Genomic DNA, 56,130 nt, shown 5'->3' on the forward strand with positions numbered 1-56,130 from the left:
GTCCACGCCGTGGTTGTCGGGAGACGCGAGCGACCACCAGGCGGGTGCGTAGGAATCGTCGACGAGCCGGCCGCCGGCGGCGAGCGCGGCATCCACTCGCGCCCGCGCCTGGTCGGCCGGCACGAAGATGTCGAAGTGCGTCCGGCCACGCGACGGAGTGTCACCACTGATCGGGTTGAAGGCGAGCTGCGGTCCGCAGCGCAGCGGGTCGACAGCATCGGTGTCGCCGAAGTCCTCGTAGCCGAGTGCGGCGGTGAAGAACGGTCGCACGTCGGCTTCGGAGTGCTGGGCGACGTAGATGCCGACCGACTGCGCGAGCGAGGGGTCGGGCGTCAGACGCAGTTCGGCGACTGCCTCGGAGACGGCGGCGGCGAACTCCGCGGCCGCCGCAGGGATGCCTTCGGGGTCGCGATACGGGATGCGCACGACGACCGCCTCGGGACGCACGTCGATATCGGGAAGGATGCCGCACCTCCCGGCAGCGGCGACGACGGGAGCCACGAGGCTCGCGGCGTGGGCGACCGACGTCGCCGTGAAGACGGCCTGCGGGCCCGTGCCCGTGACCCGCCAGTCCGCCACCCCGGGCGCTCGGTGGAACTCAGCGGCGGAGACCAGGTCGGGTCCGCGTGTCGACTCAGCCATGTGCGCCTTCTTCCCTGTCGTCGGATGAGGCCGTGACGCCGCCGAAGGACAGCTCGTTCCCGTCCGGGTCGCCGTACACGACCTTGCGCATCCCATCGTCGTACTTCTCGACTCGGGACGGCTCGATCCCGCGATCCGAGATCGCCGAAGTCATGCCGTCGATGTCATCGACCATCAGCATGGTCAGCGACCCACCCGCGCGCTCGGGAAGCAGCTCGATGTAGACGTAGCAGTGCGGCGCGACTTCCCAGACGGCTTCCCGCTCATTGGGGAAGAAGCTCGGTTCTGAGCCGAGAACAATGCCGTACCAGCGGAGCGAGCGCGCGAAGTCACTCACCGGGAATCCTGCGAAGAGGTCCGCCATGCCGCAGATGCTACTCCGGGTATCAAGGCCTCGGCAGGCGATCTCGCGCACCCCAGGCGGTCGGAACGTCGACTTCGGGGGCGGAATCGGGTCGGCTAGCATTCGGGGATGACGAAAGCGGCTCCCATCGACGTCTCGATCGGCAGTGACGGGATTCGCCTCGGCCAGTTCATGAAGTTCGCCGGGCTCCTCGACTCCGGCGGCGACGTCAAAGAGGCCATCATCGACGGCTACGTCACGGTGAACGGCGAAGTCGATCGCCGCCGAGGACGCCAGCTGCAGATCGGCGACGTCGTCGGCTTCGAGGGACGCAGGGTGCGCGTCAGCCCCTGACGGACTGGACCGGATCATGCCCGGTCGGGGATGACAAGCCCCTCCCCCACGGCCCCGCGGTGTTCGATCCTCGGTTCATGAGCGATCGAGACGACATGAAGCAGCCCCTCGACCACCGGCCGCCGGCCGACGAACGCGACGACGCGATGGACGTCCCGGAGCCGAGCTATCCCGGCACCGGAGGCGCGGCGGCACCGTCCGGAGTGTCCCCCGACACCGCCGCGGAACCCGAGGAGCCAAGACGTCACGGCCTCGACAAGCCGCCGCGAAGCGGAGCCTGAGCACAGCCTCCACCTCAGCGGCGGCTGGTGATGAGGTACCTTTCGTCGGCGGTCGGGCCGCCCCAATACGCCGGGTCATCGAGCATCCGGAGCTGCGCATCTTCCCGCCGGTCCTTGACGAGCCGGAAGCACTCATCGGCCTTGAGCCCGACACCGGTCTGCCATCGACCCTCGACGAGGATCAGCGCGCCGTTCGGAGCCAGCAGCTCGATCCAGCGGTCCAGGGCTGCGGCGGGGTCGGGCATCGCCCAGAGAACGTGGCGTGCGAGAACGACATCGAACGACCCCGCGGCGAGCGGCGGATCGGCGGCATCCGCAACCGTGAAGACCGGCTTCAGCGAAGCTTCCCGGGTCTTCTGCCGCGCTCGGCGGATCATCTCTGACGAGAAGTCGACACCGCTCACCAGGTGACCACCCTCCTCGGCGAGAAGAAGCGAAAGCGTCCCGGTTCCGCACCCGAGGTCGGCGACTCGACGCCCACGGCCGTCGATCAAGGGAAGCAGCAGATCGGCCCACGCCTTGCGGACGTGCGGATCCTTGAGTCCGTGGTCGGCGGCTTCATCGAAGTCGGCGGCCTCGGCATCCCACATGCTCCGTCCGTCGTCCGTCATGCACCTGATCTTTCCACCGGGCGCGGACGTCGCCCGGAAGCAGTCCGGCTCACCATACGAGCTGGTCGCGACGGCGAGCGAGGTACGCCTGCTCGGCGGGGTTGCCGGCGAGGTGGATGGCCCTGTCGTACGCCGCGCGGGACTCGTCGCTCCGCCCGATCCGCCTCAGAAGGTCGGCTCGCGCGGCGTGGAAGGCGTGGTATCCGTCGAGATCCTCGCCGAGTCGGTCGATCTCGGCGAGCGCCACATCGGGCCCGTCCACCTCGGCGACCGCGATCGCGCGGTTGAGGCGCACGATCGGGGAGGGATCGATCCGCACCAGGCGGTCGTAGAGGGCGACGATCTGGGACCAGTCGGTGTCGCGAGGGGACGGGGCGTAGGTGTGGACCGCGTTGATCGCGGCCAGGAGCTGATACCGGCCCGGCGGCTCCGCGCCGGCCGCGACCGCGGCGATCCGGTCGCGGACCAGAGCATGACCCTCCGCGATGAGAGCGCGGTTCCAGGCGCTGCGATCCTGTTCGTCAAGTGTCACCAGCTCACCGGCACGGGACACGCGCGCGGCTCGCCGGGCGTCGGCCAGGAGCATCAGGGCGAGGAGGCCGGTCACCTCGCCGTCGTCGGGAAGCAGCGCGTGCAGGAGGCGGCCCAGACGGATGGCCTCGTCGGTCAGGTCCGCGCGCAGCGGGTCGTCCCCCGCGGTGGCCAGATACCCCTCGTTGAAGACGAGGTAGATCACCGTGAGCACACCGTCGACACGCTCCCGGACGTCGGTGTCCGAGGGCATCCTGAACGCAAGCTGCTCTGCCTTGATCCGCGCCTTCGCGCGCGTGATCCGCCGCGCCATCGTGGTCTCCGGCAGCAGGAAGGCGTGGGCGATCTCGGCGACGGTGAGCCCACCGAGCAGGCGCAACGTCAGCGCGACCCGGGCTTCCACGGCGAGTGCGGGATGACAGCAGATCAAGATCAGGCGGAGCCGGTCGTCTTCCACCGGCCCGGTCGGCTCGTGGGGGGTGTCGTCGGACAGCATGTGGGCCGCCTGGTGCTTGCCGTCGCGCAGGGACTCCCGACGCAGCCGGTCGATCGCCTTGCGGGTAGCGGTCGTCGTGAGCCACGCGCCGGGGCTGGGCGGTACGCCGTCGCGCGGCCACCGTTCCACCGCGGCGACATAGGCATCGGATGCCGCATCCTCGGCGAGGTCGAGATCACCGAAGCGCGGGAGAGGCCCGCCACCACCCGCGCCCACTCCTCGCGGTGGGCGCGGGCGACGGCATCCTCGACGGGGGAATCGGTCAGGACGCGTGCCGTTCGACGATCTCCGCCATGTCGGACGGGAACCGGTGGACCTCCTGCGGCCAGTCGAGTGCGACCGCGAGCCGCCCTGCCCAGTAGCGTGCGGCGTCGTCGTCCTGCACCTCCACGACGGTGAACCCGCCCAGGTGCTCCTTGGACTCGACGAAGGGCCCGTCGGTGAAGACCGGCTGCCCGTTCTCGCTGACGACGCTGCAGACCGCGGTGGACGCGTCGATTCCGCCGTCGGCGTACAGGAAGATGCCCGCCTCTTTCATCTCCTCGAGCAGAGCGCGCGAGGCCTCGCTCTTGGCGCGCAGCTCGTCGGCGGTGTGGAGGGGCACCCACTCATCGTTGAATGCGATCAGATACTTCGGCACGTCCGTCTCCTCTTGTCGGGACCAGGGCCGCATGGCGGCCCATCATTGCGGCGACCCGGATATGGGTCTACCTGATCCACGAACAACGATGCTCGGATACGACACGAAGCGCGAGACTTTTTCACGAGCCTCCGTCTCATCCCGATGATCGAGGCGTCGGGGTTACTACCAGATGATGCCGCCGCCGACCGAGATGCCGGCCCACGTGAGCGCGATGAAGATCGCGGCGAAGACGACCGGCGCGATGCCCTTGCCGTTGCGCGCGAGTCCCTTGAGGAGGGCGATCACGGCGAGGACGGTTGCGACGATGGAGAGTCCACCACCCAGGATCAGCCCGATGAAGAACGGGATGGGCATGAGCACCAGGCCGGCCAGGGCGACCCAGAACGCGGCCCAGGCAGTGGGATTGGAGCGACGTTCGACGGAAGAAGTCATGTGTCGATCCTTCCAGACGGATCGTCCCCGCGAGCCCGCACCCGGCGTAGTGGTGCCTACCGGCGCAGCTCCTCCCGCTGGCCGGTCGCCGCGGCACCGGCATGGACGGCGGAGACACGGGGCCAGGTCCAAGCGGAGCGCAGGATGAAGGCCAGCAGCAGCACCTCGATACCGATGGAGAGGCCGTAGAAGAACGCCCACTCCCACGTCGCCCCTGCCGCGTTGAACAGGGTGTAGGGGATGTAGAGCGATGCGACGATGAGGTTCACGACGCGGCTCACTCGGGCTGGCAGCGTGATCGAGAGCATCACCATCACGGCCGGGATCGCCACCGACGCGAGCATGACGGTCAACAGCGTCGAACTGACGTCGAACCTCCAGACGAGTCCGTTCAGGATGCCGTCGACGACGCCTGGCTTGTAGAAGTTGAGGATGTCGACGTAGACGTACAGGAACATGAAGCTGGTCCATGCGGCGGCAAGCTTGGCCCGGACCGGAACCGGCGGGTTATCGAGCTGGTTGGCCGCATTCGTGCTGAGGGTCATCGGTTCTTCCTTCCGAAGTTGCGTTGGTCCACCGCGGCGGTGAACCGTACGTCGTACACCGTACGTCGTACACCGTACTATGCAACGTACGCTGTACGATTGTCAAGCCGTTCAAGCGAGCGAGGAGACCTGTGCCTGACAACGAACAGCGCCGAATCGCGTCAGAAACCGGTCTGAGCAAGCAACGCGTGGTGATCGAGGCGGTACGGCTCGCCGACCGCGAAGGCGTCGACGGTCTGAGCATGCGCCGGCTCGCCAGCGCGCTGGGCGCAGGGGCGATGTCGCTCTACCACTACGTGGCGAACAAGGATGAGTTGCTCGACGCGATGATCGACGTCGTGTTCACGGAGATCGAGCTTCCGCCTGCCGAGACCGACTGGCAGTCCGCCATGCGACACGAGGCCGTTTCCACTCAACGGGTTCTCGCACGCCACCCGTGGGCGATCAGCCTGATGGAATCCCGGACGACGCCGGGACCCGCGAACCTCCGCCACCGCGAAGCGGTCACCGCCTGCCTGCGAAGGGCCGGCTTCTCGGTGCTCACGGCGACCCACGCCAACTGGCTGCTCAACAGCTATGTCTACGGCTACGCCCTGCAGGCGGCCAGCCTGCCGTTCGGCAGCGCTGACGAGCTCGCGGAGATGACCGAAGACGTCTACCTACCTCAGCTTCCTCCGGACGAGTTCCCCTACCTCAACGAGTCCGCCGCGGGGCTCATCGCCGCCGGCTACGACCCGACCGAGGAGTTCCTCTTCGGGCTCGACCTCATCCTCGACGCCCTCGAGCCGCTGCGAACCCCCGCGTAGCGACGCCCTTCGTTCACGGCGCGTCCGCGAGGATCTTCTCGATCACGATGCGGGACGTGCGGGCCTCGCGTTCCGGGTCGTGCGAACCCGCGGCACCGGCCAGGAGCAGCATCGCCTTCCAGAGTGCCCACGCTCGCCCGCGCGCCCACACGGCGTCATCCCACGGCAGCGCACGCCGAAACACGCGGCGGGCTGAGTCGTCGAACATCGTCCATGCGATGGCCAGGTCGCATGCCGGATCACCGACGCCCGACGTGCCGAAGTCGATGACGGCGTGGAGCCGACCTTCCCGAAGAAGCAGATTGCCGGGAGCGATGTCGCCGTGAAACCGGACAGCGGGCGCGCTGCTGCGCGTGTCGGATGCCGCATCCCATACGGCGCGCGCCGCGACCGTGTCGATCACTCCGTCCAGCTTCACCAATGAGCGCTGCACTTCTTCGTCGTAGACCCGCGGGTGCGCGCCCCGCCAGAAACTGTGCGGACCCGCTGCCGGGCCGTCGCTCGCATCGACAGCGGCCAGGGCCATGAGGAACCGGGCCACGTCGCCGGCGAAGGTGTCGAGGTCGGTGATCGCCTCCACCGTCGCCGGCACGCCGTCGATCCATCGATAGATCGACCATGGCCGGTTGAACTCCGGCACCGGCAGCCCCCGCTCCACCGGTTCCGGCACCGCGAACGGCACCAGCGGAGAGATCACCGGGAGCCAGCGCTGCTCCTTCGCAACGGCCGCCGCGTAGCCATCCGCACTCGGCAGGCGAACCAGCAGGTCATCGCCGAGCCGGAATGTGCGGTTGTCCCATCCGCCGGGCACCACCCGACGGATGGTCAAGTCGCACCATCGAGGGAATTGGGTCGTCACCAGGCGCTGCACGAGCGCTTCGTCGATCACCATTCACTCTGTCCCATCGGTCTGCGGACGGGAGACCTACGCGGGTCGCAGGTGTTGATCCAGGAAGGCTTCGATCCGGGCTTGGAAGTGCAGGGTCACTGCCGGATCGCCCCACCAGATCAGATGGCCGAACTGATCGACGGTGAGCAGTTCTGAGTGCGGTATTCGATCATGGGTGTTCACGGAGTTGGCGTACCCGATATCGCCGTCGTAGCGACTGCCGACGATGAGCGTCGGCGCCTGAATCCCGTCGAACGGAAGGTCGCCCAGCTCCTCCTGGACCTTCAGATCGTTCATCACGCCGGGAAAGCGTGGAAGTGCCGGCACCATGGCGTCACTCATTGCGAGCACTTGGCGTTTCTGGTCAGGGTCAGCGAGCACCTGAGCGATCAAGCGCTCTCCCTCGGCTTCGCTGTACGTCGTCTCGGTCTTCACGAAGTCGCGCATGCTGAGCGCGGTCATCGCGTGCATCGTGCGATTGATCAGGAAGTACGCGATGTTCTGGTACTTCGGGGTCATCACGAGTCTCCCGAGCGCCGTGCCTGTCTGATCAGCCGACAGGCCGGTCCGCTGCGAGATGGCCGACAGCAGCACGACCGCCGCGGTCCGCTGCGGATGCCTCGCCGCGAACTGGATCGCCGCGGGCCCGCCCGCGGAGAGCCCGGTGACGGCGACGCGTTCGATACCGAGCGTGTCCAGCAGCGCCGCGGCCAGGTCGGCTTGCCGCTCAGGGCTGCCGTGATCGCCGAGAGGCGTGCCGAGATATCCGGGGCGATCGGGCGTCAGCACTCGGTACCCGGCTGAAACGAGGTGTTCGAGGAAGAACCAGCCGTTATGGCCGACGTTTCCGCCGTGGAAGTGCAGCACGACCGGCCCGTCACCCCGGACTCCGTACTCGACCGGGCCGGCCGCAGTGTGGACGATCGCGCTGTCCGCCGAAGCTCGCTCGGTCACTTCTTGCAACCAGCGCCGGTACCAGCTCCTCAGTGCCAGCGAGACGAGCGCGAGCGCTGCGGCGAGACCGGCCACAATCCGCAAGATCCGCAACATCAGAGGTCCTCCCCGGCGTCGGTCAGGGGCGGCGTCAGCGCGACGGCGCAGTCCATCCCTGAACCGTACGACGGACGGAGGTGCAAGTCGAGGAGCGAGGCAACGCGCTGCGCGCGAGCTCGGGAATGCGGGGACGTCCGGGCGGCTGGGCTCACATGTAGGTGGCGACGAGCTTGTCGAGGGACTCCTCGAGGCCCTTCTTCGAGAGCGCGAGCTGCTCGAGGTCGACGTAGCCGAGTTCCGTCACGGTGAGTCGAGTCGCGTCTTCCCCGATCGACTCGAACGTCATGACATGCCGCACGTCGCGCGGGATGCCCGCGGCCCCGATCGTGGCGGGGTCGATCGTGGTGCCGTGCGCGTCGGCGATGTTGTGGATGAACTCGAGACGGTGCGGTGCGTCCACGAGCGTGTACGCCCACGTGCTGTACATCGCTGGGAACCCCCAGTCGGGGGCGCTCATGCACACGAGGGATGTGCCGCCGACGCGCACGTCGAGCTCGGCGACCGTGCACGTGAAGCCGTTCGGGCCCCACCAGCGCATCACACGGTCGGGTTCGGTCCACGACTCCCAGGCCACCTCGATGGGGGCGGGGATGTCGCGGCTCACGACGAGATCGTGGGTCCCGTGCTGGGTCGTGTCGTCCATCGTGGCTCCTCCGCTGCAAGCCGCGGCCGCTGCAACCCGCGGCCGCGGCATCCGTGTCACTTCGATGATCGAAGCGTACTTTACTACGATGATCAAAGTCAATGCCGTAGACTCGTCGCATGAAGCGAGCTGAAGGGCGGTCGACCTGCCCCACCAACTTCACCGTTGAGGCGTTCGGTGACAGCTGGTCGCTGCTGATCATGCGCGACCTCCTCACGCTGGGCAAGCACACTTTCGGGGAGTTCCTTCGGTCCGAGGAGCGCATCGGGCCGAGCGTGCTCGCCGACCGCCTCGCCCGACTCGAGCGCAGCGGAATCATCGTGCGCACCCCGAGCGAGACGGATGCCCGCAAAGTGACCTACTCGGCGACGGAGCGCGGGATCGCGGCGATCCCGCTCCTGTACGAGGCGGCGCGATGGGGCATGGGCGGCGTTCCCATAGAGGAGGACGATCCGTGGGACGCGGTCATGGCGATGGACCGCGGCGAGGTGCTCGACGCGTGGCAGCGGGCCGTGCGCGAGGGTGGGTCGCTCTTCGGGGGCGCGGAGAGTGCATTCGCGCGGCTGAGCGCGAGGGCACACGCGGTCGTGTGAGGCGATCGGACTCGACCCGCAAACCCCGACGCCTCGAGATGCGATCCGGCTATGGGTGGTTGAGCGACTCCAGGAGATGCTCGTTGCGCTTGACGATCAACCGTCTCAGGTACGGCACCAGAACCAAGCGCTCGACCATCCGCCCGAGCACCGGTGATCCCACGGTCGTTCAGGCACGACGCTCCGGAAGCGATCGGGCCGAAGCCTCCTTCCAGGCGCCGGGTTGTTGCTGCGCGATACGCTCAGCCGCGTGATGATGATCCGGCCAGCCGTGCCAGATGATCTGGTTGCAATCAATGCCGTGCACCAGGCATGCGATCGGCGGGAGTGGGATCAGCCAATTGGGGACGACGGTGATGACCGTCTCGTCGCGGTGGCGGTCGTTGACGACGTGATCGTCGCAGCAGCCAAGACGCATCTTCAAGCCGAACCCAAGGGTGGTGCGCCCGCAGGCCACTACCTCGGGGGCGTCAGTGTGCACCCGGGATACCGTCGCCGCGGGATCGGGTTCGCCCTGACCCGTGCGCGGATCGAATGGGTGTGGGCGCGATCAGACACGGTGTACTACTTCACGGACGACGACAACGCGGCGTCCATGCGGTTGCACGCGGGGTTCGGCTTTCACGAGGTCGCCAGATTGCCGACCATCCTCGGCGCGCGTGCGAACGGCGAGAGTCTCGTGCTGTTCCGGGCCATTCGGCCGGCACAGTTTCTGGCCTGACCGCAAAGACGCCCGCGGGCCGATCCTTGAAAGCGCGTCGCTCTGCTCAGCGGTTCGCGAGCTGAAGTCTCTCTTCGCTGCGAGCATCGAAGAGGTCGAAGAACACCTTGGCGTCGTCCACCGTGCCATTCGCGATTGTCAGGGCACCAGATTGTTCTCCGGAATCGAGCATTCGGTGGGCGTCGACGAGCACGATGCCGGTGATGAGCTGCTTCGGAGCCGTGATGGTGAGGGTGACGTTTTCGGGAGTCCCCTCGGTGACTTCGAGCACGCCGTTGCGGACGATCAGCCCGACGTTCTCGCCAGTGTCCGCGACTTCGACAGCGATTGCGGTCGAGATTCCCGCGGCCTTGACCGGGTCGATTCGGAATCGGAGGCTCTCCAGCAGCGCCGAACCTGGCATCGCGGCGATCTGGTCGGGGGCGTTGATCTGGATCGCGAGGGAGTAGTCGATTGTGCCATCGAGCTCGCGGGCGGCCGTCAAGTAGAAGTTGCGCCAGTTCGAGTTGGGGGTTCCGTAGCCGAGGGTACGGAGCGCAGCGGCTTTGAGCGCCCGCGCGTGGGTGTCAGTCGGATCGATCCGGACGAGGTGGCTGACCAGTTCCGCCGCCCACTGGTGATCGCCGGCATCCGCCGCCTTCTTTGCCTCAACGAAAACGGCGTCGCGTCCCCCGATCAGGTCGACATAGCGGCGCGAAGACTCGCGGATGTTCAGCGGCGCAAGCGTCGTCGGGTCCGCGTTGAACCAGCCCAATTCGCCGACATAGATCTGGCGGACAGAGTGCGGCACGCCGCCGTAGAAGTTGCCGAGCCATTCGCTCTGGGCGAGGTCTCCCGGAAGCTCGACCTTCTCGACCAGGTCGTCCGGCAGCAGCCCCTTGTTGATCCAGCGGATCGTCTGGTCGTATACGTATGAGATCGCGTCGCGGTAGTCGGCGAGCACCTTCGCGACCTCGGCACGCCCGGCGACGGGGCGACCGTGGGAGGGGATCATGAAGTCCGCGGGCAGGGGGCGAAGGTTCTTGTCGATCGACTTGAACCACGCCTGCGGGTCCCGGTACCGGCTGCCGCGGATCGAGTGCAGGTTGGGGAAGGACTCGCCCTGGATGACCTCGGCGGACTGCAGCACACCCAGGTCGGGGAACCAGGTGACGATCTCGTCGATCGCCTCCGACGGAGCCCAGAAGATCTCCATCCGCACCCCTGCGACGGTGAGTTCCAGCTTGTCGTCGACGAGTGTGTTCGGAGTCACCAGTGACATGGTCTCCATGACGAAGTCGGGGCCGAGGCCGCCGTTGACGCGTCCCTCCGGTCCGACCTCAAGGAGGCTGCCCAGTGAGTAGTCGGCGCGGACGGCGATGATCGGCCCGTCGCCGGAGATCGAGTTGGCGATGATGTTGCTCATGAAGTCCCGGTGGGCGATGACCTTCACTTCACCGCTGTCCGCCTGTTCCTGCGTGATGAACGCCTTCACCCCCGCGTTGTGGTCGGTGTGCCAATGCGAGTAGATGATCGCCTTGATCGGTTTGTCCGAGATGGTCCGCAGCACCTCGTGCTGACGGCGGCCCTTCTCGACATCTTCGGGTGGGTCGATCAGGATCAGCCCGTCGTCGCCCTCGACCACGGTCATCGCCGACAGCGCGTAGCCGAAGATCTGGAACACGCCCTTGCCGAGGATCTCAAAGATCCCGGCATCCATCGTCCGGGAATGTTCCGTCATCTCGGGCGGGACCGTGTCCGCGAATTCGGTGTACGCAGTGTTCTCGCCGGAAGGGGTGAATCGGATGCCTTCATCAGCACCCAACCAGTACTTCGACATCAATTCACCAATCTTCGGAAAAGCAAAATCGGGCATCGAGTGACACCCGCAGGCCGCAAGACCACTGATTCCCGAGCCTACCCAGCCAACCGGCGATCCGGCCGGTTGACCTCCTGTGCACGGCTGCTCGGCGGGCGCATTTCAACCAGGCAAGAGCGGCCCATCGTTGAGCGGCCGCTGAACCGGACCTTGCATGCCTGATCGTGGATCGTGTTCCGCGCGGGCCGGAGTCGCTCAGCCGCGTGGTCGGTGTGCTCCGCCGGAGGCCGCCGAGCGTACTGTGTGAGATACACCGATGGGGGTGAGCTGGATGCGGGCTCGAAAGCTTGCGGGACGGCCCGAGGCGGTCGCGGAACAAATGAACAGCCGCCGCGTCGTGGCAGCCGTGGCTCTCGGCGCCCTGTGTGGGCTCGCCTGGGCGGCATCCTTTCGCGCGGTGATGAGCGAGTTCGCCGGCCGTGGGTCGACCGTCAGCTGGCTCGACACGTTCGCTGCCATTCTGCTTCCGGGTGTGATCGTCGGCGGCCTACTGGGGTGGGCGCACACGATTCGCCTGACCGGGGGGCGCCGCGGCTGGCGTTGGCTCGGTGCCGCGCCGGCACTGTTCGCCATCGCACCGATGCTCCTCCCGGATGGCCTCATGGTGTTTGTCACGCAGGGTTTAGGTGGTGGAGGTGTGGCGGTCGCGCTGCTCGCCATCGGCGGAGGATTCGCCATCTCGGGTCGAGGCCGACTCTGGGCGCGCATCGCGTGCGGTGTGATCAGCTCCCTACTGATTGTCGGCGTGACGCTCACGACGTTCGACATCGCGGGAGCACGCCTCGCGGTGACCGAGGCGCGCGGCGTCTGGGTCGCATTGCTCACGTTCTCGCTACTTACCCTGCTCGCGCTTGCGGGATCGATCCCGTTCCGGCCCGTGATCGAGGCTCACCCCGCCGACGATGACAGGGTTGCGGCACCCGAACCACGAGATGAAACTCGATGAGCGATCGCCCGAGTCAGCGGCGCAGCAGTGCGGACGAGACCACACCAACAGAGCAGAAGACGCGGTATCAAGGGGAGCGCCCGTTTGCCCATCCTTTGGCGGTTTTCGGCTCCGAAGCAGCCCGCCGCCTCGCGAAGCACGACGATGTGCTCCGCGCATGACGATCTCTCAGCTCCGATGGCGCGGGCTCACGACTGCCGCGATCGGGTTAGCGGCACTCGCCCTCGCGTCCTGCACAGCGTCGCCCACACCCCAGGCTTCGTCGCCGGCTTCGGTCGCGACACCCGCTGGAACGACCCCGGGTGCTACAACCGAGGTGACCGGTGCGGAAGTGGCCGCCCACGTCGCGGCGATGCTGGAGGCCGACAGTCTCGAGGATGCGTGTCTGAACGACGACATCGGTTGGGCGTGCAATGTTGTGGAGATAGTTCCGCTCACTCCGACCGATATCGAAGTGGTGGTCACCGCGCCAGCTGATGGCATCCACCCTGCCGGTATCGCCATGGGTTTCAAGAACTTCACCGCCGGAGGCGAGAACTCGCCCCTTCCCGATCTGAAGACGGTGATCGTTCTGGACGAATCAGGTGCAGAGATCTACCGCGCTACGGAATGACATCAGCGTGCGCGACGAACCATGCGCGAGCGAGCGCCGACGCGGTAGTCCGCGAACGACGACAACTGTCGGTCCGCCGCGGATGTCAAACCACTGGAGCGCGGATGCGCGTAGACCGTCCAGGAATTTCGTAAGACGATTACGTCATGAGTACCGGGGATACCATCAACGGCGTGCCGATCTCGGAGGAGCAGATCGCAGCGTGGGCTGCCGAAGCTGAGGCCGGCTACGACGTCGAGGCCCTCAAGCGTCGCGGTCGAGGCCGCCCCGGCCGTGGCGCCGAACCGGCGCAGGTTATCGCGCTGCGGCTGACGCCGGAAGAACTCGCCGCGCTCGATGCTCGCGCCGCGCAGGAGCACAAATCGCGGTCAGAGCTGATCCGCGAAGCCATCGCGGCATACGCCGCGTAAAGATTCACGACTCCGCGCTCAAGCACGGCATCCTGCCCGAGGACATCATCCAAGCCGCATCCTGGCCGCTATGGATCAGGTTTGGCCCATCCACTGATGGCCCTGAATGTCTCTGACGTAGTCGCCGTCGTATTGGTGAACAGTTGTTGACGTGGCCCCACTCGTCCTGCTCGATCGCTTCGACATTTTCGTCGGGGAAGAACTCGGCCGCTGCGAGCTCCAGTGCCTGGGCTTCTGCTTTTGGCCTCGAGGTGGGTGAGCTCGGTGTTAGCCGGACGGGGTAGAGAGCATCCGACCAGGAGCACCGTCAGGGGGAGCCCGATGGCGACCGCGGCAAGGGGATGCTTCATGCAGCCAATCATGGCGTGGGCGCATTCCCCAGCTTGAATACCTGTCGTCTGAAAGGATCCCAGACCGCTGAGCATCGCTTCATGTGGGGCTCGCACACTGCTGGTTCGATCGCAGGTTGCTCCCGGGTGACTACCCGGGCGGGCTAGCACTGCCACCACGGCCCTTCGTCCGGCTGACGAGGTACGACAATCGACCCGTTCCGCAGGTCACTCGTCCGTGTCTGGGTCCTTCGCGCAGTTGGAGAACGTGAGCACGTCGATGATCGGCTCACCAGTGTCGTGGTCAGTCACTGACGTGACCGAGACAACGAGGCCGGACTCGACGTGGCGCAGGTCCACGTACGGGATGTCGGTGATCGGGTCCGTGTCTGTCTGGTCGACGTAGTCATCGCCAAGAGCGGCGGGGAGGCCATCGATGAAAGCTTCGCCGTCGAATCCCTCCGGCATCCGGAAACCCCAGTGCCCGGTGTAGGTCACCCCCGCCGTGTCACTGCTACCCGGTTTGAACATATCGCCGCAGGTGAGGAGCGAGCCTTTGCCCCAGTCTCGTGTTGTCGCCGCGGACAGGAGCTCGGCGACCGGTTCCATGACTGCGTGCGCCTCTGCTTTGACCGTCGACAGGTCAGGGAGCGGCGGCGCAGTGAGTGCCCTGATACCGGCGATGCCGCCTAGCAAGACGGCTGTTCCGGCAAGGATGAGTCCGACCTGTATGACAGGCTTCAGGGGTTTGCGCATGGTAATCCGTCGAGCGTATCTGCATGAGCGGGCCACATCCGCGTCGGGGACGGCGCCCTCGGTATTTCACGTTCCTGGGTTGCCGAGACGTGCGCCAGCTGACTAGCTCGGATGCTCGCGGCAGGATCCAGATCAGTGCTTATGCTCCGCGAGGACCTCCGCCCTCATTCAGTAGTCGAGTATCACTTGGCGGTGGGCTCCGCTGTGGGCGCTGCTCGCATCGGTTGCCAGCTGGGTGCTCCCGCAGCTGCTGTTCACTCTCACCGCACGCCTCGGCGGGACATTCATCGACGTGGGTTGTGCTTCGCGCGCTGGGTTTCCTCGCGGGCACCCTCGGGCTCGGCATTGTGGCCCTCGTGCTTGCTTCTCGTGTGCGAAGCCGCGACGTGGAAGTGCTCCGCTCAGCCTGACCTGCACTCGTTCACGGCGACGAACTCCTCGCCCGGTTCAGGATTGTCGTGCGTGCCCACTGATTCTCCCCGGGCTCATCGTTCAACGGGTAGGAAGATTCGGCTGGCGGGAGCCACGCGAGTCAGGGCTCGGTGGACACCATGGGGCTGTCGGGGGATGCGAACGTGTCTGCGTCACCCGCGGCATACTCAATGCTCATTACAACTCCCGCGCGCTGCGAACCGACAATTTCCGCAACACGGTCGCTCAACTCAAGGCGTCGGGGGTCATCGACAGCGAGCGACAGTCCCGTTTCTGCCCATTCGCTACACCACGGCACCTTGTACTCCTGCGGGTGGAGCACGAACGAGTCGCTTTCCCATGAGAGCTCGAGTACTTCGTTGATCGCGGTGGCGAAGTCGTCGAGGATCGGTTCGCATTCTGCGCCCTCGGCGTAGTCGCCCCACTGGATGCACCCAGACAGAACGGCCGCGCCGCCGATGACAAGGGCGGACGCCAAGAGACGTGTTGCACGCACACCGGCAAATGTAGCCCGTCGCGCCGTCCGTCGCGTCCTAAGCACGCCATCAAGGGTGCGGTCATCGCCGGAGACCGCGATCACTCACCGATCCTCCTGAGTACAGACCTCATCGCGATCCGAGGGGAGTGGCGGTCGCTGGTAGCGTTCGGCGGGGCGGCGCTACCGTCTAAGCGTGAGCGCGCTCCGGTGCCGAGTAGCGTGCGGACGAGCTGAGACATGAGCACGCATTCGCGCGTGTGACGGAATGGCGGGGTGGACACTGCATGAGCGGTTCTGGCGTTACTGAGATGGCCGGCCCTGTTTTTGGCTTCACGATCGCATCGCTGATGTTCTGGCTCGGAGTGGGATTTCTGCCGTTCACCACGCAGGTGGCGATGTGGTTCCGCGCGCGACTGCAGGCAGACCCGGTGGTGGGCTCAATGGGCGGCAAGGCCGCGGCCGAGAACATGACTCCTGGCCAAGTGGTGCTCTTCTCAATCGGGGCGATTGTCATCGGCTCGATCATCTTGTGGAACGTGGGTCGTTCGATCAGTGAGGATCTCGCCAGCTCGGGCATCCAAGCGGCACCCCTACTTCTTCTGATGATCTTCGCTGGGTCCGCAGGCGTCGTCGGTGGCGTCGTGCTTGCGCGCCTTGGCGCGACCACTCAGGCACGCGGACGGAGCTGGATGGTGCCCGTAGGGATCATCCTGGCGATCGTCGGCTTGGCAGCATCGATCTCTGCGATCGGCATGGTGCTCGGGGCTGCTGGATAGCAAGCCGCCCGGGATTGTCTGTACTCGATGCTGAGAGCCGAATCGGCAGGCTCGGCCCGCAGGGCGATCCTCTCGCGGGCAGTGAACTATCTATGTTCGTGAACCGCTTGCCGTGGCAACTTTGCGTGGCGTTGGCTGTTGCGCGGGCCCCAGCGGCGTTGTGGGGTCAGCGGTTGATTGCGCTGACATCCCGTTTCTTGGCCGGGCTAGTCGCCATCTTCGAGGTCGTACCGGTGAAAGTACCAGGCGCGTTCGTCGTCCAAGCGGTGCTCGCCGACGCGGACGCCGCGTTCCCATTCGTAGCTGCGTCCGGCATGCACGTCCGATCGTCGACGCTGAAGGCCAGGCAGTGCCCACTCCAGGTCGATCATGCTCGGTGTCATCCGTTTGCGGTGGGACTCAAGCGTCCACAGGTCCATCTCCTCTACCCACGTCATCCCGAGCAGGGGTGAGTAGTCCAGTTGATCGGGGACGAGGGAGAGGTCGAGTCGGGCCAGGTGGCGGAGATTGAGAAGGAACTCATAGGAGTCGGCATGCTGCCGTTTCTCAGCACCGCCACCGAGTTTCAGCTGCCGCAGATTTGTCAACGCGCCTACGGCGGAGTAGTCGTGAACCCGCCAAGCGCCACCAACCTGGAGCGACTCGAGCTGGGTAAGAGGGCGGAGCGGCTCAAGCGTTGTAACGGAGGTCGCCGACTCCAGTTCGAGTTCGAGAAGTTCACTCATACCTGCCAACACGGTGAGGTCGTCGTACACGCCCCAGCTGACCGCGAGACGTCGCAACTGGGTTTGGGTTGCCAGAGAGTTGAAGAGTCGCTTGGGCATTCGCATCGGGAAGGCGAGGTCCCAGATGTCCGTGGGACCGGCTGCGAAGAACTCGGACCAGTCGTCGAGGAGCCGGGCTTGCTGACGATCCGTGAAGCCGTGCATTTGCGACGCGCCGATCGCAACTGTGGTCTGGCCCGCGTACTCTTCCGGCCGTTCGAGTACGACAACACCACGGCGCTGAACGCTCATTCAGCCAGGCGCCTGCTCAGGCGGCATCGCAGCAGTTCGCCGGACGATGCGATGGGGTGCACAGCAACGGATCCTACTGAAATGCACCAGCCGAGTTGCAGCTTCTGCCCAAACTTGGTCCTGGCGAAGCGCAGTGCGAAACGGGATCCACCATCGTGCGCAGAAGCCGTTGAGCCCGAGGGCCGATCCGTCTGCCAGATCGCTGCGCAGGTCGAGCTTCGACGCTATTGAGGTATGAAGGTTATGGCCTCACACGGCTGAAGCTCGATCGATTTGCCAGTAGCGCAGACCGACTTCGTCGAATCTAGTCTCGAGCGCCTCGAGACCGGAGGAAACTTTCCACGTGCGCTCGGCTCCTGTTATCGGCAAGAGCCAAAGGAAGTCGACATGGCGGTCGCCGACGTGGCAGGTCTGAAGATCGCCGCCGAAGGGGTATGGCAACGAGATCAAGAAGTGGTCGCAGCTCGAGCCCGGCAACCACGGCTCACCAATTGGCACTGTGTGACCGAGCCCGAGTTTGCCTGCGCGGTTGTAGTAGACCGCCATAGCGAGGAGCTCAATTGCCCGGTCCTCGGGTTGTGCCGTGCAGAGGATGAACTCAATACCGAAGTTCTCGTTTGAAGTCTGCGCCCAACCGCCGATCGACACATAGATCCAGAGATCGGCGGCCGAGGAAGGGGAAGGAGCGCCTGATCACGTGGAAGTGCGGGTTTTGCTCCATGATCGGGCCGGCGGGCCAGTCGAATCGCTCGACTTTCCGTCCCTCGAAGAACAGCCGAACGTGCGACTCCAGGACGCCACAGGTATCGTCACACGGTGGAAAGTCGGCCACATCGGGAGCCTAGTTGCCCGACCTGTTGTTGCGCGCCGCGGGCCCGGTGACCGTGCGATCCCGCTCGCGATAGATGAGTAGTTCCTGCACGTGGTCCGCTTGAGCCTCGATCGTGCCGCGCGGATTCCGTGCGAAGGCGCCGTTGCCGGGCAGGAGCATCGTCAGCCAGAAGATCGCCCAGAGCAGGCGGTAGTCCTCGAAGCGGTTCGTCTCTTCGCCTGACAATCCGACTGCCGCTACCAGACCTTGCGGGTCGTACACCGATGCCATCCGGCTGGCGATGTGCTCGACGTGATCCGCGAGCTCGAAGGCCGGTTCAGTGAGGCCGCCGTCCTCGAAGTCCACCAACCGGCAGTTCGTTCCGTCCCAGAGCACATTGGCCGGGTTCAGATCGGCAATTCCCATCGCGGTCAGCCTCGGAAGCGGAACAGCGTCAGAGGTTGCCAGATGCGCACTCGCACCGTCGATCGCTCGGCGAACGAGATCAGGGTCCACGCACTCGCGCAGGTCGCTGGGTCGCGCAACTGCGTCCCGCAGGGCGTCCGCGATCACGGTGGGGCCGAACCGGCGCTCGGGCAGCCCGGCTTCCTTGATCCAGGCTAGTGGGACGGCGTAGACGCGGCGCAACGTCCGACCTAGTGCCTCGATCTGTTCATCGGTCGCCGGCTCGAGCGGCAAGGGATCGCCGACTAAGCGTTCCATCACCACCACGGGAGCATCGCCGTCGAACTCACGGCTGATCGGGCGTGGGGCAATACCGGGGGCGTGGGTCGCCAACAGCGACAGACACTTCCACTCGCGATCCGCCTCGGCGTCATCCCAACTCACGAAGGTCTTGCGCACGCGTGACCCAGAGAGGATGAGCCCATGGGTGTGTCTCTGCACCAGTCGAACCTATCGCCGCGCACGTGACTGCTTCATATCGATGGATACAGTTGCCGGTCGCTAAGCGGTCCTTCAGCGCACCTCCTGCGCGGCCCTTTCCCGGGCGGCGACCTCCTCGCGCGTGCGGCGCAAGAGCTCGCGGTAGACCGTGGCCCGGGAGACGCTGAAGAGCTCGGCGATCTCGGACTGCGTGTACCGCCCGCCGTCGTGCAGCTCGAGCAGGTGGGCTCGCTGGGTCTTGGATAGCTTCGGCGGCTTGCCCTTCAGACGCCCCTTCGCCCGCGCGACGGCCATGCCCTCGCGGGTGCGCATGCTGATCAAGTCGGCCTCGAACTCGGCGACCATCCCGAGCACATTGAAGAGCAGCCGACCCACCGGGTCGGTCGGGTCGTACCTGCTGCCTCCGAGACTCAATGCCACTCCCTTCGCAGTGAGCTCATCGGCGATGTCTCGCGCGTCGCGCAGCGAACGCGCGAGGCGGTCCAGCTTCGTCACGACGAGTGTGTCGCCGCTTCGCACGGCCGCGAGCGCTTCTCGCAGCCCGGGTCGCGCGCGGTTCGTACCCGTCATCCCGTGGTCGACGTAGACGGGCACGAACGGCACGGACTTGCGTGGGTCGCGAATGCTCGAATGGCTGGTCAGCGCCGCTTTGCGCGCATACCCAGCCCGCTGAAGATGCACGCCGAGGTGCCCCATCCGCGAGGCGAACGACGGCGCGCGAAGTCGCGTCAGCCGACCCGCGGCCCAGTGCTCTCGCGCACCACCAGCCGGCACGGCACCGACTCGATGCCCGAGCCCGTCGTCGACTCGATCGCCTCGACGACCCTGGCGACGGCCCGTTCGCCCAGCGCATCGAAATCCTGGCGCACCGTCGTCAGCGGCGGGCGATAGTCGCTCGCATCCGCGACGTCATCGAACCCGACCACGCTCACGTCGCCTGGCACGTCCGCACCCGACTCGGCGAGCGCACGCAGCAGACCCAACGCCATCTGGTCGTTCGCGCAGAACACCGCCGTCGCCGCGGCCGAGCGCAGCGCCTCGCCGGCGCGGAATCCGGATGCCGCAGACCAGTCGCCGCGGATCACCTCCGGCACCGTCGCCCCGGCCGCGGCGAGCGCCTCGCGCCAGCCCCGCTCGCGCTCGGCAGCCGCGAACGAACCGGCCGGGCCGGCCACGTGCCACACCGTCTCATGGCCGAGTCCGAGGAGGTGCTCGACTGCAGCCCGTGCGCCATCAGCGTGGGCGGACTGCACGATCGCGAAGCGGTCGTCGGGATCGGAGTCGACCACCACGAGCCGCAGTCCGGCCGGGATCGACGCCCCGCGCGCGGCCGTGGTCGCTTCGTTCAGCACGACGGCGCCGTCCACCCCCTGGTCGACCAGCCGGGTGAACGCGGCCGAGACATCGCCCCGCTCGCACAGGGTGACGACAGTGAGCGCATAGCCCCGGGCGGACGCGGCATCCGCCACCGCTTGCAGCATGCGGGAGTTGCCGACCGTCGCGAGCGTCGACACCAGCAGCCCGATGGTCTGAGTACGCCCGGTGCGCAGCGCCCGCGCGGCGCGGTGCGGACGGTAGCCGAGCTGCGCCATCGCGGCCTCGACGCGAGACCGAGTGCCGGGATCGACACGCGGACTGCCGTTCACGACCCGAGAGACCGTCTGCCCCGAGACGCCTGACAGGGCCGCGACGTCGGCCATCGATACCCGCCGCTCCATGTCCGATCCCTTCGCCCAGCCTCAATCCATGTTGACGTTACCACGCACGGTTGCTACCGTGTTGACGTGAACACATCTTTGGTCGAAGAGCTGGGCGCCGGCGTCGTCAAGCGATCCACGCGCCTCGCCGACGGTCGCGAGCTGATCTACTACGACGACCCGGGCACCACGCTGGGCGCCGACCGAGCGATCGACGCCCGCGAGCTCGCACCTCGCCCCGAGACTGCGACAATGCGCCGCGACGTGCTCACCGGCGACTGGGTCTCGATTGCGGCAGCCCGCCAGAACCGCGCCTTCCTGCCGCCCGCGCATCTCGACCCGCTCTCGCCGCAGACGCCGACGAATCCGTCCGAGATCCCGTCGCGCTACGACGTCGCGGTGTTCGAGAACAAGTCGCCCTCGTTCGGCCCCGCTCTGCGCCAGGCTCACGGGGACGCCCCGGCAGCGCTCGATGCTCCGAGCGACCTCGACGATCTCGACGCCCCCGGCCTCGGCCGCACGCGCACCTCTGTCGGCCGCTGCGAGGTCGTGTGCTTCAGCCCCGAGCACGAGGGCTCGTTCGGCTCGCTGACCCCCACCCGGGCGCGCACCGTCATCGAAGCGTGGGCCGACCGCACCGCCGCGCTCTCGGCACTGCCCGGGGTCGAGCAGGTCTTCCCGTTCGAGAACCGCGGCGAGGCGATCGGTGTGACCCTGCCTCACCCGCACGGACAGATCTACTCCTACCCGTACATCACCCCGCGCACCACGACGCTGCTCACGTCGATCGACCGCGAAGGACCCGACCTGTTCGCGCGGATCCTCGACTTCGAGCGCGCCTCCGAGCGCGTGATCCTCCAGGGCGAACACTGGACGGCCTTCGTCCCCTTCGCCGCGCGCTGGCCGCTCGAGGTGCACCTGCTCCCCCACCGTCACGTCGCCGACCTCGCCGAGACCTCCGCGGACGAGCGAGACGAGCTCGCACCCCTGTACCTGCGCCTCCTGCGCGGCATCGACGCCGTCTACGACAGCCCCACCCCCTACATCGCCGCGTGGCACCAGGCCCCGGTGAACCGCGGTCGCGACACCGTCCGGCTGCACCTCCAGCTGACCTCGCCCCGGCGCGCCGCCGACAAGCTGAAGTTCCTCGCCGGCTCGGAAGCGGCGATGGGCGCCTGGATCGGCGACGTTCCGCCCGAGGCCGCCGCCGCCCGACTGCGCGAAGCCGTCATGTCGATCCCCGAGGAGTCCCTGTGACCGACACCGCCCACGTCTCCACCGCCGATGTCGCCCGCTCGCTGTTCATCGAGCGCTTCGGCGCCGAGCCCGTCGGCACGTGGTCGGCTCCCGGTCGGGTGAACCTGATCGGCGAGCACACCGACTACAACGACGGGTTCGTGCTGCCCTTCGCGATCCAGCACCGCACCCACGTCGCACTCGCCCCCCGCGAAGACGGCCGCATCCGGGTCGCGTCGACCTTCGACGACGCCGCAGTCGAGCTCGCACTCGACGAGCTCGACGGCCTCTTCCCGGGCCGGCGCGACGAGGTGCCCGAGTGGGCGCGCTACCCGCTGGGCGTCGCCTGGGCGCTGCTCGCGGCATCCGGTGCGAATCCCGCCGATGCCACCGGCGTGGACCTCGCCTTCGCGTCCAGCGTGCCGATCGGCGCCGGCCTGTCGTCGTCAGCGGCGATCGAGGGAGCCACGGCCGTCGCTCTGGCCGAGACCTGGGGTCTCTCGCTCGACCGGGTCGCCCTGGCCCAGGCAGGCCGTCGTGCCGAGAACGAGGCCGTCGGCGCGCCCACCGGCATCATGGACCAGATGGCGGCCCTCCTCGGTCGCGCCGACGCGGCGATCTTCCTCGACTGCCGCTCGCTCGAGACCCAGGTCGTCGACCTCGGCTTCGCTCAGGCGGGCCTCGAGGTCGTCGTGATCGACACCGGCGTCAAGCACTCCCACGCCACCGGCGGCTACGGGGAACGCCGTGCGGCCTGCGAGCGCGGCGCCGCGGCCCTGGGCGTCCCGGCGCTGCGCGACGTCACGGTGGACGACCTCGAGCGCCTCGCGGGCCTCGTCGACGACGTCACCTTCCGCCGCGTCCGCCATGTCGTGACCGAGAACGAGCGTGTGATCGAGACGGTCCGCACGCTGAGCGAGCAGGGCCCGACCGCGATCGGCGAGCTGCTCGTCGCCTCGCACGCGTCCATGCGCGACGACTTCGAGATCTCGGTGCCCGAGCTCGACACCGCGGTCGAGGCGGCGCTGTCGGCCGGCGCCGTCGGTGCGCGCATGACCGGCGGCGGCTTCGGCGGCGCCGCGATCGCGCTCGTCGCGCGAGACAGGGTCGAGCAGGTCCGAGATGCCGCGATAGCCGCGTTCTCGGCATCCGGATTCACCGCCCCGACCGTCTTCACCGTCGTGCCGTCCGCGGGGGCCGGGCGCGACTGAGCGCCTTCACCGAACCCGGGAATTCACCGACGCCTCATCGTCAACCCCTGGCGGGATCCGGATGCCCCGGCCTACGTTCGATCGTGGGCCGGGGCATCCGATTCTCGTGCCCGGAAGGAGCGTCCCGTGGCGTACATCACCGTCGGCACCGAGAACTCGGCTGACATCGAGCTCTACTACACCGATCAGGGGTCGGGTCAGCCCGTCGTGCTGATCCACGGCTTCCCGCTGAACGGCGAGTCGTGGGGCAAGCAGCAGGCGGCGCTTCTGGATGCCGGCTACCGCGTGATCGCGTACGACCGGCGCGGCTTCGGCGCCTCGTCGGCCGCCGGCGAGGGCTACGACTACGACACGTTCGCCGCGGACCTGCACGCGCTCATGGAGGACCTCGATCTGAAGGAGGCCGTGCTCGTCGGGTTCTCGATGGGCACCGGGGAGGTCGCGCGCTACCTCTCGCGCTACGGCAGCGCGCGCGTCGCCAAGGCGGCGTTCCTCGGCTCGCTCGAGCCGTACCTGCTGAAGACCGAGGACAACCCCGAGGGCGCGGGCCCGCAGGAGTTCTTCGACGGGATCGCCGCCGACGTGCGCGCCGACCGCTACGCCTTCGTCCGGGGATTCTTCAAGGACTTCTACAACCTCGATGACACCCTCGGCTCGCGCATCTCGCAGGAGGCCGTCGACGCCAGCGTCGAGGTCGCGAACCGGGCGAGCAACGCCGGCATCTCGGCCGCGCCGCTCACGTGGCCGACCGACTTCCGCGGCGACATCAAGTCCGTCGACGTCCCCGCGCTCATCCTGCACGGCACCGCCGACAACATCCTGCCGATCGACGCCACGGCCCGGCGGTTCCGCGAGATGCTGCCCGACGCCACCTATGTCGAGCTCGAAGGCGCGCCGCACGGCCTGCTGTGGACCCACGGCGATGAGGTCAACGAGGCGCTGCTCGCGTTCCTGCGGGCGTAGCCTCCGCCGATTCACCGAGAATCACCCTGGCGCCTGAGAAACGCGGCGTCGCCCGCAGTCTCAGGCGAGAAACGCATTCTCACGAGGGTGAGCCCCTTCAGAGACGACGGATGCCCCGGCCACGCGGGCCGGGGCATCCGTCGTTCCCAGATCAGACGCGGGCTGTCCGGCGCCGCACGACCAGGGCAGCCCCGACCAGCACGAGCGCGGTCGCCCCGAGCAGAGTCCCCATCACGGCGCCGGAGTCACCGCCCGTCGCGGCGAGCGCCCGCGTGACGGAGAGGTCGGTCCACCCGATGACGTTGCCCTCGGCATCCAGGACCACGAGGCGGTGCGCTCCCGGCTGGACCCCCGCCGGAAGGACCACCGTGACGGTCCCGTCGGCCGCGACGACGTGCGATCCGAGCGAGATCGGCGTGGAGTGCAGCCAGACCCAGACCGTGCGGCCGGCGTGCTGCGTGCCGACGTAGACGGTGACGCGCTGTCCCGCGGTGGCCGAGTCGGCGGCGTCGACCGAGCCGCGCGTCGCGGGGGTGAGCTGCGCGTCGGCCACCGGTCCGGGCGCACCCGTCCCCGGGGTCACAGGCGAGGTCGGCGTCGGCGTCGGCGTACCCGGACCGCCGGTCGCCTCGCACGGCAGTGTGCCCGAGCGCAGCGAGAAGCCGTCGGTGTCGGCGTCGTCGGCGTAGAACGTCGGCTTGGCGCCGGCCGTGCATACCGCGTCGTCCGCCACTGCGAACCCCTCATTGGCGACGTTGGCCGCGTTCGCCGGCCGCTCGAACACGTGCGTCGCGGCGAAGGCACCGGTCGGCCCGTCGAGCTCGTAGAACGCGATCCGGCCGTCGCAGGCCTCGTCGCACACCACCCAGAGCCCGCCGCGATCGGCGTCGTACTGCACATCGGCGACGAGCGCGAACGTGGTCGCGATCGTGGCGAGGCGGGCGAACGTGCCGTCGGCCATCAGCGCGTACGCATAGACGGATGCCGTGCCCTCCACGCCCACGAAGAACAGGCCGCCGCCGTGGCCGGGGTAGTCGGCCGGGTCGTAGGCGCTGCCCGTCACGGCGTCGACGAAGCCGTCGGCGGTGAGTGCGGCATCCGGAACCCACGTGATGCCCTCGAGGCCCGCGTTCGCCCCGAGACCGGGGAAGTCGGCGGCCAGGTTCCATTCGTGGATCGCTGTCAGCTCGGTCGCCGCGCCACTCGCGTCGAAGCGCAGCACCGCCGGGCGACTGAGCGAGCTGGCGTCGTTGTTGCGCTCGGTCGAGACGTAGACACCGTTCGCCGAGTCCCCGCCGGCGACGGTCACGCCCTCGGCGTCGACCGCACCGGTGCCGCCGGGGTAGCGCAGCGTCTTGCCCGCCGCCCATCCGTCGGCAGTGGCCGGCGCCCAGTCGCCCGCACCGCCGGCGACCAGCTTGTAGAGCAGACCGTCGCCATTCTGCACCGCCCACAGCGTGCCGAGCGCGGCCGAGCCGGACGGCTCGTAGTCGAGGCCGCTCAGGTCGCCCGAGAAGGTGTCCTCGGAGTCGAGTACGCGGACGTCGGGCGATCCCGGCCATGCCTCGTCGATGACGACGCCGGCGCACAGGTTCTGCGTGCCCTTCGTCGCGCCGGTGGTCGCCTCGAAGGCGCCCTTCGGGTCGGGGCAGCGGCCGTAGGTCTGCGCGGCGTGCGCGTTCCACGAGTGCGAGTCGAGCAGAGACGTGCCGTCGGCGGCGAACAGCCGCACCGCGTCCGCTCCGCCCAGCCCGTAGCCCAGGGCGTCGACGATGAAGTACGCCCCGGCGGCGATGGTGGTGCCGGCAGGAACGACGTACGCGTGGTCGACCTCGCTGTCGCGGATCACCAGACCCGAGGCATCCACCGCACTCGTGCCGACGTTGACCAGCTCGACCCAGTCCTCGCCGCCGTCGGCGGGCTGGCTCTCGACCTCGTTGATCACGACAGGCAGCGCACAGTTGTTCGGCCCGCCCTTGGTCGACACGGTCGTCGTGGCGAAGGCGCCGGTGCCGTCGGGGCATCGACCGTACGACACGGCCGAATGGATGCCCCATCTGTAGGTCGCGAGTTCGGTCACGCCGTCGGGCAGGTACAGGTGCACTTCGTCGGCGTTGCCGAGTCCGAAGTCGAAGCCGGCCGGGTTCGATCCGCTGGCCTGATCGATGACGAGGAAACCGCCGGGCGCAATGATCGAGCCGGCCGGAAGCGCCCACGGGACGCGCGTCGCGTCGTTGTCGCGGAACAGCGCGCCGGAGAGGTCGACCGGGGCAGCGCCCACGTTGAAGACCTCGACCCAGTCGGTGTCGTCGCCGTTGCTTTCGACCTCGTTCACCACGATCGACGCGGCCGCGACGGGCGGGGTGCAGTCGTTCACGGCGCCCTTCGTCGTCGCTGCGGTCACGTCGAACGCGCCGACGCCGTCGGGGCAGCGGCCGTACGTGGTGGCCGCGTGCGTGGTCCACGAGTAGGCGTCGATCGCGGTGCCTGCTGCGTCGGTCAGGCGGACCGAGTCCGCACCCCCGAGTCCGAACCCGAGGTCCGCTCCCTCGATCACGAGGCGCGCGCCACCCGCGAGCGCGGTGCCGGCCGGGATCGAGTACACGTGCGTGTCGTCGTTGTCGAGCACCCGAAGGCCCGAGAGGTCGACGGTGACCTTGGCGGTGTTGATGAGCTCGACCCAGTCGCCCGGCGTTCCGGCATCCGATTCGATCTCGTTGATCACGACCGCGTCGGCCGCGTCGAGCGTGCACACGTTCGCCGCGCCCTTCGACGCCGCCACCGTCGTGACGAAGGCGCCGGTGCCGTCGGGGCAGCGGCCCGCGCTCGGCGACGGGTGCGCCGTCCAGCTGTGCGCGTCGAGCAGCGTCGCCCCGTCGGCGGCGAACACGCGCGCCGAGTCGGCGGCGCCGAGCCCGAACCCATCGGCGCCGACATTCGTGTCGATGGCGTAGAAGGCACCGGCCGCGAGGATCGTGCCGGCGGGAACCATGGCGATGTGCGTGTCGTCGTTGTCCTTGACCTGGAACCCCGAGATGTCGGCCGGCTCGGTGCCTGCGTTCGTCAGCTCGATCCAGTCGGCGGCCGTCTCGACCTCGTTCACGACGATGAGCGGCGGCTCGGCCGCGTGGGCCGGTGCGGCCACGAGGGACGGCACGACGACGACCGCGAGGGCGGCGAGCGCGGCCGGGAGGGCGCGCAGGCGCGCGCGGACGGGCGAGGGAGAAGGCATCGGGTGTGCACCTTGCTGTGGGGGCGGAACGATCCCCGCCAGCGTCTCGGCCCCCGGCGACGGGCAGGTGAACGACGGATGGCCGCCCGGCCCCGCGGCGGTTACCGGCCGATGCGCCGAGCGCGGACACGACGGATGCCCCGGCCGCGCGGGCCGGGGCATCCGTCGCTCTTCACTGCTGCTGCGGGGCGTTCGCCATCGCGATGAGGCCGTCGATCATCTCCGGGTTGATCGCGCCGTTGGAGTCACCGGCGGCGAACATGCCGGCCCGGCCGATCGGGAACGACTCCATCATCTTCGAGGCGTCGACGCCCTCGGGCATGATCGCCTCGACGCCCTCCATTCCGCCCATCATCTGGGCGATCGCAGCCTGCACCATCTGCCCGACCACCGGGTGGGCCATCACCTCGCCGATCGACGACGTGCGCGACAGCGGCAGCACGATCGGGTCGCCGTCGACGGCCACCGTGACGGACGAGCGGATGTCGCGGCTCGACGCCGCGACGTCGACGACGTACTCGCCGCCCTCGACGACCCAGGCGTCGAGACGGATGTCCCAGTAGGCGAGGTCGCTGCGGCGCACCGTGAGCGCGACCTCGCGCGTCTCGCCCGGCTCGAGGGCGACCGACGCGAACGCCTTGAGCTCGCGGGCGGGCCGGTGGATCTTCCCCTCCGGCACCGACGTGTACACCTGCACGACCTCGCGGCCGGCGCGGTCACCGGTGTTGGTCACTGCGACGAGCACCTCGAGGTCGCCGTCCGCGTTCACCGAGGCCGCGGCATCCCCGTAGGCGAACGTCGTGTACGACAGGCCGTGGCCGAACGGGTACGCGACGTCCATGCGGCGCGCGTCGTACCAGCGGTAGCCCACGAACAGTCCCTCGCCGTAGCGGACGTGCGAGAACTCGCCGGGGAAGTCGAGGAACGCGGGGGTGTCCTCGAGGCGGCGCGGGATGGTCTCGGTCAGCTTCGCCGAGGGGTTCACGACGCCGAAGAGCACGTCGGCGGTGGCGCCGCCGCCGGCCTGGCCGAGCAACCACCCCTCGAGGATCGCCGGTACCCGATCGGCGAACGGCAGCGCCACGACGCCGCCGTTCGAGAGCACCACGACCACGATCGGGTTGACCTCGAGCACGGCGTCGAGCAGGGCCAGCTGCTCGGCCGGCAGGTCGATGTCGGTGCGGTCGTAGCCCTCGGACTCCAGGCGCGCGGGCAGTCCGAGGAACACGACGGCCACCTCGGCAGCGGATGCCGCGGCCACCGCCTCGTCGCGGAGCGACGCCGTCTGCTCGGGCTCGACGTGCGGCGCGACGCTGAAGCCCTGGGCGTACGCGACGTCTCCGGCGGCGAGCGCGCGGATCTCGTCGAGCGCGGAGTCGACCCGCGTCGGGTTGATCATCGACGACCCGGCGCCCTGGTAGCGCGGCTTCGCGGCGAACTCGCCGAGCACGGCGATGCGGGCGTCGCGGGCGAGCGGCAGAGCGCCGTCGTCGTTCTTGAGCAGCACGATCGAACGGCCCGCCGCCTCCCGCGCGAGCCCATGGTGGGCGTCGACGTCGAGGGGACCTTCGACGGCCCCGGCGCCGGCCTGCGCCTTGCGCACGAGGTCCAGGATCCGGCCGGCCGCGGCATCCACCACCGACTCGTCGAGCGAGCCGTCCTGCACCGCCGCGACGATCTGGGCATCGGTGACGCCGTTCGACGACGGCATCTCGAGGTCCATGCCCGCGGCGAGGCCGGGAACGCGCTCGTTGACGGCACCCCAGTCCGAGACCACGACGCCGTCGAAGCCCCACTCGTCGCGCAGCACGCTGGTCAGCAGCCACGGGTCCTCCGACGCGTAGACGCCGTTGATGCGGTTGTACGAGCACATCACCGTCCACGGCTGGGCGTCCTCGACGACCCGCTGGAAGCCGCGCAGATAGATCTCGCGCAGCGGCCGGGCGTCGACGTCGGACGAGGACCGCATGCGGTCGTCCTCCTGGTTGTTCGCCGCGAAGTGCTTCAGCGAGGTGCCCACGCCCTTCGATTGGATGCCGCGCACCAGCGCCGCCCCCAGCACGCCGGAGACGATCGGGTCCTCCGACAGGTACTCGAAGTTGCGGCCGCACAGCGGCGAGCGCTTGATGTTGATGCCGGGACCGAGCAGCACCGCGACCTTCTCGATCGACGTCTCGGTGCCGAGCGCCTCGCCGACGCGCTGCACGAGCTCGACGTCCCACGACGAGCCGAGTCCGACCGCGGGCGGGAAGCACGTGGCGGGCACGCTGTCGCCGATGCCGAGGTGGTCGCCGCCCTCACGCTGCTTGCGCAGGCCGTGCGGGCCGTCGGTGACCATGATGCTCGGGATGCCGGCGCGCTCGACGGGCTTGGTGTACCAGAAGCTCGCGCCGCTCGTGAGGGACGCCTTCTCTTCGAGCGTGAGGTCGGTGACGGATGCCGGGAGCACGGCGGTGGTCGTGGTGTCGGTCATGGGGTCATCCTTTCGTGGATGGGGTCGGTGGTGGAGGTGCCCGTGGATCAGCGGCTGGACTTGATGGGCCACACCGCGAAGGCGCCGAGGATGCTGAGCACGATGCCGACCGGGAACAGCCCGATGTAGCCGACGCCGAGCACGATGCCGCCGGCGACGGCCGGAGCGAGGGTCTGCGGCAGGGTCGCGGCGATGTTCACGACGCCGAGGTCCTTCGCGAAGGACTTCGCCGACGGCAGCACCTGGCTCATGAGCGCGGTGTCGACGGCCTGGAACATGCCGAAGCCGAAGCCCGAGATGAAGGTCATGAGCATCCACGCCTCGATCGTCGGCGAGACCATCGGGATGATCATGGCCAGCCCGACGAACACCGACGATCCGAAGATGAACGGCTTGCGGCGGCCGATGCGGTCCGACAGCGGGCCGGAGATGATCGTCGAGATCAGGATGCCGACGAGGCTCAGCAGCCCGAGGATCGGGATGACGGTGGCCGGATCCTCGACGCCGAGGTAGTCGGTGAGGATGAAGAACTGGTACCCGGTGACGGCGAAGTAGCCCGTGTACAGGAGCAGCCGGCCGGTGAACGCCCAGAAGAAGTCGGGGTGCTTGACCGGGTTGACCCAGAACGTGCGCAGGAAGTCGACGAGCCGGAACGGCTCGGGCTGGATGCGGACACTGGAGTGGTCGGGGTTGAAGATCACGAACAGCGTCAGGGTGACCAGCGAGATGACGGCGAAGATGATGTACCCCGCCGCGATGCTGTTCAGGAACATCGACCCGATGATCGAGCCGCCGAGCGCGCCGACCATCAGGCCGATGCCCGAGAGCGCGGCGAAGGTGCCACGGCGGGCGAGCGGCACGCGGTCGGGCATGACGGCGCTGAGCGGACCCTGCGCGAAGTTGTACGAGATCTGCACGAGCGTCCAGGCGATGACCATGCCCACGAGCGAGTCGGCGAAGGCGAGGCCCGTGAGCGCGAGGCCGCCGGCGAGGCTGCCGAGGACGATCCAGGGCGCGCGGCGGCCGAACCGCGAGCGGGTGCGGTCCGAGAGCTGACCGGCGATGGGCTGGGCGAGGATCGACGCGAACGAGCCGATCGTCGTGACGATGAGCAGGTTGACGACCTTGTTCGGCTCGTCGAACTCGGTGATCTGGGCGGGCAACAGGATGCCCGGGACGGCGCCCCAGATGAGGAAGATGCCGAGGTTGGCGGGGACGATCCACCACAGCAGGCGTCGGAGGCCCTTGATCGGCGCGGGCGGATCATCGTTGCCGGCAGCGGTCGCGATGAAGGTGTTCTCGGTCATCGGGGCGCCGGGCTGCGCCTCGGGCTGCGTGGCCAGGGTGGGTTCTGACGGCGTCGTCATGGTGTCGTCCTGTCGTGTGGGAGGCGCTCCTCATCGAGCGCAGCAAAACCATATGCCACTCGGTATTGAGAAATCAAGCGTCATTCGGGTTTACTGTCCCCATGGTCGAAAGCCGCAGGGAACGCAGGGGTTCGTACGCGAAGGGCGTGGCGAAGCGCGAGGAGATCCTCGAGCGCGCGCTCGACGTGATCGCGCGTGAGGGCTACCAGGGGGCCTCGGTGAAAGAGCTCGCGGATGCCGTCGGCCTCAGCCAGGCCGGACTCCTCCACTACTTCGACAGCAAGGAGGACCTCTTCACGGCGATCCTCCGCAAGCGCGACGAGGTCGACTCGGCGGGGTTCGGCCTCGCCGACGACGACCGCACGATTTCGGGCGAGGAGCTGCGCGGGGGTTACGTCGGACTCGTCCGCCACAACGCCGACGTCCCCGGCCTGGTGCAGCTCTTCGCACGCCTGTCGGTCGACGCCGCCGACCCCGACCATGCCGCGCACGAGTACTTCGTCTCGCGCGGCCAGAGCCTGCGCGAGGTCTTCTCCACCGCGATCGCCGCGCAGCAGGCCGCCGGGCGGATCACCGCCGCCATCGATCCCACGACCCTCGCCCGGATCTTCCAGGCCGTGACGGACGGGCTGCAGGTGCAGTGGATGCTCGAGCCCGACGTCGACATGGCAGGAACGGTCGACGCACTCTTCGACGCGCTCGACCCGGCGCGGGCCGGCACAGACCCCGAACGAAAGGCGGCACCTCGTGGCGCAGCATCCTGACGGCCCCGTCGTCACCATCACAGCAGGTGACGTCCGCGGATTCTGGCGCGGCGAGCCGGGCACGCGCGAGCGCTCGGCGGCGTTCCTCGGCATCCCGTTCGCGCAGGCGCCCGTCGGCGCGCTGCGCTTCGCGGCGCCGGTGCCGCCGGAGCCGTGGAGCGGCGTGCGCGATGCCGTGGACTTCGGCGCGACCGCGAACCGCCACGACCCGGGCGACACGCTGATCCCCGAGCCCGTGGTCCCGGGCGAGGCGACCCTGAACGTCAACGTCTTCACCGCGGTGCCCGGCGAGCGCGAGGCCCGCCTGCCCGTGCTCGTCTGGATCCACGGCGGCGGCTACACCGCCGGGTCGCCCGCGAGCCCCTGGTACGACGGCCGGGCCTTCAACCGCGACGGCGTCGTCACCGTCTCGATCTCGTACCGGCTCGGCTTCGACGGATTCGGGCACATCGCCGGCGCTCCCTCGAACCGCGCAGTGCGCGACTGGCTCGCCGGGCTCGAGTGGGTGCGCGAGAACATCGAGGCCTTCGGCGGCGACCCCGGGCGCGTGACCATCGCAGGCCAGTCGGCCGGCGGCGGCGCCGTGCTCACGCTGCTCGGGATGCCGTCGGCGCAGCACCTCTTCCACTCGGCGTGGGCGGCGTCGGCCGCGCTCGCGGACGTTGCTCCGGAGCGCGCGCGGACGCTGTCGGCCAAGCTCGCCAACCTCGCCGGCGTCGCGCCGACGCGGGACGGCTTCGCGTCGGTAACTGAGGAGACCCTCCACGAGCTGCAGGAGAAGGCCCTCTCGGGTGACGGCGGCGATCCGCTCGACGGCGTCCTGTCGCTGCTGCAGGACGGTCTGCCGCTCGGCCCCGAGGTCGACGGCGACCTGCTCGCCCGGCCGACCCTCGACTCGCTCCGGGCCGGCGTCGGCGCCGACAAGCCGCTCGTTCTGGGCGCGACCGACGACGAGTTCACGATGATCACCGACTCCGCGCAGGCCAAGCTGCGGTTCATCCCCGCGAGCCTGGCGCTGGCGAAGCTGCAGCTGGCCCGGGCTCCTCGCCGGGCGTACCTCGCCGCGAACACCGCGCAGCGCCGCAAGGGCACCGCCGCGATGCTCGGGCGATACGCCACCGACGTGGTGTTCCGCCGGACCGTCGTGCGAGTGGCCGAGGCCCGTCGCCAGGCTGCGGCGGACGCCGAACTGGGCGCGGCGCCGGCCGCGGCATCCGCAATCGCTCCGACGTGGGCGTACCGGTTCTCGTGGCCGTCGCCGACCCGGCGCTGGGCACTCCACTGCCTCGACGTTCCGTTCTTCTTCGACTGCCTCGACGGCCCGCGCGTCGGGGTCATCGCCGGCGATGCCCCGCCGCGGCGCCTGGCCGACGCCGTGCACGGCGCGGCGGTGTCGTTCATGCGCGCCGGTGACCCCGGCTGGCCGGACTGGGCCCCGAACCCCGGCACGACCCGGGTGTTCGGCGGCGACGCTTCGCGCCCCGACGTCATGCCCGACGGCTACGCCTCGGTCGCCGCGCTCGTCTGACCCCGCCCGCCCGCAGTGAGAATTACCTCTCCGCCCGAGAACCCCGGCGTCGCCGCGAGTCTCAGGCGCCAGGGTGAGTCTCACGGAGCGCCGGGCAGGGTCGGCCGGCGGGCTACGCCAGCGCGGCGATGACCTCGCGCTCGAACAGCTGCACGCCCGACCGGTCGTACGCGGCCTCGGGGAAGTAGTGGATCGCGTAGCCGAGCCCGTGCTTCTCGCGCTCGGCGAGCCGCTCGGCCACCTGCTCGACCGACCCGAAGGCGGGCGACGCGAGGTAGTCCTGCTCGATGGCGTCCGCGCGCTCCTGCCCGACATGCGGCAGCAGGCGCGCCTTCACGGCGGCGAGGCGATCGGATGCCTCGGCCTCGGTCTCGCCGACGATGGTGTTGAAGTTGGCGGACCTCGTGATCGAGCCGAAGTCGCGGCCGAGGGCGTCGCAGTGGCCGCGCAGGATCTCGCTCTTGCGGTCCCAGACCTCGAGCGTGCCGTTGAAGTTCGTGTACGCGGCGTACTTGGCCGCGATCTTGAGCGTGACCTTCTCGCCGCCGCCGGCGATCCACAGCGGGATCCCGCCCTCCTGCAGCGGAAGCGGCCGCACGATCGCACCGTCGACCTGGTAGTGCTTGCCGTCGAGGGTGGCGCTGCCTGTCGTCCACGCCTGGTGCATGATGTCCACGCCCTCGCGCAGCATCCCGAGCCGGTCTCGCACCTCCGGGAAGCCGTAGCCGTACGCACGCCACTCGTGCTCGTACCAGCCGCCGCCGATGCCCATCTCGGTGCGGCCGCCGGAGATCGCGTCCACGGTCGCGGCGACCTTCGCGAGGTAGGCGGGGTTGCGGTAGGCCATGCAGGTGCACATCTGCCCGAGGCGGATGCGGCTGGTCGAGGCGGCGAAGGCGCTCATCAGGGTCCAGGCCTCGTGCGTCGCCTCCTCCGACGGCACCGGAGTCGTGTGGAAGTGGTCGTAGACCCAGAGCGACTCCCACGGTCCCTCGTCGGCGAGCTGGGCGAGGGTCGCCATCACCCGCCACTGATCGGCGTCGTCGATGCCGACGAGATCGAATCGCCAGCCCTGGGGGATGAAGGTTCCGAAGCGCATCCCCCCAGCCTAAGAGGGTGCCTGCTCCCCGGCTCGGAAGACGGCGGCGTGAGGCATCCGTTCGGTCATCACGGCGATCGCGGCGGGGTTGTCGTCGACGAGCACGGCGTCGCGGCCGAGCGCCGAAGCGACAGCGCCGGTGGTGCCGCTGCCGGCGAAGAAGTCGAGCACCCGGTCGCCCGGCCGTGAGGAGGCCTGGACGATCCGGCGCAGGATGCCCTCGGGCTTCTGCGTCGGGTACCCGGTCTTCTCGCGCCCGGTCGTCGGCACGATCGTGTGCCACCAGACGTCGGTGGGGAGCTTGCCGCGCGCGGCCTTCTCGGGCGTGACGAGCCCGGGCGCCATGTACGGCTCGCGGTCCACGGCCTCGGAGTCGAACCAGTACCGGTCCGGATTCTTCACGTACACCAGGATCGTGTCGTGCTTCGTGGGCCACCGCTTGCGCGTCTTCGCGCCGTAGTCGTACGCCCAGATCAGCTCATTGAGGAAGCGGTCGCGGCCGACGAGCGCGTCGAGCAGCACCTTGGCGTAGTGCGCCTCGCGGTAGTCGAGGTGCAGGTAGAGCGTGCCGTCGTCGGCGAGCAGCCGCCACGCCTCGAGCAGCCGCGGCTCGAGGAAGCCCCAGTAGTCGTCGAACGTGTCGCCGTAGGCGCGCAGGTCTCCGCGCAGCCGCTCGTACTCGCGGCCGTGGAATCCCTTGCGGATCACGGCGTTCGTCGCGGGATCATCCCCCGGCGCGCGGGCGGTCTCGAGCGCGCGCTCCTGGCGCCGCCCGGTGTTGAACGGCGGGTCGAGGTAGATCAGCGTGAACGACCCGTCGTCGAAGCCGCGGAGCACCTCGAGGTTGTCGCCCTGGTGGATTTCGACGGAACCGGATGCCGCGGCATCCCGTCTCTCGTCCGTCACGGCACGCGACGCAGCCAGGCGTCGGTCTCGAACTTCGAGGCCACGAGTGCTTCCGCCTCGGCGTATTCCTCTTCGGTGATATTGCCGGGGACGGCACCGTACAGCTTCGCGAAGGTGTCCTTGAAGCGCTCGATGATCTCCTCGCGCGGCAGTCCGGTCTGGCGCCGCAGCGGATCGACCCGCTTGGCGGCCGAGACGGTGCCCTTGTCGCTGAGCTTCTCTCGCCCGATGCGCAGCACCTCGGTCATCATCTGACCGTCCATGTCGTAGCTGAGCGTCGCGTGGTGCAGCACGCCGCCGTTGGCGAGGCGCTTCTGGGCTGCTCCGCCGATCTTGCCCTGCGGTGAGGCGATGTCGTTGAGCGGCTGGTAGGTGGCCTCGATTCCGAGCGAGCGCAGCGCCTGCAGCACCCAGTCGTCGAGGAAGGCGTAGGAATCGGCGAAGGTGAGGCCCGCGACGAGGGATGCCGGGACGTACAGCGAGTACGTCACTATCGAGTTCGCCGCCATGAGCATGGCGCCGCCGCCCGAGATGCGCCGCACGACGTCGAAGCCGTGGCGGGCCGCGCCCTCGGGGTCGACCTCGTTGCGCAGCGACTGGAACGACCCGATGACGACGGCGGACTCGTTCCACTCCCACAGCCGCAGCGTCGGCCGCCGCCGCCCGTCGCCGACGCGCGTGGTCAGCACCTCGTCGAGCGCGAGGTTCATGCGCGGCGAGACCGGCGCCTCGTGCACGATCTCCCAGTCGAAGTCGCGCCAGCCGGGCGCGGTGACGAGGGCGCGGCGCACGGCGGTGCCGACGGCCTCGGGCGTGAAGCCCAGCAGCTGCGCGCCCTCGGGCAGCGCCGCGCGGACGGCCGTCGCGATCGCCGTGACGTCGGCCTCGATCGGCAGGCCGTTGACGGCCGCGTCGATGTCATCGAGCGCCGAGTCCGGCTCGAGGAAGAAGTCGCCCGCGAGGTGGAAGTCCGCGATGCGGCCGTCGCGCTCCTCGAGGTCGACGACGACCAGCTTTCCTCCGGGCACCTTGTATTCGCCGTGCATGGGTTCAGCCTAGGCGGCGCCGCCGCCGCCCCGGCCCGCACCCTCGGTCGTTGAGCGAGCGGAGCGAGACGAAACGCCCGGACTACCCAGCGCGTTTCGTCTCGCTCGTTCCTCGCTCGCTCAACGACCGGTCGTCAGGAGGTGCAGGCCTTTCCGTTCAGGTGGAACTGCCACGGCTCGGTCACGGCGCCCGTGACCTGCAGGAGCGCATTCGGTGCGTTGCCGGGCCGCGCGTTCGCCGTCACCGTGACCGTCGCACCGTCCTGCGCGAACGTTCCGCGAGTGGCCTTGCGCACGACCTGGCCGTCCGGGAACGCGAACTCCAGGCTGCCGGGCGCCGAGGTGCGGATCTTCGCCGCGAAACCGTCGCCCGAGGCATCGGCATCCCATTCGACGTGGCAGTCGAGCGCCGCGATCGGCGGGTTCGCCAGGGCGATGAGCTCGCGCGCCTGCTCGACGAACCACTGGCCGGCGGCCGGGTCCTCCATGCCGCGCTCGGGATCGAGCGGGCCCTCGGTGCCGCGGAAGCACTTGCCGTCCGACTCGCCGGGCACCTTGATCCACAGGTAGGCGTCGACCAGCGGCGTGCCGGTCTCGGTCGACGGGCGCAGTCCCAGGCCGCGGTCCGGCGGGTTGCACCAGTCCTCGTGCGCCGGGTACACGCCCGCCGGGTACTGCCACGGGCCGAGTCCGTTGCGGCTCGTGTCGATCACGAACTTGGTGGTCGGCTCGACGCCGCCGAGGATCGACGCGTACCGCGAGTCGACCCCGGCGGTGTTCAGCGTGGGGTCGGCGTTGCCCGAGCTCCACTCGCCGTACTGCGACATGGCGCCGCCCTGCCAGTCGGTGGCCGGGCCGCCGTTCCAGTACTGGTTGCCGCACGAGCCGTAGTCGCCGGGGTTGACCTCGGTGACGTAGGCGATGCAGGACGAGATCCAGGTGCCGAAGTACGTCGAGTTCGCCGTGAACTGGTAGTTCGAGGCGTTCAGGAAGAACCCGTCCGCACGCTGCACGCCGCCCTTGAGGAGGCGGTCGGTGATCTCGCCGACGTTCAGCCAGCTCGCGCCGGTGCCGTCGAGGTAGACCGAGGTGCTCGCCAGCGCGCCGAGTGCGTCGACCGCGTGATTGAGCTGCGTGTAGCGGTCGCTCGCGGCGGTGGCGGCGGGCACCTCTGCGGGCTGGCACCACTCGAGGTTGCCGTCGAGGGTCGTGTAGTGGGGGATGATCCCGAGTCCGTCGGGCTCGAGGATCACGGTCGCCGCGCGGTCGCCGATGCCGGCCGCGAACCCGTCGATCCACGCTTTGTACTCGGCGGTGCCGAGGGCGCCGCCCGCGGAGTACTGGGCGCAGTCACGGAACGGCAGGTTGTACGCCACGAGGACGGGCATCTTCCCCTTCGCGTCGGCCGCGTCGACCACGGCGTCGACGGCGGCTTCGACCTCGGCCGGGGTGCCCGAGGTGAACCAGTCCGCCGAGGGGATGGATCCGAGCAGCTGGGCGTCCGCCCGCGCCTGCCCGGTCAGCGATTGAGCCGCCTCGAGCGTGGTGCTCCAGGGGTTGAGGTAGAGGTCCGAGCCGGCGAGGTCGCCCTCTTCCGCAGTGGCGGCGGAAGCCGACAAAGGGATCGCGATGGCCGCAGCCAGAGCGGCGACGGCGCCGAGGGCCACAACCCTCCGGCGCGACGAACGGGGGGATGGATAGGTCATGGGGGAATCTGCTCCTTGGGTCATCGTCGACCGACACCCGCGACATCGTTGCCGGGGCCGACAGTCGTGGGAGCGCTCCCACGACAGTCACTGGTGACAGGATGACGCAACCCGCCGTCGGCGTCAATGGAGAAAGGCCGGGGCGGGCCTCAGGCGCGGACGGGGAAGCGGCGGTCCAGCCAGGCGAGCAGGTCGGCGCGCACGTCGGCCTGGGTGACGTCGTTGAAGATCTCGTGCCGGGCGCCGGGGTACACCAGCGTCGTCACGTCGGTCAGTCCCGAGCGCGTGCGGTAGGCGTCGGCGAGCTTGTGCACACTGACCGGTCCGCCGACCGTGTCGTCGCGCCCGACCATCAGCAGGACCGGGATGTCGACGCCGAGGTTCTTGCGCGGCTTGCCGATCAGCCGCAGGGTGTCGATCGGCCCGAACAGCTTCATCAGCGGCTCGTCGGTCGTCAGCGGGTCGTCGAGGAAGGCCCGCCCGACGCTGAGGTCGGAGGCGAGCCACTCGGTGCCCATGGCGTCCGGGCCCTTCCAGGGCGAGTTGAGGTCACCGGAGTTGAGCGAGCCCGGCCAGCGCAGCGCGCTGCCGCTGAGCACGACCGCGTCGTAGGCGTCGGGGTGGTCGTTGACGAGCATCTGCGTGATGAACGAGCCCCACGAGTGGCCGAGGATGACGAGGGGCAGACCGGGGTTCTCGTCGCGGATGAGCTGCGTCAGCTGCCACACGCCGGCGATCGCGGCCATGAGGCCGCCGGGTCCGAGGCGCCCGAGCTTGGTCGCATCGCCTCCGTGGTGCCCCATGCCGGTGCGGCCGTGGCCACGCCGGTCGTCGGCGTAGACGGTGTATCCGTCGGCGGTCAGGGCATCAATCAGCGCGGCATACCGGCCCGCATGCTCGCCGACCCCGTGGAGCAGCTGGACCACGGCCCGAGGCTCGTTCTTCGCGGGATGGACGTCGTAGACGATCGCGATTCCATGCGCATCGGTGAACTCAGGCATGCGGTGAAGTCTATGGCGCAGCGGATGCCGAGGCCCGGCGCCGCGGCATCCGCAATTCCCTTAGCCAAACTAATGAGCTAAGCTAAGTAATTGCATGAGCGCTACGACGACAGACACGAAGCCGGCAGACCACCTCGACGACCATTCCGCGGCGGCCTCGCAGCTGCGTATCGCGACCTTCCGCCTCGCCCGGCGCCTGCGCACCCAGCGCGCGGTCGACTCGATGAGCGACGGCCAGTTCGCGGTGCTCGCGGCCCTGTGGGTGCACGGCTCACACACCCTCGGCGAGCTCGCCGAGCGCGAGCGCGTGTCGGCCCCGTCGATGAATCGCACGGTCAACTGCCTGCAGGAGTCGGGCTACATCACCCGCTCGGCCGACGAGTCCGACGGTCGGAAGGTGCAGATCTCGCTCACCGACGAGGGCCGTGCCGTCGTCGACGAGACCGCTCGTCGCCGTGACGCCTGGGTCGAGTCCGCGCTCGCCGGCCTCTCGCCCGACGAGCGCGAGACGCTCGCGAAGGCCGCCGAGATCATGCAGAGGCTGGTGGCCCTGTGAGCGCGATGTTCCGGTCGTTCTCGATCTTCAACTACCGGGTGTGGTTCATCGGCGCCCTCGTCTCGAACGTCGGCGCGTGGATGCAGGCGACGGCGCTCAGCTGGGTCGTCCTCACCGAGCTCACCGACAACGACGCCGCGGCCATGGGCATCACGATGGCCCTGCAGTTCGCGCCGCCGCTGCTGCTGGTCGGCGTGACCGGCTGGGTCGCCGACCGGTTCGATCGCCGCCATCTGCTGATGCTGACCCAGGGGCTGCTGCTGCTCCTCGGCCTCGGCATCGGCGCTCTGCTGCTGCTGGGCATGATGACCCTGCCGATCATGTACGCCTTCGCGCTCGCACTCGGCGTCATCGCCGCGTTCGACAACCCTGCGCGGCAGGCGTTCGTCTCCGACCTCGTCTCACGCGAGGTCGCGTCCAACGCCGTCGCGCTCAACGCCGCCTCGTTCAACGGCGCCCGCATGATCGGCCCCGCGGTCGCCGGCATCGTCATCGTCGCCGTCGGCACGGGCTGGGTGTTCCTGGTCAACGCCGTCACCTTCCTCGCGATGATCGCCGCGCTCATGCTGATCCGCACCGACCAGCTCATCCCGCGCGTGAAGGCGCCGGGGGCCTCGCGCCTGGCCGACGGCTTCCGCTACGTCGCCAAGCGGCCCGACCTCATCGTGACGTTCGCGATGGTCTTCCTGGTCGGCGCGTTCGGCATGAACTTCCCGATCTTCGCCTCGACGATGGCGCTGGAGTTCGGCCAGGAGGCCGACGGCTACGGCCTGCTGAGCTCGATCCTCGCGGTGGGCTCGCTCGCCGGCGCGCTCATGGCGGCACGCCGCGATCGGGCGCGCATCCGCGTCGTGATCGGCGGCACGCTGCTCTTCGCCGGCGCCGCCGCCGTGTCGGCCTTCATGCCCACGTACTGGGCATATGCCGTCACGCTCATGTTCACCGGCTTCGCCGTCGTCACGATGCTCACGACGGCCAACGGGTACGTCCAGACGACCACCGACCCGGTCCTGCGCGGCCGCGTCCTGGCCCTGTACATGGCGATCCTCATGGGCGGCACGCCCATCGGCGCTCCGATCGTCGGATGGGTGGCCGACGAGTACGGGCCGCGCACCGCGATCCTGCTCGGAGCGATCGCGGGCCTGGTGGCCTTCGGCATCGGCGCCACCTGGCTCATCGTGTCCGGGCGTCTGCACCGCCACGAAGAACGGCGCTTCCTGCTCACGATCGACGAGACGCGGCCGCTCTCGGTCGTGCAGCCGGCGCCCGAGGAGTTCAGCGACGAGGTCGCCTCGACGACTCCGGTGCGCGTGCCGAACGACGAGCTGCGCAACCGCCGCGCGAGCTGACCTCAGCGCGGCTCGCGGGCCCCGATCCGCACGAGGTGCTCGTTCACGAAACGCCCCTCAGGGTCGTGCCGCTCGAACACCGCGCGCGCATCCGCCAGCCGGGGGTGCGCGCGCTCCATCGCTGCGCGGTCGAACCCGTGGCGCTTTCCCCAGTGCGGCCGGGCGCGGTACGGCTCGAGGGCGTTCTCGATCCGCGGCAGCACGGCGGCCACGCCGGCCGGGTCGTTGCGCCACGTGAAGTGGATCGCGACGACGTCCTGACCCGATGCCGGGCTGAGCCACAGGTCGTCGGCCGCCGCGGTGCGCAGCTCGCTCACGAACAGCAGCGGCCGGATGTCGTCGCCGAGGCCGAGCATGGCCCGCAGCGCCGCCGGAGCGTGCTCGCGCGCCACGAAGTACTCGCTCTGGATCTCGTCCCCGAACGAGGGCGTGCCGTCGAGCCGGAAATGCGGCAGCCGCAGCATCCACGGCCCCGGCACCCCGCGCAGCTCGGTGACGTCGGCGAGCCCTCCCAAGGGCTCGGCGTCGATGTCGCGGACGCCGTCGAGCAGCACGTCGGCAACGGCATCGTCGTCCGCCCCGAGCCGGGACTTCACCCACACGAACCCGACCGATCCCGGCTCCCAGCGCGTGAAGACGGAAACGCTGTAGCCGCTCCCGGTGACGCTCTCGAGGGCGCCGAGCGCGGCATCCCACGAGACATCGCGGTACACGTCCTGCCGCATCCGGTAGGAGGGCTGCGTCTCGAGATCGAGCGACACCACCACGCCGAACGCGCCGAGCCCGACCGCCAGGGCCGCGAAGTCCGGGTCGCCGAGGCGGATCTCGCGCACGTCGCCGGCAGCATCGACGAAGCGGATGCCGCGCACCGACGTCGTGAGCACGCCGTTGGCGTCTCCCGAGCCGTGCGTTCCGGTCGCGGTCGCCCCGGCCACCGAGATGTGGGGCAGCGACCCGAGGTTGGGCAGCGCCCGTCCGCGCTCGTCCAGCCAGGCTGCGAGCACGCCGTAGCGGGTGCCGGCGGCGACCCTCACCTCGTCGCCGTGCAGCTCGAAGCCGCCCTCGAGCCCCGCCAGGTCGATCAGGGTGCCGTCGGTGTCGGGCAGGTCGGTGAAGGAGTGGCGCGTGCCCAGGGCGTGCACGCGACCCGTGCCGGTCATCGCGCGGCGTACGTCGTCTTCGGTCCGGGCCGCGACGATGCGCGGCGCGGCGTAGTCGTACGTGCCGGCCCAGTTGCGGGTCACAAGCGGGCGCCCGTCGACTCGCGCACCACGAGCTCGGGCTGGAAGACGACCTGCTCGCGCTCGCCCGCGCCCTCGACCTCGGCCAGCAGCAGCTCGACGGCGCGGTGGCCGATCAGCTCACTGGGCTGGCGGATCGACGACAGCGGCACGACCGTCGCGGCGGAGAAGTCGATGTCGTCGTAGCCGATGAGGGCGATGTCGCCCGGCACAGCGACGTCGCCGCGCATCACGAGCGCCTGCAGCACGCCCACGGCGAGCAGGTCGTTGGCGGCGAAGACGGCGTCGGGCCGGTCGCCGGGCTCACGGTCGCGCAGCACCTCGCCCGCTGCCCGCCCCTCGAGCACGCTCAGCGCTGCCGTCTCGAGCACTTCGAGCGAGGCATCCGCATACTCGGCGACCGCGCGGCGGGCGCCCTCGAGGCGATCGGCGACCTGCCGCACGCTCGCCGGGCCGCCGATGAAGGCGATCCGCCGGCGGCCGATCTCGAGCAGATGGCGTACGGCGAGCTCGCCGCCGGCCACGTCGTCCACAGACACGGAGGAGAAGTCGGCGCCGTCGCTGGGACGATCGACGAGCACCGTCGGGATGCCGCGTGCCCGGAGCTTCTCGAGCCGTCCCGACACGTCGGCGACCGGCGTGATGAGCACGCCGTGCACGCGCTGCTGCTCGAAGAGGTCGAGATAGCCGGACTCGCGGTCGGCGTCGGCGTCGCTGTTGCCGAGCAGGATCGACAGGTCGCCCGTCGCCGCACGCCGCTCAGCGCCGCGCGCGACGTCGGTGAAGAAGGGGTTGCGGACGTCGAGCACGATCAGGCCGATGCTGCGGCTGCGTCCGGCGCGCAGCTGGCGGGCGGCGTCGTTGCGCACGAACCCGAGCTCTTCGATGGCGGCCTGCACGCGCTCGACCGTGGCGGGAGCGACCTTGTCAGGACGGTTGAGGACGTTCGAGACGGTGCCCACCGACACACGCGCGAGTGCGGCGACGTCCTTGACGCTGATCGTCACCGGCAGGTCCTTTCCGTTCGCGCCCTCCCGGGCGCCGACTGGCACGACTGTACACCGCGCCCCGTTCCGAGGCGGAAAGCGTTTCGCCTTGACACGGACGGCAGGGTCCGCTTACGGTGGTCCCAACGGAATGAAACGATTCAGTCCGCTCCTCGACGCCGAGGACCAGCGAACCAGAGAACCATGCCCCGCATCGCCTTCGAGCTCCAGGTCAAGCCCGAGCTTCTCGACGAGTACATCCATCGCCACACGCCGGTGTGGTCCGAGATGCTCGCCGAGATCGCCGCCGCCGGCCGCCGCAACTACACGCTCTTCCTCGCCGACGGCGGCCGCCTGATCGGCTACTACGAGACCGACGACGACGCCGCTGCGCAGGCCTACCTCGCGAACTCCGAGGTCGCCGCGCGCTGGGAGGCCGACATGGGCCGGTTCTTCGTCGACCTGGGCGGCCGGCCCGACCAGGCCGCCACGGCGCTCACCGAGATCTTCCACCTCGAAGACCAGCTCGCCGCGGCCGCGGCATCCGATGACGAAAGCGAACGATCGTGACCACTCTCTCCCCCGAGATCCTCGACCAGCTGGCCGGCCAGGGCATCGAGCTGCCTTCGTGGGCGTTCGGCAACTCCGGCACGCGGTTCCGCGTGTGGACCACCGAGGGCACGCCCCGCGACCCGTACGAGAAGATCGCGGACGCCGCCAAGGTGAACGAGTACACGGCCCTCGCGCCGAGCGTCGCGCTGCACATCCCGTGGGACAAGGTCGACTCCTACGACGACCTGCGCAGCCACGCGGAGGGCCTCGGCGTCGCGCTGGGCACGATCAACTCGAACACGTTCCAGGACGAGGACTACAAGTTCGGGGCGCTCACCCACCACGACGACCGCATCCGCCGCAAGGCCGTCGACCACCACCTCGAGTGCATCGACATCATGGACGCGACCGGTTCGCGCGACCTCAAGATCTGGCTCGCCGAGGGCTCGAACTACCCGGGCCAGACCGACATGCGCGCGCGCCAGGACCGACTCCAGGACTCGCTGCAGCAGATCTACGACCGCCTCGGCGACGACCAGCGCCTGGTGCTCGAGTACAAGTTCTTCGAGCCGTCGTTCTACCACACCGACGTTCCCGACTGGGGGACCTCCTACGCGCAGGTGGCTTCGCTCGGCGACAAGGCGATGGTGTGCCTCGACACCGGCCACCACGCGCCGGGCACCAACATCGAGTTCATCGTCATGCAGCTGCTGCGCCTCGGCAAGCTCGGCTCGTTCGACTTCAACTCGCGCTTCTACGCCGACGACGACCTGATCGTCGGGGCCGCCGACCCGTTCCAGCTGTTCCGCATCGTCTTCGAGGTCGTCCGCGGCGGCGGTCTCAACAACCCCGACGTCGCGTTCATGCTGGATCAGTGCCACAACGTCGAAGACAAGATCCCCGGCCAGATCCGGTCGGTGCTCAACGTCCAGGAGATGACGGCGCGCGCCCTGCTCGTCGACCGTGAGGCTCTCGACGTCGCGCAGCGCGAGAACGACGTGCTCGCGGCCAACGCGGTGTTCATGGACGCCTTCTACACCGACGTGCGCCCGGCGCTCGCGCAGTGGCGCGAGTCGCGGGGCCTGCCCGCCGACCCCATGGCCGCTTACGCCGCCTCCGGCCACCAGCAGCGGCTCGCCGCCGAGCGCGTGGGCGGCACCCAGGCCGGCTGGGGCGCCTGAGCCTCCCGGCCCCTCCCGAAACCATGACTCGCCAAGACACGCCGACCGCCCGCTCGACAGGCGGCGTGTTCTGGCGACTCGAGTCCAGGATGCTGCGATGACCGAGCCGTACTCCGACGCCGCCGGGCTCGTGCGCGTCTACCCCGCGCATGAGCCGAACGGCACGGGCCTGGTGTGGGCGCACGGCGGCGGCTTCGGCGCCGGCGACCTCGACATGCCCGAGGCCGACGGCGTCGCGCGCGCCCTGGCCGCCCGGGGGACGACCGTGGTCTCGGTCGACTACCGCCTCGCGGGCGAAGGATGCCGCTACCCGGCCCCCTCCGACGACGTCATCGCCGCGTGGACTTGGGCGGCCGACAGCGCCGAGCGGCTCGGCATCGACGCGGGGGGCCTGGCCATCGGCGGCGCGAGCGCCGGAGCGAACCTGGTCACCGGAGCCACGCTGCGGCTGATCGAGCACGGTGCCGCCGTGCTTCCCGCGCTCGTGGTGCTGGCGTACCCGACGCTGCTGGCGGTGCAGCCCGAGCCCGGCCCCGAGCTTCGTGCGGCACTGGACGCCGACCCCGACGCCGACCGATTCGGACCGGATGCCGTTCGCGGCATGTACCAGGACTACCTCGGCGGCCCGGTCGACGACGCCCCGCTCGCGGTCGTCCCAGGCCGGGCGACGGCCGCCGACCTCGCCGACTTCCCCCCGACGCTCATGATCAACGGCGACGTCGACGAGCTGCGTGTCTCGGGCGAGGTCTTCGCGGCCACGCTGCTCGCCGCCGGCCGCGACATCGAGCTCGTCACCGAGCCCGGCACGACGCACGGCCATCTCAACCGGCCGGATCTGCCCGCGGCATCCATCTCCCTCGACCGCATCGCGACCCGCCTCGCGGCGCTGCCCATCCGCCTCCTCCCCAGTCGCCAGAACACGCCGACACCGTGACCGCCCATCCGGCGTGTCCTGGCGACTCACCCAGAACCCAGACCGAAGGAATCACCTCATGACCAACCAGGCAGCTGCCGACCTGATCGCCCGGTCGAACCGCCTCGGCGCCGACCCGAAGAACACCAACTACGCCGGCGGCAACACGTCGGCCAAGGGCACCGACACCGACCCGGTCACGGGCGAGCCCGTCGAGCTGCTGTGGGTCAAGGGCTCCGGCGGCGACCTCGGCACGCTGACCGAGACCGGTCTGGCCGTGCTGCGACTGGACCGCATGCGCGCGCTCGTCGACGTGTACCCGGGGCTCGACCGCGAGGACGAGATGGTCGCCGCGTTCGACTACTGCCTGCACGGCAAGGGCGGCGCCGCGCCGTCGATCGACACCGCCATGCACGGTCTCGTCGACGCCGCGCACGTGGACCACCTGCACCCCGACTCGGGCATCGCGATCGCCACCTCCGCCGACGGAGAGGCCCTCACCCCGACGATCTTCGGCGAGAAGGTCGTGTGGGTTCCGTGGCGCCGGCCGGGCTTCCAGCTCGGGCTCGACATCGCCGAGATCAAGAAGCAGAACCCCGCCGCGATCGGCTGCATCCTCGGCGGCCACGGCATCACCGCCTGGGGTGAAACCTCCGACGAGGCCGAGGCCAACTCACTGTGGATCATCGAGACCGCCCAGGCGTACCTCGACGCGAACGGCTCGGCGGAGCCGTTCGGCGCCGTCCGAACCGGGTTCGAAGCGCTGGCCGAGGACGAGCGCCGCGCCAAGGCCGCCGCCCTCGCACCGACGATCCGCGGCCTGGCTTCGACCGACAAGCCCATGGTCGGCCACTTCACCGACTCCGACGTCGTGCTCGACTTCCTCGCCTCCGCGAACGCACCGCGCCTGGCCGAGCTCGGCACCAGTTGCCCCGACCACTTCCTGCGCACCAAGGTCAAGCCGATGCTGCTCGACCTGCCCGCCGGCACGTCGGTCGAGGCATCCCTCGCCCGTCTGGTCGAGCTGCACGAGGCCTACCGCGCCGACTACCAGGCGTACTACGACGCCCACGCGACGGCTGAGTCGCCCGCGATCCGGGGTGCGGACCCGCTCATCGTGCTGGTGCCCGGCGTCGGCATGTTCTCGTTCGGCGCGAACAAGCAGACCGCCCGCGTCGCCGGCGAGTTCTACGTCAACGCCATCAACGTGATGCGCGGCGCCGAGTCGATCTCGACCTACTCCCCCATCTCGGATGCCGAGAAGTTCCGCATCGAGTACTGGGCTCTCGAAGAGGCGAAACTGCAGCGGATGCCGAAGCCGAAGACCCACCAGGGACGCATCGCGTTCGTCACCGGCGCCGCCTCCGGCATCGGCAAGGCCATCGCGACCCGCCTCGCAGCCGAGGGAGCGTGCGTGGTCGTGGCCGACCTCGATCTCGAGAAGGCGCAGGCCGCCGCGGCCGAGCTGGGCGGGACGGATGTCGCGATCGGCGTCGCCGCGAACGTCGCCGACGCCGCCGGCGTCCAGGCCGCGATCGATGCCACCGTGCTCGCCTTCGGCGGCATCGACCTCGTCGTGAACAACGCCGGGCTGTCGCTGTCGAAGCCGCTGCTGGAGACCACCGAGAAGGACTGGGACCTGCAGCACGACGTGATGGCGAAGGGCTCGTTCCTCGTCGCCAAGGCGGCGGCCAAGGCCCTCATCGAGCAGAAGATGGGCGGCGACGTCATCTACATCTCGTCGAAGAACTCCGTCTTCGCCGGTCCGAACAACATCGCGTACTCGGCGACCAAGGCCGACCAGGCGCACCAGGTGCGTCTGCTCGCGGTCGAGCTCGGCGAGCACGGCGTGCGGGTCAACGGCATCAACCCCGACGGCGTCGTGCGCGGCTCGGGCATCTTCGCCGCCGGCTGGGGCGCCAACCGCGCCGCGACGTACGGCGTCAAGGAAGAGGACCTCGGCCAGTACTACGCCAACCGCACGATCCTCAAGCGCGAGGTCGTGCCCGAGAACGTCGCCGACGCCGTATACGTGCTGACCGGCCCCGAGCTGAGCCGCACGACGGGCCTGCACATCCCGGTCGACTCCGGCGTCGCCGCCGCGTTCCTCCGATGACGCCGGCCTCGACGCGTTTCGTCTCGTCGCTTCGCTCCTCGCTCAACGACCGGACCGGTTCGGTCGTTGAGCGAGCGAAGCGAGACGAAACGCAAGGATCCCACCGATGACCGAGGTCTCCGGCGGCGCGGTCGCGGCCGTCGACCTCGGCGCGACGAGCGGGCGCGTCATGATCGGGCGCGTCAGCGACGGCATGCTGCAGCTCGAGGCCGTCTCGCGGTTCCCGAACGGCCCGGTCGCCGGGCCCGACGGCCTGCACTGGGACTTCTCGGCGCTGTATCGCCACATCCTCGACGGACTCCGCGACGCCGTCGCCCGCGAGCCCGGCCTCGCGAGCGTCGGGATCGACTCGTGGGCCGTCGACTACGGTCTGGTATCCGGCGGCGAGCTGGTCTCCGAGCCGTTCCACTACCGCGACGACCGCACCGCGCGCGGGGTCGAGGCCGTGCACGACCGGGTTCCCTTCGCAGAGCTCTACCGGCGCAACGGCCTGCAGTTCCTGCCGTTCAACACGCTGTACCAGTACGTGACCGAGACCGGCCTCGACGAGGCCGACGTGGCGCTGCTCATCCCCGACCTGGTCGCGTTCCTCCTCACCGGCGCGATCGTCGCCGAGCACACCAATGCCTCGACCACCGGACTCGTCGACGTCCGCACCGGGCAGTGGGACCTCGAGCTCGCCGAGCGCCTCGGGATCCCGGCATCCGTCCTCCCTCCCCTCGTCGAGCCGGGCGAGCGCCTCGGTGCGCTGGCTGCCGCGGCCCGAGACCACGTCGGCGCGGCGCTCGAGGTCGTCGCGGTCGGCTCGCACGACACGGCCTCGGCGATCGTCGCCGTGCCGCTGAGTTCGCCGAACGCGGCCTACATCTCGTGCGGCACGTGGGGCCTGGTCGGCGTCGAGCTCGACGAGCCGGTCGTCACCGACGCGGCGCGCGAGGCGAACTTCACGAACGAGGGCGGTGTCGACGGGCGCGTTCGCTTCCTCCACAACGTGACCGGGCTATGGCTGCTGAGCGAGTCCGTCCGGGCGTGGGAGGCCGAGGACGGCGCCGCCATCGATCTCCCGCAGCTGCTCGATGCCGCGGCCGGCGTCCCCGGCGACGTCCCCCTCTTCGACGCCAACGACCCGCGCCTCGCCGCGCCCGGCGACATGCCCGCGCGCATCGCCGCCGTCCTCGCCGAGGCCGGCGCCGACGTGCCTGCGACCAGAGCAGCCTTCGCGCGCACCATCGTCGAGAGCATCGCGGCCGCCTTCGCCCGTGCCGTGCACACGGCCGGTCGGCTCACCGACCGCGAGATCGACGTCGTCCACATCGTCGGCGGCGGAGCCCTGAACCGCCTGCTGTGCCAGGCGACGGCCGACCGCTCGGGACTGCCGGTGCTCGCCGGGCCGGTCGAGGCCACGGCGCTGGGCAACGTCCTGGTGCAGGCGCGCGCGCACGGCTGGTTCGGACCGGAGGCCTCGCTCGAGACGCTGCGTGAGGCCGTGGTCGCCGCGTTCCCGCCGGAGCGGTTCGAGCCGACGGCAGAATAGGACGGGCCGCGGCGCGAGCCGCCCCGCGAGAGGAGCACGATGACCGTCTACGCCGCCGCCTTCGACTGGGCCCGGCGCCACGTCGATGCCGGGCGTCTGCCCACCGCCGTGCTCGGCATCGCGACCGCCGAGGGCACCGTCGCCCTCGACGCGTTCGGCGCCACCGGCACCCGCAAGGCGAAGGTCGACGACCACTACCGGCTGTTCTCGATCACCAAGCCGCTGGTCGGACTCGTCGCGGCGCGCGCGATCGAGCGCGGACTGCTCGCCCCCGGCACGCCGCTCGCGGCCGCGCTGCCGGACTTCGGGCATCGCCGCGACGACCTCGTGCGCCTGCGGCACCTCGCGAGCCACACGTCGGGCATCGCGGAGCCGGCGATGGACGCAGCAGGCCTCCGCGAGCGTCTGGTGAATGCCGACAGGGACTTCGTCGCCGGCACGATGTCGCGGTACTCCACCATCGCGTTCGAGGGCATCGCCGCGCTCACCGAGCACGCCACCGGAAGGACGTGGCACGCGGACATCGCCGAATGGGCGCCCGCGCTCGGCGCCGACGGGCTGACCCTCGACGAGGCATGCGACCCCCATGAGGTGACGGATGCCGCGGCCGGCGGCCTCGACATCGAGGCGTTCGCGGCTCTGCGGCACCCCGGCGCCGGACTGCTCGGGCGCGCGGGCGACCTGCTCGCCCTCGCCTCGGAGCTGCTGCGCATCGGGAGCGGCGAGACCGGCGGCGTCGTGCACCCGCGCACGCTCGAGATGATGCTCCGCCCCCTCACGGGCGACATCCCGCGCCTCGACCCCTATCCCGCTGCGGTCGGACAGGACTGGGGGTTCACGTGGAACCTGCGCACGCGCGCGCCCAGCCTGATCGATCGCGACGCCTACGGGCACGGCGGGTGGGCGGGCACCGAGCTGTGGATCCATCCGACCGCGGGCGTGGCGTGGGTGCTCATGACGAACCAGGCCGACCGGGTCGTGAACATCGACGAGCTCGACAATGCGGTGATCACCGCCCTCTGAGGGGATGAACGGCGCACGCCGCCGACCGCCCCGTCAACCCCTGCCCTCGGCGCTTCCGCGCGCCTAGCGTGGGGGTATGAGCGACGAACGCCGGGCTGAGGACGCGCCCATCGAACAGGACGCCCCGATCGGCGGGGACGAGAACACCGAGGATCAGCTCGAGGCCGACAACCCGGCCGAGGAGGAGACCCTCAAGACCCTCGACCCCGACGCACCCCCGGCCTGACCGGCCCGGTGTCGGTTCGTCAGTGATCGCCGTTTCGCAAGACGGATCCGACTGATTCCCGCTTGCGAACTGGCGATCTCTTGCGAAGTGGCGACACGCGACCCGGGCGTCAGGCCTCGCGCGTGATCGTGACCTTCACGTGCAGGTGGCTCTTGAAGGGCCCGGCGTACACGCCGCGCAGCGGGGGGACGTCGCCGTAGTCGCGGCCGCGGCCGACGAGCACGTGCCGGTCGCCGATCTCGATGTTGTTCGTCGGATCGAAGCCCTGCCATTCGCCGGCGAACCACTCGATCCAGGCGTGCGACTCCCCCGTGACCGCGACGCCGACGTCGGCGGACGGGCGCGGGTGCAGATACCCCGAGACGTACCGGGCGGGGATGCCGACCTCGCGCAGCGCACCGAGCGTGATGTGCGCGATGTCCTGGCACACGCCCTTGCGGGCGACCCAGGCGTCCTGCGCGGTCGAGTGCACTCCGGTGATGCCGTGCATGTACTCGACGGCGTCGCCGATGCCCGTCGCGATGGCGTGCGCCGCGCGTCCCGGGTGGTCGTGCTTGGCCGCGATCGAGCGCGCCAGGTCGGCCACCTCCTCGTGCGGCCGGGTGCGGCCCGTCTGCACGAGCTGCTCGACGGTCTCGATCGACCGGTTCGATTCGCGCGCCAGGCCGTGCCACGACACGTCGACGTGCTCGAGCGGGCGGGGACGCACCTCGACGAGCGACTTCGCCGTGATGGTCAGCGCCGCGTGGGGCGACAGCACGTCGAACGCGGCCACGCGCGTGCCGAAGTAGTCGACGTACTGGTTGACGGATGTCGAGGGCTCGATGTCGAGCGACGAGTTCAGCACGAACTGGCTGTCGGTCGACCCGGGCAGCATGCGCGCCTCGTTGTACGAGGCTGACACGTCGCCCTGGTAGCTGAACCCGGTCTGGTGCTCGATCCGGAGGCGCTTCACGAGATCTCTCCGATCCAGCTGGGCTCGGCCTGCGTCGGGAAGAACCGCCCGCGGATCGCCTCGGAGGCCTCCCGCGTCACGGTCTGGACCCGCTGCATGTGCTGCGGCAGCTCGCCGAGGATCTCGCCGACCGGGCGGTATTCGAGGTCGTTGCGGATCTGACCGAGCGCGCGCAGCACGGTGTTCGAGTGGCCGACACGGTCGGCGCGGGGGTCGATGGCGCTCATGCACTCCTCGGCGCGCTGGATGGAGTAGATGATCGAGCGCGGGAACAGGCGGTCGAGCAGCAGGAACTCGGCGGCATTGCGGGCGCTGGGCATGCCGCGATAGGTGCGCAGGTACGCCTCGTAGGCGCCGCACGACCGCAGGATCGTGGTCCACGACGGTCCGGATGCCTCGGTCAGCGAGCGGGTGGCGAGCAGGCGCGCCGTCATGTCGGTGCGCTCGATGCTGCGGCCCAGGGTGAAGAACTGCCAGGCCTCGTCGCGGCTCGTGGACGAGTCGACGATGCCCACGGCGAGCGCCGCGCGTTCGCGCACCCACTGGAAGAACTCGTGCACCTTGTCGGTCTGCAGGCGGCGCGGCATCCGGGCGTTCGTGGTGTTGAGCGTCTCCCAGAGCTCCGTCGAGACGATCTCGCGCGCGCGGCGGGCGTTCTCGCGCGAGGCCGTGAGCGCGTAGGCGATGCTCGACGGGTTCATGCGGTCGACCGCGAGGCTGGCCAGGACGTCACCCCGGCGGACGTGCTCGACCCCTTCGGGCGGCTTCGAGCCCATCACACTGAGCAGCGAGCGGCAGGCGGTGTCTTCGTCGATCCAGGGGTCTTCGAGCAGCAACTGGAGGTGCACGTCGAGGATGCGGGCGGTGCCGTCGCTGCGCTCGATGTAGCGGCCGATCCAGAAGAGCGACTCGGCGATGCGGCTCAGCATGGCGAGCCCTCCACCGCTTCGTCCTCCGCGGCCTGCTGCTGCTGCTCCTGCTGCTCGGTGCGCGTCATCGAGCGGTCCTGCGGAGAGTGCGCCGGCTGCGGCTGCCCGTCGTAGATGATCGGGATGGATGCCGTGATCGTCGCAGCCTGATCGGCCACCAGACCCGAGACGCCCAGCCCTTGCCCGTACTCGACGTGCGCGGGAGCCGAGCCGCCGATGACCCAGGTGTCCTTCGACCCGCCGCCCTGGCTGGAGTTCACGACGAGCTGTCCTTCCGGAAGCGCGACGCGGGTGAGGCCGCCGGGCAGCACCCAGACGTCCTCGCCGTCGTTGACCGCGAAGGGCCGGAGGTCGGCGTGGCGCGGCCGCATCCCGTCCTCGACGAGCGTCGGGATGGTCGAGAGCATCACGACCGGCTGCGCGATCCAGCCGCGCGGGTCTGCGCGCAGCTGCTTGCGGAGCTTGTCGAGCTCGGAGGGCGAGGCATCCGGTCCCACCACGAGGCCTTTGCCGCCCGACCCGTCGACCGGCTTGACCACGAGTTCGTCGAGGCGGTCGAGCACCTCTTCGAGGGCGCCCGGGTCCTCGAGCCGCCACGTGTCGACGTTCTTGAGGATGGGCTCTTCGGCCAGGTAGTAGCGGATGAGATCGGGCACGTAGGTGTAGAGGAGCTTGTCGTCCGCGACGCCGTTGCCGACCGCGTTGGCGATCGTCACGTTGCCCAGCCGCGCGGCGAGCATGAGCCCGGGGGCGCCGAGCATCGAGTCGGCGCGGAACTGCAGCGGGTCGAGGAAGTCGTCGTCGACGCGGCGGTAGATGACGTCGACGCGCTTGGGGCCGCGGGTGGTGCGCATGAACACCTTGCCGCCGACGCACAGCAGGTCGCGGCCCTCGACGAGCTCGACGCCCATGAGGCGCGCGAGCAGCGTGTGCTCGAAGTACGCCGAGTTGTAGACGCCGGGCGTGAGCACGACGACGTTGGGCTCCTCGATGCCCGCGGGGGCCGAGGCGCGGAGGGCGGCGAGCAGCTTGTTCGGGTAGTCGCCGACCGGCCGCACGCGCATCGAGACGAACAGCTCGGGAAGCGTCTGGGCCATCACGCGGCGGTTCGAGATGACGTAGCTGACGCCCGACGGCACGCGCACGTTGTCTTCGAGCACGCGCATCTCGCCGTGCTCATCGCGGATCAGGTCGATGCCCGAGACCTGGATGCGCACGCCGTTGGCGGAGTGGATGCCGGCGGCCTGCCGGTAGAAGTACTGCGACGACGCGATGAGCCCTGCCGGCAGAACCTCGTCGCGCACGCAGTGCTGGCGGCCGTACGCGTCATCGAGGAACGCCTCGAGCGCGCGCACGCGCTGCTTGACGCCCCGCTCGATCCGCGACCACTCCTCGTACGTGATGACGCGGGGCACGGCATCCAGCGGGAAGGGACGCTCCTCGCCGGCGAAGTCGAAGGTCACGCCCTGCGCGAGGTACGAGCTGGCCAGCGAGTCGGTGCGTCCGCGCAGCTCTTCCTGCGTCATCTGGGCGAGGGCCTGGTAGAGCTCGCGATAGGCGTCGCGCGACTCCGCGAGCGCGCCCGGATGGGCGGGGCTGCCGAACATCTCGTCGAACGCGGGGACTCCGGAGGCGGTCTTGCGCGGCGCCAGAGTGGAGCCGTAGCCGTCGAAGAGATCTCCCATGCAATGAGCCTAGTCGGGGCGTGTTGCCTGAGTGTTTCCCCCGCGCGACCCCAGCCGCGCGCGCCGGATCTACAGTGGGCATCGTGAAGCAGTCGCGCGGGGAACGCGGCATCCCGTCGCCGCTGACGTGGGCTGCCGGTGTGGCCTCCGTCGCGCTCGGCGCCGGACTCGCCGACCTGATCGCTGCCCCCTGGGCGCCCGGCGCCGGCCCGTTCGTCGTGATCGGCGGCGCGCTCATCGACCTCGCCCCGTCCTGGGCGAAGGACACCGCGATCGCGCTCTTCGGCACCGCCGACAAGATCGCGCTTCTCGTCGGCATCGGCCTGGTCGTGCTCGTGCTCGCCGCGACCGCCGGCTGGCTCCAAGCGCGTCGGCCGCCGTGGGGGCTCGTCGTCGTCGCGGCCTTCGGCGCGATCGGCGGGGTCGTCGCCATGACGCGCCCCGACGCCGGCCCGCTGTGGTGGCTTCCGTCGGTACTCGCGGGCGCCATCGGCGCCGTCACCCTGTGGTGGCTGATCCGGATGCTGCGGCCCGCGCCCGCGCTGACCCCATTGCCCGCGACCTCGAGCGCAGACCAGGCCGTCTTCGGTCCGCCGGTCGAGCAGCCCGCACCGAGTCGCCGGGCGTTCCTGGTGTGGTCGGGCGCCGCGACCGCCGCGGGCATCCTGGCCGCCGTCGCCGCCGGAGCCATCCGAGCCGGCAGCAGCGCCGTCGCCGCCATCCGCGACGTGGTCCTGCCCGCCCCCCGTGTGGCGGCGCCGCCGGTCCCGGCATCGGCCGAGCTCGGCATCCCGGGGCTCGCCCCCGTCATCACGCCGAACGACTCGTTCTACCGGATCGACACGGCCCTCATCGTGCCCACGGTCGACCCGACGAGCTGGCGGCTGCGCATCCACGGCATGGTCGAGGAGGAGGTCGAGCTGACGTGGGACGAGCTGCTCGCGCTGCCGCTCGAGGAGAGCCGCACGACGCTCGCGTGCGTGTCCAACGAGGTCGGCGGAACGCTGATCGGCACCGCGCTGTGGCTGGGCTACCCGATCCGCGAACTGCTGGCGCGCGCCCGCCCGACGGCGGAGGCCGACATGGTCCTCTCCCGCTCGGTCGACGGGTTCACGGCATCCACTCCCCTGGAAGCCCTCACCGACGACCGCGAGTCGATCCTGGCTGTCGGGATGAACGGGGTTCCGCTGCCGCTGGAGCACGGCTTCCCGGTGCGCATGGTGGTGCCGGGACTGTACGGCTACGTGTCGGCCACGAAGTGGGTCGTCGACCTCGAGGTGACCCGGTTCGATCGGGCGCGGGCGTACTGGACCGACCGCGGGTGGTCGGAGCGCGGCCCCATCAAGCTGCAGTCGCGCATCGACGTGCCCCGCAAAGCGCAGGGGCTCAAGTCGGGCGACACCGTCATCGCGGGCGTCGCCTGGCAGCAGCAGGTGGGAGTCGCCGGTGTCGAGGTCCAGATCGACGACGGGCCGTGGCAGCAGGCCGAGCTGGCCACGGCCATCTCGGACGACACGTGGGTGCAGTGGAGCCTGCCGTGGAAGGCCACGGCGGGCGATCACCTGCTGCGCTGCCGCGCCACGAGCAAGGCGGGCGAGGTGCAGACGGAGGATCGAGCCCACCCCGCGCCCGACGGCGCCACCGGATGGCACGAGCGCTTCCTGACCGTTTTCGACTAAGGTGGGCCAGGCCCCCGAAATTGTGAGACCGGTCCCACCGTTCTCGACACTAATCGGAGTGC

At 69.5% G+C, this 56,130-nt stretch carries 54 protein-coding genes and 1 pseudogene (1 of these 55 cut by a window edge); 24 read left to right on the plus strand and 31 right to left on the minus strand.

Going from position 1 to position 56,130, the window contains the following annotated elements:
• Positions 1-642 carry the 5' portion of a VOC family protein gene (locus ASD56_RS03040; RefSeq protein WP_055960981.1) on the minus strand. It extends 30 nt beyond the left edge of the window, so 642 of the gene's 672 nt are visible here — the first part of the coding sequence; it begins with the start codon at positions 640-642; its stop codon lies beyond the left edge, outside the window.
• Complete coding sequence (locus tag ASD56_RS03045) at positions 635-1,006, minus strand: VOC family protein (protein ID WP_055960983.1); 372 nt, start codon at positions 1,004-1,006, stop codon at positions 635-637. The genes ASD56_RS03040 and ASD56_RS03045 overlap by 8 nt, the downstream gene beginning before the upstream one ends.
• A 108-nt stretch (positions 1,007-1,114) precedes the next feature.
• Between ASD56_RS03045 and ASD56_RS03050 the strand changes: the two genes are divergently transcribed.
• The gene (locus ASD56_RS03050; RefSeq protein WP_055960986.1) at positions 1,115-1,339 is read left to right on the plus strand and encodes an RNA-binding S4 domain-containing protein; all 225 of its coding nucleotides are present in this window, start codon (positions 1,115-1,117) and stop codon (positions 1,337-1,339) included.
• 77 nt (positions 1,340-1,416) lie between these two features.
• A complete protein-coding gene (locus tag ASD56_RS03055) occupies positions 1,417-1,620 on the plus strand; it encodes a hypothetical protein (RefSeq protein ID WP_055963543.1) in 204 nt (67 codons plus the stop codon).
• A 14-nt stretch (positions 1,621-1,634) separates the two neighbouring features.
• Here the strand turns inward: ASD56_RS03055 and ASD56_RS03060 are convergent, their stop codons facing one another.
• The 5 genes and pseudogenes from ASD56_RS03060 to ASD56_RS03080 form a co-directional block, all read right to left on the minus strand.
• Positions 1,635-2,231, minus strand: a complete 597-nt coding sequence (locus tag ASD56_RS03060; RefSeq protein WP_055960989.1) for a class I SAM-dependent methyltransferase — start codon at positions 2,229-2,231, stop codon at positions 1,635-1,637.
• Positions 2,232-2,280: 49 nt separating this feature from the next.
• Positions 2,281-3,524 (minus strand): annotated as a pseudogene (locus tag ASD56_RS03065) (RNA polymerase sigma factor).
• Positions 3,521-3,898 carry a YciI family protein gene (locus ASD56_RS03070; protein WP_055960992.1) on the minus strand — a complete coding sequence of 126 codons (378 nt, stop codon included), beginning with the start codon at positions 3,896-3,898 and terminating at the stop codon, positions 3,521-3,523. The pseudogene ASD56_RS03065 and the gene ASD56_RS03070 overlap by 4 nt, the downstream one beginning before the upstream one ends.
• A 165-nt stretch (positions 3,899-4,063) precedes the next feature.
• On the minus strand, positions 4,064-4,333 hold the full coding sequence (locus ASD56_RS03075) for a hypothetical protein (RefSeq protein WP_055960995.1): 270 nt from the start codon (positions 4,331-4,333) through the stop codon (positions 4,064-4,066).
• 56 nt (positions 4,334-4,389) lie between these two features.
• Positions 4,390-4,878 (minus strand): DUF6326 family protein, encoded by a 489-nt coding sequence (locus ASD56_RS03080; RefSeq protein ID WP_055960998.1) that lies wholly within the window; start codon positions 4,876-4,878, stop codon positions 4,390-4,392.
• A 131-nt stretch (positions 4,879-5,009) separates the two neighbouring features.
• Between ASD56_RS03080 and ASD56_RS03085 the strand changes: the two genes are divergently transcribed.
• A complete protein-coding gene (locus ASD56_RS03085; protein WP_055961002.1) occupies positions 5,010-5,684 on the plus strand; it encodes a TetR/AcrR family transcriptional regulator in 675 nt (224 codons plus the stop codon).
• A gap of 13 nt (positions 5,685-5,697) precedes the next feature.
• Here ASD56_RS03085 and ASD56_RS03090 read toward each other — a convergent pair whose 3' ends face one another.
• The 3 genes from ASD56_RS03090 to ASD56_RS03100 form a co-directional block, all read right to left on the minus strand.
• On the minus strand, positions 5,698-6,576 hold the full coding sequence (locus ASD56_RS03090) for an aminoglycoside phosphotransferase family protein (RefSeq protein WP_055961006.1): 879 nt from the start codon (positions 6,574-6,576) through the stop codon (positions 5,698-5,700).
• Between the two features lie 33 nt (positions 6,577-6,609).
• Positions 6,610-7,623 carry an alpha/beta fold hydrolase gene (locus ASD56_RS03095; protein ID WP_082541214.1) on the minus strand — a complete coding sequence of 338 codons (1,014 nt, stop codon included), beginning with the start codon at positions 7,621-7,623 and terminating at the stop codon, positions 6,610-6,612.
• A gap of 151 nt (positions 7,624-7,774) precedes the next feature.
• Positions 7,775-8,269 (minus strand): SRPBCC family protein, encoded by a 495-nt coding sequence (locus tag ASD56_RS03100; protein WP_055961012.1) that lies wholly within the window; start codon positions 8,267-8,269, stop codon positions 7,775-7,777.
• A gap of 119 nt (positions 8,270-8,388) precedes the next feature.
• Here ASD56_RS03100 and ASD56_RS03105 point away from each other — a divergent pair, with 119 nt between their 5' ends.
• On the plus strand, positions 8,389-8,862 hold the full coding sequence (locus tag ASD56_RS03105; protein ID WP_082541216.1) for a winged helix-turn-helix transcriptional regulator: 474 nt from the start codon (positions 8,389-8,391) through the stop codon (positions 8,860-8,862).
• A 253-nt stretch (positions 8,863-9,115) separates the two neighbouring features.
• On the plus strand, positions 9,116-9,583 hold the full coding sequence (locus ASD56_RS03110; RefSeq protein WP_235565571.1) for a GNAT family N-acetyltransferase: 468 nt from the start codon (positions 9,116-9,118) through the stop codon (positions 9,581-9,583).
• Positions 9,584-9,629: 46 nt separating this feature from the next.
• Here the strand turns inward: ASD56_RS03110 and ASD56_RS03115 are convergent, their stop codons facing one another.
• Complete coding sequence (locus tag ASD56_RS03115) at positions 9,630-11,303, minus strand: alkyl sulfatase dimerization domain-containing protein (RefSeq protein ID WP_162249502.1); 1,674 nt, start codon at positions 11,301-11,303, stop codon at positions 9,630-9,632.
• Between the two features lie 409 nt (positions 11,304-11,712).
• Between ASD56_RS03115 and ASD56_RS03120 the strand changes: the two genes are divergently transcribed.
• The 3 genes from ASD56_RS03120 (at position 11,713) to ASD56_RS03130 (ending at position 13,410) form a co-directional block, all read left to right on the plus strand.
• A complete protein-coding gene (locus tag ASD56_RS03120) occupies positions 11,713-12,387 on the plus strand; it encodes a hypothetical protein (RefSeq protein ID WP_442922391.1) in 675 nt (224 codons plus the stop codon).
• Positions 12,388-12,703: 316 nt separating this feature from the next.
• Positions 12,704-13,000 (plus strand): hypothetical protein, encoded by a 297-nt coding sequence (locus ASD56_RS03125; protein ID WP_055961024.1) that lies wholly within the window; start codon positions 12,704-12,706, stop codon positions 12,998-13,000.
• A gap of 146 nt (positions 13,001-13,146) precedes the next feature.
• Positions 13,147-13,410, plus strand: coding sequence for a ribbon-helix-helix protein, CopG family (locus ASD56_RS03130; protein ID WP_055961026.1), 264 nt, complete (start codon positions 13,147-13,149; stop codon positions 13,408-13,410).
• A gap of 557 nt (positions 13,411-13,967) precedes the next feature.
• On the opposite strand, the gene ASD56_RS03135 is transcribed toward ASD56_RS03130, so the two are convergent.
• Both ASD56_RS03135 and ASD56_RS03140 read right to left on the minus strand, forming a co-directional pair.
• A complete protein-coding gene (locus ASD56_RS03135; protein ID WP_055961029.1) occupies positions 13,968-14,495 on the minus strand; it encodes a hypothetical protein in 528 nt (175 codons plus the stop codon).
• 532 nt (positions 14,496-15,027) lie between these two features.
• Entirely contained in the window at positions 15,028-15,507 is a 480-nt protein-coding gene (locus ASD56_RS03140; RefSeq protein WP_055961032.1) for a hypothetical protein, read from the minus strand.
• Between the two features lie 182 nt (positions 15,508-15,689).
• On the opposite strand from ASD56_RS03140, the gene ASD56_RS03145 reads away from it, so the two are divergent.
• Positions 15,690-16,181, plus strand: coding sequence for a hypothetical protein (locus ASD56_RS03145; RefSeq protein WP_157535743.1), 492 nt, complete (start codon positions 15,690-15,692; stop codon positions 16,179-16,181).
• 206 nt (positions 16,182-16,387) lie between these two features.
• On the opposite strand, the gene ASD56_RS03150 is transcribed toward ASD56_RS03145, so the two are convergent.
• The 5 genes from ASD56_RS03150 to ASD56_RS03170 all read right to left on the minus strand — a co-directional run bounded on the left by ASD56_RS03150 (position 16,388) and on the right by ASD56_RS03170 (position 20,614).
• Positions 16,388-17,197, minus strand: a complete 810-nt coding sequence (locus ASD56_RS03150; protein ID WP_055961040.1) for a hypothetical protein — start codon at positions 17,195-17,197, stop codon at positions 16,388-16,390.
• 249 nt (positions 17,198-17,446) lie between these two features.
• A complete protein-coding gene (locus ASD56_RS16615; RefSeq protein ID WP_055961044.1) occupies positions 17,447-17,845 on the minus strand; it encodes a suppressor of fused domain protein in 399 nt (132 codons plus the stop codon).
• A 193-nt stretch (positions 17,846-18,038) separates the two neighbouring features.
• Positions 18,039-18,872 (minus strand): phosphotransferase, encoded by an 834-nt coding sequence (locus ASD56_RS15935; protein WP_162249503.1) that lies wholly within the window; start codon positions 18,870-18,872, stop codon positions 18,039-18,041.
• 114 nt (positions 18,873-18,986) lie between these two features.
• Entirely contained in the window at positions 18,987-19,484 is a 498-nt protein-coding gene (locus ASD56_RS03165; protein WP_235565573.1) for a recombinase family protein, read from the minus strand.
• Between the two features lie 158 nt (positions 19,485-19,642).
• Positions 19,643-20,614, minus strand: coding sequence for a LacI family DNA-binding transcriptional regulator (locus ASD56_RS03170; protein WP_055961049.1), 972 nt, complete (start codon positions 20,612-20,614; stop codon positions 19,643-19,645).
• 84 nt (positions 20,615-20,698) lie between these two features.
• Between ASD56_RS03170 and galT the strand changes: the two genes are divergently transcribed.
• From galT to ASD56_RS03185, 3 genes are all read left to right on the plus strand, one after another.
• Positions 20,699-21,868 (plus strand): galactose-1-phosphate uridylyltransferase, encoded by a 1,170-nt coding sequence (gene galT, locus ASD56_RS03175; RefSeq protein ID WP_055961051.1) that lies wholly within the window; start codon positions 20,699-20,701, stop codon positions 21,866-21,868.
• A complete protein-coding gene (gene galK, locus ASD56_RS03180) occupies positions 21,865-23,058 on the plus strand; it encodes a galactokinase (protein ID WP_055961053.1) in 1,194 nt (397 codons plus the stop codon). Before galT ends, galK begins: the two co-directional genes overlap by 4 nt.
• Before the next feature lie 126 nt (positions 23,059-23,184).
• A complete protein-coding gene (locus tag ASD56_RS03185) occupies positions 23,185-24,021 on the plus strand; it encodes an alpha/beta fold hydrolase (RefSeq protein WP_055961056.1) in 837 nt (278 codons plus the stop codon).
• Positions 24,022-24,172: 151 nt separating this feature from the next.
• On the opposite strand, the gene ASD56_RS16330 is transcribed toward ASD56_RS03185, so the two are convergent.
• The 3 genes from ASD56_RS16330 to ASD56_RS03200 all read right to left on the minus strand — a co-directional run bounded on the left by ASD56_RS16330 (position 24,173) and on the right by ASD56_RS03200 (position 31,093).
• Positions 24,173-27,253, minus strand: a complete 3,081-nt coding sequence (locus ASD56_RS16330) for a lamin tail domain-containing protein (protein ID WP_055961059.1) — start codon at positions 27,251-27,253, stop codon at positions 24,173-24,175.
• Between the two features lie 172 nt (positions 27,254-27,425).
• Positions 27,426-29,726 carry a glycoside hydrolase family 3 C-terminal domain-containing protein gene (locus tag ASD56_RS03195; RefSeq protein ID WP_055961062.1) on the minus strand — a complete coding sequence of 767 codons (2,301 nt, stop codon included), beginning with the start codon at positions 29,724-29,726 and terminating at the stop codon, positions 27,426-27,428.
• 47 nt (positions 29,727-29,773) lie between these two features.
• Positions 29,774-31,093: an MFS transporter gene (locus ASD56_RS03200; protein ID WP_055961064.1), complete on the minus strand. Its 1,320-nt coding sequence runs from the start codon at positions 31,091-31,093 to the stop codon at positions 29,774-29,776.
• A gap of 101 nt (positions 31,094-31,194) precedes the next feature.
• Between ASD56_RS03200 and ASD56_RS03205 the strand changes: the two genes are divergently transcribed.
• Together ASD56_RS03205 and ASD56_RS03210 are read left to right on the plus strand one after the other, a co-directional pair.
• On the plus strand, positions 31,195-31,857 hold the full coding sequence (locus ASD56_RS03205) for a TetR/AcrR family transcriptional regulator (RefSeq protein WP_055961067.1): 663 nt from the start codon (positions 31,195-31,197) through the stop codon (positions 31,855-31,857).
• The gene (locus tag ASD56_RS03210) at positions 31,841-33,385 is read left to right on the plus strand and encodes a carboxylesterase/lipase family protein (RefSeq protein WP_055961070.1); all 1,545 of its coding nucleotides are present in this window, start codon (positions 31,841-31,843) and stop codon (positions 33,383-33,385) included. Before ASD56_RS03205 ends, ASD56_RS03210 begins: the two co-directional genes overlap by 17 nt.
• Before the next feature lie 112 nt (positions 33,386-33,497).
• On the opposite strand, the gene ASD56_RS03215 is transcribed toward ASD56_RS03210, so the two are convergent.
• From ASD56_RS03215 to ASD56_RS03235, 5 genes are all read right to left on the minus strand, one after another.
• Entirely contained in the window at positions 33,498-34,484 is a 987-nt protein-coding gene (locus ASD56_RS03215) for an LLM class F420-dependent oxidoreductase (protein ID WP_055961074.1), read from the minus strand.
• Between the two features lie 9 nt (positions 34,485-34,493).
• Positions 34,494-35,390 (minus strand): DNA-methyltransferase, encoded by an 897-nt coding sequence (locus ASD56_RS03220; RefSeq protein WP_157535745.1) that lies wholly within the window; start codon positions 35,388-35,390, stop codon positions 34,494-34,496.
• Entirely contained in the window at positions 35,387-36,436 is a 1,050-nt protein-coding gene (locus tag ASD56_RS03225; RefSeq protein ID WP_055961077.1) for a lipoate--protein ligase family protein, read from the minus strand. Before ASD56_RS03225 ends, ASD56_RS03220 begins: the two co-directional genes overlap by 4 nt.
• A 134-nt stretch (positions 36,437-36,570) precedes the next feature.
• Positions 36,571-38,142 carry a glycoside hydrolase family 6 protein gene (locus ASD56_RS03230; protein ID WP_082541222.1) on the minus strand — a complete coding sequence of 524 codons (1,572 nt, stop codon included), beginning with the start codon at positions 38,140-38,142 and terminating at the stop codon, positions 36,571-36,573.
• A 149-nt stretch (positions 38,143-38,291) separates the two neighbouring features.
• Positions 38,292-39,143 (minus strand): alpha/beta hydrolase, encoded by an 852-nt coding sequence (locus tag ASD56_RS03235; protein ID WP_055961083.1) that lies wholly within the window; start codon positions 39,141-39,143, stop codon positions 38,292-38,294.
• A gap of 94 nt (positions 39,144-39,237) precedes the next feature.
• On the opposite strand from ASD56_RS03235, the gene ASD56_RS03240 reads away from it, so the two are divergent.
• Both ASD56_RS03240 and ASD56_RS03245 read left to right on the plus strand, forming a co-directional pair.
• Complete coding sequence (locus ASD56_RS03240) at positions 39,238-39,699, plus strand: MarR family winged helix-turn-helix transcriptional regulator (RefSeq protein WP_055961086.1); 462 nt, start codon at positions 39,238-39,240, stop codon at positions 39,697-39,699.
• A 5-nt stretch (positions 39,700-39,704) separates the two neighbouring features.
• On the plus strand, positions 39,705-41,048 hold the full coding sequence (locus ASD56_RS03245; protein WP_055963552.1) for an MFS transporter: 1,344 nt from the start codon (positions 39,705-39,707) through the stop codon (positions 41,046-41,048).
• Positions 41,049-41,050: 2 nt separating this feature from the next.
• Here ASD56_RS03245 and ASD56_RS03250 read toward each other — a convergent pair whose 3' ends face one another.
• Both ASD56_RS03250 and ASD56_RS03255 read right to left on the minus strand, forming a co-directional pair.
• On the minus strand, positions 41,051-42,292 hold the full coding sequence (locus ASD56_RS03250; RefSeq protein ID WP_055961090.1) for a D-arabinono-1,4-lactone oxidase: 1,242 nt from the start codon (positions 42,290-42,292) through the stop codon (positions 41,051-41,053).
• Positions 42,289-43,296 (minus strand): LacI family DNA-binding transcriptional regulator, encoded by a 1,008-nt coding sequence (locus ASD56_RS03255; protein WP_055963555.1) that lies wholly within the window; start codon positions 43,294-43,296, stop codon positions 42,289-42,291. Before ASD56_RS03255 ends, ASD56_RS03250 begins: the two co-directional genes overlap by 4 nt.
• A 183-nt stretch (positions 43,297-43,479) precedes the next feature.
• Here ASD56_RS03255 and ASD56_RS03260 point away from each other — a divergent pair, with 183 nt between their 5' ends.
• The 7 genes from ASD56_RS03260 (at position 43,480) to ASD56_RS16335 (ending at position 50,820) form a co-directional block, all read left to right on the plus strand.
• On the plus strand, positions 43,480-43,845 hold the full coding sequence (locus ASD56_RS03260) for an L-rhamnose mutarotase (protein WP_055961093.1): 366 nt from the start codon (positions 43,480-43,482) through the stop codon (positions 43,843-43,845).
• On the plus strand, positions 43,842-45,008 hold the full coding sequence (gene rhaI, locus ASD56_RS03265) for an L-rhamnose isomerase (RefSeq protein ID WP_055961096.1): 1,167 nt from the start codon (positions 43,842-43,844) through the stop codon (positions 45,006-45,008). Before ASD56_RS03260 ends, rhaI begins: the two co-directional genes overlap by 4 nt.
• Before the next feature lie 97 nt (positions 45,009-45,105).
• Positions 45,106-45,942, plus strand: coding sequence for an alpha/beta hydrolase (locus tag ASD56_RS03270; protein ID WP_055961099.1), 837 nt, complete (start codon positions 45,106-45,108; stop codon positions 45,940-45,942).
• 58 nt (positions 45,943-46,000) lie between these two features.
• On the plus strand, positions 46,001-48,037 hold the full coding sequence (locus tag ASD56_RS03275; protein WP_055961102.1) for a bifunctional rhamnulose-1-phosphate aldolase/short-chain dehydrogenase: 2,037 nt from the start codon (positions 46,001-46,003) through the stop codon (positions 48,035-48,037).
• Between the two features lie 106 nt (positions 48,038-48,143).
• On the plus strand, positions 48,144-49,571 hold the full coding sequence (locus tag ASD56_RS03280; protein ID WP_055961105.1) for a rhamnulokinase: 1,428 nt from the start codon (positions 48,144-48,146) through the stop codon (positions 49,569-49,571).
• A gap of 39 nt (positions 49,572-49,610) precedes the next feature.
• On the plus strand, positions 49,611-50,594 hold the full coding sequence (locus ASD56_RS03285) for a serine hydrolase domain-containing protein (RefSeq protein ID WP_055961107.1): 984 nt from the start codon (positions 49,611-49,613) through the stop codon (positions 50,592-50,594).
• A 76-nt stretch (positions 50,595-50,670) separates the two neighbouring features.
• Entirely contained in the window at positions 50,671-50,820 is a 150-nt protein-coding gene (locus ASD56_RS16335; RefSeq protein ID WP_200947451.1) for a hypothetical protein, read from the plus strand.
• Positions 50,821-50,929: 109 nt separating this feature from the next.
• On the opposite strand, the gene ASD56_RS03290 is transcribed toward ASD56_RS16335, so the two are convergent.
• Genes ASD56_RS03290 through ASD56_RS03300 form a run of 3 tightly spaced genes read right to left on the minus strand, consistent with a single transcriptional unit; the run spans position 50,930 to position 54,389 of the window.
• The gene (locus ASD56_RS03290; RefSeq protein WP_055961110.1) at positions 50,930-51,775 is read right to left on the minus strand and encodes a transglutaminase family protein; all 846 of its coding nucleotides are present in this window, start codon (positions 51,773-51,775) and stop codon (positions 50,930-50,932) included.
• Positions 51,772-52,704 carry an alpha-E domain-containing protein gene (locus tag ASD56_RS03295; protein WP_055961113.1) on the minus strand — a complete coding sequence of 311 codons (933 nt, stop codon included), beginning with the start codon at positions 52,702-52,704 and terminating at the stop codon, positions 51,772-51,774. Before ASD56_RS03295 ends, ASD56_RS03290 begins: the two co-directional genes overlap by 4 nt.
• On the minus strand, positions 52,698-54,389 hold the full coding sequence (locus ASD56_RS03300; RefSeq protein ID WP_055961116.1) for a circularly permuted type 2 ATP-grasp protein: 1,692 nt from the start codon (positions 54,387-54,389) through the stop codon (positions 52,698-52,700). The genes ASD56_RS03295 and ASD56_RS03300 overlap by 7 nt, the downstream gene beginning before the upstream one ends.
• An 83-nt stretch (positions 54,390-54,472) precedes the next feature.
• Between ASD56_RS03300 and ASD56_RS03305 the strand changes: the two genes are divergently transcribed.
• The gene (locus ASD56_RS03305) at positions 54,473-56,068 is read left to right on the plus strand and encodes a molybdopterin-dependent oxidoreductase (RefSeq protein WP_235565499.1); all 1,596 of its coding nucleotides are present in this window, start codon (positions 54,473-54,475) and stop codon (positions 56,066-56,068) included.
• The last annotated feature ends 62 nt before the right edge of the window (positions 56,069-56,130 follow it).

Source organism: Microbacterium sp. Root166, from assembly GCF_001427145.1.
In the GTDB taxonomy this organism is placed as follows: domain Bacteria; phylum Actinomycetota; class Actinomycetes; order Actinomycetales; family Microbacteriaceae; genus Microbacterium.

Bases quoted from the DNA above. Each gene is read 5' to 3' on its own strand.
- ASD56_RS03045 (WP_055960983.1), bottom strand. From the start codon at position 1,006: ATGGCGGACCTCTTCGCAGGATTCCCGGTGAGTGACTTCGCGCGCTCG.
- ASD56_RS03050 (WP_055960986.1), top strand. From the start codon at position 1,115: ATGACGAAAGCGGCTCCCATCGACGTCTCGATCGGCAGTGACGGGATT.
- ASD56_RS03055 (WP_055963543.1), top strand. From the start codon at position 1,417: ATGAGCGATCGAGACGACATGAAGCAGCCCCTCGACCACCGGCCGCCG.
- ASD56_RS03060 (WP_055960989.1), bottom strand. From the start codon at position 2,231: ATGACGGACGACGGACGGAGCATGTGGGATGCCGAGGCCGCCGACTTC.
- ASD56_RS03075 (WP_055960995.1), bottom strand. From the start codon at position 4,333: ATGACTTCTTCCGTCGAACGTCGCTCCAATCCCACTGCCTGGGCCGCG.
- ASD56_RS03080 (WP_055960998.1), bottom strand. From the start codon at position 4,878: ATGACCCTCAGCACGAATGCGGCCAACCAGCTCGATAACCCGCCGGTT.
- ASD56_RS03090 (WP_055961006.1), bottom strand. From the start codon at position 6,576: ATGGTGATCGACGAAGCGCTCGTGCAGCGCCTGGTGACGACCCAATTC.
- ASD56_RS03095 (WP_082541214.1), bottom strand. From the start codon at position 7,623: ATGTTGCGGATCTTGCGGATTGTGGCCGGTCTCGCCGCAGCGCTCGCG.
- ASD56_RS03100 (WP_055961012.1), bottom strand. From the start codon at position 8,269: ATGGACGACACGACCCAGCACGGGACCCACGATCTCGTCGTGAGCCGC.
- ASD56_RS03105 (WP_082541216.1), top strand. From the start codon at position 8,389: ATGAAGCGAGCTGAAGGGCGGTCGACCTGCCCCACCAACTTCACCGTT.
- ASD56_RS03110 (WP_235565571.1), top strand. From the start codon at position 9,116: ATGATGATCCGGCCAGCCGTGCCAGATGATCTGGTTGCAATCAATGCC.
- ASD56_RS03115 (WP_162249502.1), bottom strand. From the start codon at position 11,303: ATGACGGAACATTCCCGGACGATGGATGCCGGGATCTTTGAGATCCTC.
- ASD56_RS03120 (WP_442922391.1), top strand. From the start codon at position 11,713: ATGCGGGCTCGAAAGCTTGCGGGACGGCCCGAGGCGGTCGCGGAACAA.
- ASD56_RS03130 (WP_055961026.1), top strand. From the start codon at position 13,147: ATGAGTACCGGGGATACCATCAACGGCGTGCCGATCTCGGAGGAGCAG.
- ASD56_RS03135 (WP_055961029.1), bottom strand. From the start codon at position 14,495: ATGCGCAAACCCCTGAAGCCTGTCATACAGGTCGGACTCATCCTTGCC.
- ASD56_RS03145 (WP_157535743.1), top strand. From the start codon at position 15,690: ATGAGCGGTTCTGGCGTTACTGAGATGGCCGGCCCTGTTTTTGGCTTC.
- ASD56_RS03150 (WP_055961040.1), bottom strand. From the start codon at position 17,197: ATGAGCGTTCAGCGCCGTGGTGTTGTCGTACTCGAACGGCCGGAAGAG.
- ASD56_RS03165 (WP_235565573.1), bottom strand. From the start codon at position 19,484: ATGACGGGTACGAACCGCGCGCGACCCGGGCTGCGAGAAGCGCTCGCG.
- ASD56_RS03170 (WP_055961049.1), bottom strand. From the start codon at position 20,614: ATGGCCGACGTCGCGGCCCTGTCAGGCGTCTCGGGGCAGACGGTCTCT.
- ASD56_RS16330 (WP_055961059.1), bottom strand. From the start codon at position 27,253: ATGCCTTCTCCCTCGCCCGTCCGCGCGCGCCTGCGCGCCCTCCCGGCC.
- ASD56_RS03195 (WP_055961062.1), bottom strand. From the start codon at position 29,726: ATGACCGACACCACGACCACCGCCGTGCTCCCGGCATCCGTCACCGAC.
- ASD56_RS03200 (WP_055961064.1), bottom strand. From the start codon at position 31,093: ATGACGACGCCGTCAGAACCCACCCTGGCCACGCAGCCCGAGGCGCAG.
- ASD56_RS03205 (WP_055961067.1), top strand. From the start codon at position 31,195: ATGGTCGAAAGCCGCAGGGAACGCAGGGGTTCGTACGCGAAGGGCGTG.
- ASD56_RS03215 (WP_055961074.1), bottom strand. From the start codon at position 34,484: ATGCGCTTCGGAACCTTCATCCCCCAGGGCTGGCGATTCGATCTCGTC.
- ASD56_RS03225 (WP_055961077.1), bottom strand. From the start codon at position 36,436: ATGCACGGCGAATACAAGGTGCCCGGAGGAAAGCTGGTCGTCGTCGAC.
- ASD56_RS03230 (WP_082541222.1), bottom strand. From the start codon at position 38,142: ATGACCTATCCATCCCCCCGTTCGTCGCGCCGGAGGGTTGTGGCCCTC.
- ASD56_RS03235 (WP_055961083.1), bottom strand. From the start codon at position 39,143: ATGCCTGAGTTCACCGATGCGCATGGAATCGCGATCGTCTACGACGTC.
- ASD56_RS03240 (WP_055961086.1), top strand. From the start codon at position 39,238: ATGAGCGCTACGACGACAGACACGAAGCCGGCAGACCACCTCGACGAC.
- ASD56_RS03245 (WP_055963552.1), top strand. From the start codon at position 39,705: ATGTTCCGGTCGTTCTCGATCTTCAACTACCGGGTGTGGTTCATCGGC.
- ASD56_RS03260 (WP_055961093.1), top strand. From the start codon at position 43,480: ATGCCCCGCATCGCCTTCGAGCTCCAGGTCAAGCCCGAGCTTCTCGAC.
- ASD56_RS03270 (WP_055961099.1), top strand. From the start codon at position 45,106: ATGACCGAGCCGTACTCCGACGCCGCCGGGCTCGTGCGCGTCTACCCC.
- ASD56_RS03275 (WP_055961102.1), top strand. From the start codon at position 46,001: ATGACCAACCAGGCAGCTGCCGACCTGATCGCCCGGTCGAACCGCCTC.
- ASD56_RS03280 (WP_055961105.1), top strand. From the start codon at position 48,144: ATGACCGAGGTCTCCGGCGGCGCGGTCGCGGCCGTCGACCTCGGCGCG.
- ASD56_RS03285 (WP_055961107.1), top strand. From the start codon at position 49,611: ATGACCGTCTACGCCGCCGCCTTCGACTGGGCCCGGCGCCACGTCGAT.
- ASD56_RS16335 (WP_200947451.1), top strand. From the start codon at position 50,671: ATGAGCGACGAACGCCGGGCTGAGGACGCGCCCATCGAACAGGACGCC.
- ASD56_RS03295 (WP_055961113.1), bottom strand. From the start codon at position 52,704: ATGCTGAGCCGCATCGCCGAGTCGCTCTTCTGGATCGGCCGCTACATC.
- ASD56_RS03300 (WP_055961116.1), bottom strand. From the start codon at position 54,389: ATGGGAGATCTCTTCGACGGCTACGGCTCCACTCTGGCGCCGCGCAAG.